Source organism: Chryseobacterium sp. JK1 (genome assembly GCF_050632815.1).
In the GTDB taxonomy this organism is placed as follows: domain Bacteria; phylum Bacteroidota; class Bacteroidia; order Flavobacteriales; family Weeksellaceae; genus Chryseobacterium.
The window spans coordinates 1-49458 of the sequence record NZ_JBODRU010000009.1 but is presented as its reverse complement, the minus strand read 5'-3'; the positions used below and the strand labels follow the sequence as shown (position 1 = coordinate 49458).

Genomic DNA, 49458 nt, shown 5'->3' with positions numbered 1-49458 from the left:
ACAGAAGTTAAGCCCACCAGCGCCGATGGTACTGCTAACGCGGGAGAGTAGGCCGCCGCCAGTTTTTATTTTATTTTTAAAAAATCCTTTATCTTAACGATAAAGGATTTTTTTTGTTATATACATACAATCCCTTACCTTCCTCTCTTTCTTATACCTAAACACTTCTATACCCATATACTCACGTACTCTTATACCTATACTCCTGGTAGAAATCGGTAATTCATGAGTGAACAAACCTAGCCCCGATAGTAATGGTTACCCCGCAGCAAGATTGGAAAAGCAAGGATCCAGCAGGGAAAGTATGGGCGAGGAGTATGAATGAATAGCGGGATAAAGCTTCTTACATTTCAAAAGATATTTACTGAACTATTTCCTTTTATAACTCCATTTTACTCGAATAAATTCAATAAGTTTGTACTAGTTTTTCCAAAAATAATGATAATGTCCGGAAACATTCTGATCATCGATGATGAGATTAAGCTGCTTAAATTATTGGGCATGATCCTTTCTCAAGAGAATTTTAATGTAAAAGAAGCCTCTACAGCACGTTCTGCAATGACAATGCTGGAGCAGTACGATTTTGATGTTGTACTAAGTGATGTGCGGCTTCCTGATGCCTTCGGTGTTGAGCTTGTGAAATCAATCAAATCTAAATATCCTTATCTCGAGGTCATCTTAATGACGGCATTTGGTAATATTACAGATGCTGTTCAGGCCATGAAGAATGGAGCGTATGATTATCTTGTAAAAGGTGATGATAATGATAAGATTATTCCGCTGGTGTATAAAGCGCTTGATAGAGTGAAGGATAACAGATCAAAGATGGTTCAGCAGATTACTGTATCAAAAGGGTTTGATCAGATTATTGGTAAATCTTCTGCTATCCTGCAAGCCAAAAAACTGGCCGAAAAAGTTGCTCTAACAGATGCTGCCGTGCTTTTAACAGGAGAAACGGGAACGGGAAAAGAAGTCTTTGCGAATGCTATTCACGAAAAAAGTGAAAGAAGTAAAAATAATTTTGTTGCTATCAACTGTTCTGCATTCAGTAAAGAGATTCTGGAAAGTGAACTTTTTGGTCATAAACAGGGATCTTTTACAGGGGCTTTGAAAGATAAGAAAGGTTTAATTGAAGAAGCAAATGGAGGAACATTATTCCTTGATGAAATTGGAGAAATGGCTATAGAGCTTCAGGCAAAACTTCTTAGAGTTCTTGAAACCAGAGAATTTATTAAAATGGGAGAAACAAAAGTTTCTAAATCGGATTTCCGATTAATTGCCGCTACCAACAGAAATCTTGAAGAAGAAATAAAACAGGGAAATTTCAGGGAAGATCTTTACTTCAGACTGAATGTTTTCGAAATTAATCTTCCGGCACTTCGCGAGCGTAAAGAAGATCTTAAAATGCTGGCCAAAAATTTTATTGACCAGTTTTCCCGTAAATTACACTTACAATCTATTGAAGTAACGCCAGACTATTACAAATCTCTTGAAAAAAATGATTGGAAAGGGAATATCCGTGAATTGAGAAATGCTATAGAGCGCAGCCTTATTTTAATGGATGATAATATCCTTGACGTTGACAGCCTTCCTCATTATTCGGAAAAAAATGTTGAAGAATGTGATTCTTTAAGCATAAGATCTTTGGAAAAAGTTCATATCCAAAAAGTATTACAATACACTAAAGGAAACAAAGCTGAAGCAGCGCGCTTACTGGAAATCGGAATTGCAACCTTATACCGTAAACTGGAAGAATACGGATTGAAATAAACCATTTATCATTTTAATAAAGAGCCTATCATTTTGATAGGCTTTTCTGTTTTTGGTATGTTTTATATTTTAGGTTAATCGGTTGGATATTAGATTTTTATGTTGTTTTTTATTCAATTGGACTTTAATTTGGCATATAGTCATTGAATAAAATATTTAAAAATGACAACTTCAAGAAAAACGTTCAAAAAACGGGAGCATTCTACTTTTAGTCTGCTGATTGTATCGTATGTAGTATTTACTCTTTTAACCTTAACAATCAAAATATGATGCTTATAAGTTTAGTTCTGCTGTTTGCAGTACTGTTTTGGCTTTTATATAAATCAGTTGAATTTTTTGATAGAATATAAAATTATGTGGAGTTTATTTTTCCTCTCAATACTTGCCTTTGTGTACATCTGTTATGTTTTAATGAAACCTGAAAAATTTTAAACAGTCATGAATACAGAAATTTTAGGCATTATAGCAATGTTTGCTATTATATTAGTGATCGGAATATTTTTAGGTAAATACATCGCTAATGTTTATGGATACAAAAAAACTTTTCTGGATCCGGTTTTTGCACCGATTGAAAAGTTGATCTATAAAATATCGGGAATTAATCCCAGCCGTGAGATGACTTGGAAACAGAATATGTACGCCATGCTGACAATCAACCTCATTTGGTTTGTTATAGGATTTCTTATCCTTTTAAATCAGGCGTGGCTTCCCTTAAATCCGGATGGAAATCCCAATATGTCACCTGATCTTGCTTTTAATACTGCAATTTCATTTTTGGTAAACTGTAACTTACAGCATTATTCGGGGGAGACAGGAGTGAGCTATCTGAGCCAGATGTATCTGATGTTCTTACAGTTTGTAACAGCAGCGACAGGAATGGCCGCAATGGCTGTTCTTTTTAAAGCTTTTAAAGAAAAAACAACTACGGAACTGGGTAATTTTTATGATTATTTTACCAAATCAATGATCAGAATCTTACTTCCTGTAAGCATTATTGTTGCGTTTATCCTTTCTATGAATGGAAGTCCGATGACTTTCCAGGGAAAAGACCATATTACAACACTGGAAGGACATAAGATTGAGGTTTCCAGAGGTCCTGTAGCAGCATTTGTAGCGATTAAACACCTTGGAACTAACGGAGGTGGATTCTTCGGGGCCAACTCGGCGCATCCCCTTGAAAATCCTAATTATATAACGAATATGACAGAAATGGTTACTCAAATGATCATTCCGTTCGCATTGGTTTTTGCATTAGGTTTTTATTTAAACAAAAGAAAATTGTCATGGGTGATTTTTACGGTAATGACCGTCGGATTTCTGGCACTTACCATTCCTAATATTGTCAATGAAACCGGTGGAAACCCTTTAATTACCAAAATGGGAGCAGACAGCACGTTGGGGGCAATGGAAGGGAAGGAAATCCGATTCGGAAGTGCAGCATCTGGATATTGGAGTATCGCAACGACTGTAATCTCTACAGGTTCTGTAAACTCGATGCACGACAGCACAATGCCTCTTTCGGGGATGAATGAGCTTCTTGCCATGATGATCAACTGTTTCTATGGAGGTTGTGGTGTCGGAATTCTGAACTATTTCATTTTTATTATTCTCGCCGTATTTATAAGCGGTTTGATGGTAGGACGAACCCCAGAATTTATGGGTAAAAAGATTGAGGCCAAAGAGATGAAAATCGCAATGATTGTCGCTTTATTCCACCCATTCCTAATTCTTGCAGGAACAGCTTTAACTGCCTATTTACCAGAATTTGGAGCAAAAACGTTAAACAACCCCGGATTCCATGGCTTCAGTGAAATGTTGTATGAGTTTACTTCTTCTGCAGCCAACAACGGATCTGGTTTCGAAGGGCTTGGTGACAATACTCCATGGTGGAATATCTCAACTGGAATTGTACTGCTACTCTCAAGATTTATCCCAATTATTGGCCCTGTAGCAATTGCAGGTTTATTAGCACAGAAAAAATATATACCAGAAAGTTCAGGAACACTGAAAACTGATACAGCAACTTTCGGATTCATGACTCTCGCGGTTATTCTTCTGATTGCAGCATTGTCTTTCTTCCCTGCACTAACCTTAGGACCTATTGCAGAGCAGATTCAGTACTTCTCTAAATAAATATGAACATTAAAAATTAAGATCAATACACAACCATTAAGGAAACTGAAGAAATTAAGAAGCTAGTCTGACACTTACTGAAACGTTCACTTTAATATTTTCCATTCCTTATCAATTTGGTTCACCTTGATGGTTCTTATTGATTGACAATGATATAAACTCTTTCAAAAAAATGAAAAATCAATCACAAACATTATTTCAGAGAGATTTGGTAAACGAAGCCATCAAACAGTCCTTCGTAAAGCTGAATCCGAAAATTATGTTTAAAAATCCAGTAATGTTCCTGGTGGAGATCGGAACTATTGTCATGTTTATTGTGAGCATGTTCAGCCTTACTGGTGATAAATCCCAGGGAAGCTTTTCCTATAACTTTTTAGTATTTATTATTTTATTTTTCACAGTTCTGTTTGCCAATTTTGCAGAAGCTATTGCAGAAGCCAGAGGAAAAGCACAGGCGGATACCCTCAGAAAAACAAGAGAAGAAACACCAGCGAAACTGGTCGTTGATAACAAGCCGGGGTTTCAGGTAGAAACGGTTCTGAAAATGTCTGCTGAAATGACATTAGGTGATATTTTTCTATGTGAAGCAGGAGATCAGATTCCAATGGACGGAGAGATTATTGAAGGTCTTGCAACCATTGATGAGTCTGCTATTACCGGAGAAAGTGCCCCTGTTATTCGCGAATCCGGAGGTGATAAAAGCTCTGTAACAGGAGGTACAAAAGTACTTTCAGACAGGATAAAAGTAAAAGTAACCACAAAACCGGGAGAATCCTTCTTGGACAAAATGATTGCCCTTGTAGAAGGAGCATCAAGACAGAAAACACCCAACGAAATCGCATTAACTATACTTTTAGCAGGATTCACCCTTACATTTATTATTGTTACCCTCACTTTAAAGCCTTTTGCAGACTACGCGCAGACTCCGATTACTATAGCGGCATTTATATCTCTTTTCGTTTGCCTTATTCCGACAACAATCGGCGGTCTGCTTTCTGCAATCGGAATTGCGGGAATGGACAGAGCGCTAAGAGCGAACGTTATTACCAAAAGTGGAAAAGCCGTAGAAACAGCTGGAGATATTGATGTGCTTTTACTTGATAAAACCGGAACAATTACTATTGGAAACCGTAAAGCAACACAATTTCACCCCGCACATGGAATTCAGCTTGATGAGTTTATTAAAGCATCAGCATTAAGTTCTGTAGCAGACGAAACTCCGGAAGGAAAATCTATCATAGAGCTCAGCCAGCTTAAATCTGAAGATCTGTGGGTTTCTAATCCTGTCTATATCGACTTTACAGCCGAAACCAGAACTTCAGGGATTGATTTTGAAGAAACAAGAATCCGTAAAGGAGCTTACGATACCATAAAAAAACTGACTGAAAAAGCCGGGAATATCTTCCCACAGGAAACCCAGGATGCAGTAACCAAAATATCTGAAAATGGAGGAACTCCTCTCGTGGTAGCCGTTAATGAAAAAGTATGGGGAGTTATAGAGCTTCAGGATATCATCAAAACCGGAATCCAGGAACGTTTCCAGAGATTGAGAAAAATGGGGGTGAAAACCGTAATGGTTACAGGAGATAACCCTTTGACCGCAAAATTCATTGCAGAAAAAGCAGGTGTGGATGATTTTATCGCAGAAGCTAAACCTGAAGACAAAATGAATTACATCAAAAAAGAACAACAGGAAGGAAAATTGGTAGCCATGATGGGAGATGGAACCAATGACGCACCGGCTTTGGCTCAGGCTGATGTAGGAGTTGCCATGAACAGCGGAACCCAGGCGGCAAAAGAAGCAGGAAATATGGTTGACCTTGATAATGATCCTACAAAACTGATCGAAATTGTGGAAATCGGTAAACAGTTGCTGATGACTAGAGGTACATTAACGACCTTCAGTATTGCGAATGACGTTGCCAAGTATTTTGCCATTATTCCGGCACTTTTTATCACTTTCATTCCATCCCTTCAGAAGCTGAATATTATGAATCTTCACAGCCCGGAAACAGCGATTCTTTCGGCAGTCATATTCAATGCTGTCATTATCCCTTTCCTCATTCCGCTAGCGTTAAAAGGTGTCGCTTATAAACCAATTGGTGCAAGTGCATTATTGAGAAGAAATCTGCTGATCTATGGCTTGGGAGGTGTTATTGTACCTTTCATTGGTATCAAGCTTATTGATTTGGTAATCAGTTTATTCTATTAAAATTTTAAAAATGAAAAATCATATTGTTTCAGCATTCAGGCTGACTGTTGTAATGCTCGCTGTTGTAGAAATTTATCTGGCAGTTGTATACATGGGTTCAAAAGTTTTACCTACTCAGGGAAATGCAGAGATCATTCATTATAAAGGACAAAAATTCTATGCTAATATCGAACAGGAATTTAAATCCGAAAAATACTTTCACGGCCGCCCTTCTTCGGTTAACTATAATGCTGCAGGAAGTGGGGGAAGCAACAAAGGACCAACCAATAAAGAATATCTGGAAATTGTACAAAAGAGAATCGATACACTGAAAATAGAAAATCCAGATATGGAAAATACCAAAGTTCCTGTAGAATTGGTTACGGCAAGTGGAAGTGGCCTGGATCCTGATATTTCTGAAGAAGGAGCTTTATACCAGGCAAAGAGAATAGCCAAAGTAAGAAACCTTTCGGAAGAGCAGATTAAAAGCTTAATCAATAATCAGACAGAAAAACCTTTCTTAGGACTTTTCGGGCCTTCAAAAATAAATGTTCTGAAGCTTAATATCGCTTTGGACCAATTAAAATAAATTCAATCAATAATCTAAAAATCTCTTTTTGCCAGATTGACTTCAACATGCAATAAAAGAGAACTTCAATAGAAAATGAATTCTGTTTTCTGACCTTCTGAACTGTAAGTTGTAAAAAGATCAAATTAAAGCAGTTCTTATTTTTTAATCCAAAAACTACAGATTGCAGGATTCATTTTTTCAATATCTAAGGGAAGCGTATCCCACATTACTCAATTAATACATTATCATCAACATTTATATAATGAAATCAAAAACTTTTCAAGCAGCATTTTTTCTTGGATTTAGCGCATTAAGTCTTATGAATGCTCAGGAAATAAAAAAAGACTCCGTAATTGCTCAGCCTAAAGATTCTTTAGTGACAAAAACGGATTCAAAAATTCCTTTTGACGGATATGATCTGACATGGATCAACGGGCAGAACCGCCAGACGGATTTCCCTTTAACTTTAAAAGATAAAAATGGAGAAACTATACTTACGGGAGTAACTTATGTGGATGCTTATTATAACTATGATTTTAACCGTCCTAAAGATAATACTCATACTATTTCCGCTGCTATTGGCCGTTCCAATGAAGTAACCATTAATATGGCCAGTATTGGTCTGGAAACCAATTATAAAAATGTGATAGGCCGGTTGTGGCTGCAGTTTGGGCAGATGGGATCTATCGTTCAGGATCAGGACGGAACACTGAATCACGGGAAAAATACAAGCGGAAGCAATTTAAAATACATCCGTGAAGCTGCAGCTGGGTATCATTTTAACGTCATGCACGGGTTAAACGTTGAAGCAGGGATTTTCATGAGTTATATTGGTCTGGAAAGTTATGTTTTGGGAGAAAACTGGAACTATCAGAGAAGTTTGGTTTGCGATTTTACACCTTTCTATTTCCAGGGAGCCAGAATTCAGGCGTATCCTTCTAAGAAATTCAAAACAGAAATTTGGGTGCTAAACGGATGGCAAACCTATAACTCCTGGAATACAGGACTAGGCTTGGGAGTTTCCAACTATTACCGTCCTAATGAAGATTTACAGCTTGTTGCCAATTTTTATATTAACGGGCAGGATACCAGAAATAACTCTGGAGTACGAAGATTTCACCATGATCACAGTATTGTAGCAAGATATTATAAAAATAAAGATAGTGATGGGCTATCACAGGCTGCCTTCAGTATCAACAACCATTATGGATTTCAGAGTGGAGGAGGTATAAAAGCTAAAGACAACTACATGATCGGTACTTCTGTGGCCAACAGACTTTGGTTTCACCACAACAAAATAGCTTTAACTTTAAGAGCAGATGCCGTTTCAAATCCGGGAGCTTATTTGGCATTTACGCCTTCACCTGTTCCCAATAATGATTTTAACGATGCTATTGCTGCCGGAGAAAAACTTAAAATGTTCCAGGGAACCGCAACCGTTGATATCATGCCTAATCAATTTGTGACTTTCAGACTGGAATACGGATTCAGAAAAAGCAACATCCCATATTTTGCAGGAAGAGAAGGAACTACCAGCCCAGATGGATGGATCGATACACCCGTGGATTCCTGGAGACCCGATCTGAGAAAATCAGACAGTAGATTTACCCTTGCGGTAATGTTTAGACTTTAATGATATCACTGATGAAATAACGATCAAGATAACTATGAAAAAATATATTGTTACCGGAATACTATTAGGGATTTTCTTTCCGAAGGCTCAAATTTATGATTCCGTAAAACAAAGCTCCAAAATAAAGTTTTCCGCCTATGCAGAACTCTTTTATACCTATGACTTTAATGAACCTTCCAATCATCTTCGTCAAAACTTTTTCTATTCTTATAACAGACATAATGAAGTAAATCTTAACTTAGGCTTAATAAAAGCATCTTATGAGAATGATCGGCTTCGTGCCAACCTGGCTTTAATGGCAGGTGTATATGCACAGGATAATATGGCGGCAGAACAAAATGCCTTACGCTATATCAATGAAGCGAATATTGGAATTAAAATTTCCAAAAATAAAAATCTATGGATCGATGCGGGAATTATGCCTTCTCATATCGGTTGGGAGAGTGCCATAGGAAAAGATAATATGAATCTGACACGAAGTTTGGCCGCAGAAAACTCGCCGTACTTTGAAACAGGTGCCAAAATATCTTACACTTCAGATAACGGAAAATGGTTTTTAAGCGGATTGGTAGTAAACGGATGGCAGAGAATTGCAAAACAGGAAGGAAACCAAAGCCTTTCTTTCGGGCATCAGTTGACTTATAAACCTAATGATAAAATTACCCTGAACAGCAGTTCATTTATAGGAAATGATAAGCACAAGGATGATAAAAGGATGCGGTATTTTCATGATCTGCATGGAATCTTCCAGTTGACGAAACAGTTTTCTACCATAGTAGGATTTGATATCGGAGCAGAGCAAAAAGCAAAAGAAAGTGAACAGTATAATATCTGGTACACACCGAATGTCCTTATGAAATATCAGTTGAATGATAAATGGGCTCTTGCTGGAAGACTTGAATATTACAATGATAAAAACGGAGTAGTGATCAATACCCAAACTCCTAATGGCTTTCAAACTTTCGGATATTCTGTGAATGTGGATTATGCCGTGATGAAAAACGTAGTATTCCGTACAGAAGCCAGAAGTTTAACTTCTAAAGATGCCGTTTTTGTACATAATGACCAGATGAAACAGGGAAACTTTTTCATTACCACAAGTCTTGCAGCTTGGTTTTAATAATCAATTCAGACACAGAGAAAAGTGTTTAAAGTAAAATTAAAAAGGATAAAATCAATGTCATCAGCAAAAGATTTTTTAGAACTCATTCAGAAATCCCGTAAAGGAAAATTCAAAATCTATATCGGTATGAGTGCAGGCGTAGGGAAAACCTTCCGTATGCTTCAGGAAGCCCATTCCCTGCTGCGAAACGGCATTGATGTAAAGATTGGCTACATTGAAACCCACGACCGGGAAGAAACGGTAGCCCTTACGGAAGGAATTCCTGAGATAGCAAGAAAATCAGTTTTTTATAAAGGAAAAAGTCTGGAAGAAATGGATCTGCAGGCCATCATCAACGAACATCCGGAAGTTGTTCTTGTAGATGAGCTTGCCCATACCAATGTGGAAGGATCCAAAAATAAGAAACGCTGGCAGGATGTACTGGAAATTCTGGATAACGGAATTAATGTCATCAGCGCAATGAATATCCAGCATATCGAAAGCCTGAATGAGGAAGTAAAGAAAATAACCGGGGTAGAAGTCGCAGAACGTGTTCCTGATAAAATTCTCGCACTGGCGGATGAAGTGGTGAATATAGACCTTACCGCAGATGAGCTTTTAACAAGATTGAAGGAAGGGAAAATTTATAAAAAAGAAAAAATACAGACGGCGCTCAGTAATTTCTTTCAAAGCGGACATATTCTGCAGCTTCGTGAGCTTGCTTTAAAAGAAGTGGCTACCCACGTTGAAAGAAAAGTAGAAACAGAAATTAAAACCGAAAATTTTAAACCTATAAAATTCCTGGCGTGTATCAGCAGTAATGAGAAAATTGCTAAAACCATCATTAGGAAAACGGCCAGATTAGCCAGTTATTATAATAGTCCGTGGACTGTTTTATATATTCAGAAACCGTCAGAAAATCCTGAAAAAATAGCTCTGGATAAGCAGCGGTATTTGATTAATAATTTTAATTTAGCACAGGAATTGGGCGCAAAAGTTGTCCGTGTCAAAGAGAGCAGTGTTCATAACGGAATACTGGAATATGTGATTGCTCATAATATCACTACAGTCTGCATAGGTAAACCTCATGCGAGATTCTGGCATCGTCTGTTGGGATATAGCTGGATTTATACCCTGATGAACAGACTGAATGAAAGACAGGTAGATATTATTATTTTATCTTAAAAATAATGAAACTTAAAACGAAACTTACCTTAGGCGTGGGCCTTTTATTTCTGCTGATTGTTCTACTCTCGGTGATCGGTTCTGTATACATTAATAAACTGAAGTCTGATACAGAAAAGATCCTTACTGCCAACTACAATAGTCTGGAGTTTTCTAAAAATATGCTTTTGGCTCTGGATAATATCAGTACAGACAGTACCATTGCAGTAGCCGATTTCCAGAAAAACAACAAACTTCAGGAAAAGAATCTTACCGAATTTGGAGAAAAAGAAGCCACCCAGAAGCTGAATCTTCACTTCAACAGCTATCTGAAAGAGCCTACAAACAGTAAAGAAAAACTCATCAGAGAAGATCTGGCAAAAATTATGTCTTTAAACATGAAAGGCATCGAGCGGAAGAGTGATATTGCCATCATTACAGCAGAAAATGCCACCTTTTGGATTGTCAGTTTAGGAACGGTATGCTTCCTGATTGCTTTTACACTGCTTTTCAATCTGCCACAGACCATTGCAGAACCTATTAATCAGCTTACCTTCAGTATCAGACAGATTGCCGATAAAAATTATAATGAAAGAGTCCATTTCAAAGGAAGTGAAGAGTTTAGCAGCCTTGCAGAATCATTTAATGTGATGGCAGAAAAACTACAGGAATATGAAAGCAGCAGTCTTTCTAAACAGCTGATGGAGAAAAAAAGGATTGAAACGCTGGTGAATAATATGCATGACGCTGTTATTGGGCTGGATGAAAATCATTTTATCTACATGATCAATGATGAAGCTCTGAAAATTACAAATCTCCGTAAAGAAGAAATTATAGGAAAAACCGCTCATGAAGTGGCTATCAACAATGATCTGATGCGCGAACTGCTTAAAAATATAGACCATCCGATTAAAGAACCTATTAAAATTGTTCGGGAGAATAAAGAAAATTATTTTGAACAGGATATTATCCCTATCAACATCGTAAAAACTGGAGAAAAAGAGAAAAAATACATCGGAAAAGTAATTTTGTTGAGAAATATTACACCATTCAAAGAGTTGGATTTTGCTAAAACCAATTTTATTGCTACGATTTCTCATGAACTGAAAACTCCAATTTCTGCAATAAAAATGGGCGTACAGCTGCTTGGAAATCAAAAGTTCGGAGCATTGAATGAGCAGCAGCAGGAATTGTTGAAAAGTATCAACGATGACGGTCAGCGTTTGCTGGATATCACAGGAGAACTGCTGAATCTTTCTCAGGTAGAATCTGGAAACATCCGTTTAACAATAGAAAAATGTTCCCCAAAAGAAATCGTACAGGCAGCCGTAAAGTATGTTGAAAAACTGGCCGAACAGAAAAATATCTTCATCAGTACAGAATATCTACTTGAAGACAAAGATTTTGTAGCAGCAGATTTTGACAAAACGGTTTGGGTCATGAATAATTTTCTGACGAATGCTGTGAAACATTCTTTTCAGGATGAAGGCATACGGATTGTTGTAGAAAAGCTGAATTCACAGATTCAGTTTAGTATTACTGATACGGGAAGCGGTATTGATGAAAAGTACCACCGTCAGATTTTCGACCGTTATTTTCAGGTTCCCGGAGAACATCAGAATGGAACAGGGTTAGGGTTGGCGATCTCAAAAAACTTTATTGAAAAACAAAATGGTGAAATTGGAGTAAAGAGTTCTCTGAATAATGGAAGTACGTTTTACTTCAGATTACCACTTTTATAAGGATAATTGTACCATTAAAAGAAGAAAATACTATTATTATAAAGAAAATAAAGACAGCGGTATTATTATTTAAACTACCTCAATTTAAATATAAAATAATACTAAATTGTGTCAATAAGATTTTCTATTATGGTAAGATTTGAACAGATATGGAAAAATCATCCCGGATGGGAGGCTAATCCATTTAATTGATATTACAATGAAAAAAATAATTTATATTCTGGCAACAGGAATCGTTACTTTTTCTTGTTCTAAAAATAAAAAATCTGAAAAAAGCAAAATAGTAATAACAGATACAGCTGCTATTGACAATGTTTTATTAGAACTTGTAAATAATGATGGGAAAGGAGAATTAAGGATAAAAAACAATAGCAAGTACAAAATTTCAGGAAAGATAAGGGTTGCTGCACCTTGCTATTTTTATAGATGGGACGGAAATAAAATAGGTGATTTTAAATACTCTGATATAAATGTAGACCATACAATTGTTATAGTAGGAAATATAATTAATGATGATGAAAAAAAATACTATGATTCTTATGGAATCAATAAGATATGGGGAAATAAAGCTCAGGGAATCATATTTAAAAATGATAGTATTATCTTAACAAATAGAATAATGTTTGGGCATCCAGTTTCTACTAACAACATAGGTTTAGATGAAAAGAATTTCTGGGACTTTGCACATAATCCGAATAGGTGTAATAAATAACATTAGTACATGTAATATTAAGTCCGTTTAAACTAGCTTTAAACGGACTTTAAATTTTCGGTATTTTTAAACATAAAATTCGATTTCATTCGGCTATTTTTTTCATTTGGTTTCGCCGATTATATGATGAGCAGCAGCAGGAATTGTTGAAAAGTATCACCGCCAGATTTTCGACCGTTATTTTCAGGTTCCCGGAGAACATCAGAATGGAACAGGGCTAGGGTTGGCGATCTCAAAAAACTTCATAGAAAAACAACATGGAGAAATTGGAGTAAAGAGTTCTCTGAATAATGGAAGTACTTTTTACTTCAGACTGCCGGTTGTATAAGGATAATTGTTATACATTTGAAGAACAAAAATTCAATTAAAAACTTCGAATTCTATTCTTTTAAATGGATTTGTGGTGCTGGTTGATTGTATTTATTGTGATACGCTTCTTGATTTTAAAGAATTGAAAACAGAAGATCTTGATAAAATAAATACCTGGATAAGAAAGAAATCAGAAGTATTGGAGCAGGGATTCTTTTACTTTGAAAAGAGAAATAAATCTTTTGCGACGACTATTTCAAATGCTTTATTTATTCTTGAAAACAGTATAAGATTTAAACAAAATTAAAGGCGCTACAAAAATATTTCGCAGCGCCTTCATTATATAGATCAATTGTCTTAGTCTTTAATAAACTTCTGAACCGTCAAATTATCCTTGGTAAACATTTTTATAATATAGTTTCCTTTAGAAAGATGAGATACGTTCACAGAATTTTCTTTTGTCCCTGTAGAAGTCACAATTCTTCCCGCTGCATCATAAATTTCAACCTTTGCTATTTCACTTTTAGATTGGATAAATAAGGTCTCTTTTACTGGATTAGGATAAATGCTTATTGAGTTTTTATCATTTTTCACTTCAGAAGTGGCCAACGTAGTTTCAACTGCTGTAGTAAAAGTATTGGTAATGATAGGCGCATTATAATCGAAGTAGATTTTAGCTGTGTTGCTGAAGCTGTTTCCGGCAACTAAGGTAGATTTTGTTTTGATCTTAAATGATACATATCCGTCGTTATGAGCATCATCAAAAGGCAGCTGGATATTTTCGAAAATAAATTCAACTACATTAGGACTAGTCATTCTCGTGACAAAATTATGGCTGCCATTTAACGCAATTAATGAAGATAAATCAAATTTGGTCGTATCAATTTCATCTTTCACCACAATATTCTGTGCATTGGCGGTTCCTGTATTTTCAAATCGGATCAGATAATGTACATAATCTCCAACCTTTGTTTGTGCAATGGAAGTTCCTTCCAGACAGGTTTTATCATTAGGATCAAAAGAATTGACAACCGTTTGGTTTAATACAAAATTATTATCTGCGGGCGTTTCATCTGTAGCTCCGTTAATTTGTGCGGTGTAATGCAAAATATCACCACCATTAACAGGAGGAGTCTGTGTTGGAGTATTTAATTTTAAAGTGACGGTAATTTCTCTGGTTTCAAAAGGCTGAAGATTGGTGAAGTTCCAGCTTAGAAGACCTGTGGATTGAGAGTCTGGAGCAACGGTAGCATTTTGATAAACGGTCAAATTATTATTGAAATTAAAAGTAATATTTCCAGATTGTGAAACTGTGCCTTTATTTTTGTAAACAATTTTGTAATTAGCATTAAATCCTGGAACTGCATTGGTTACAGGCATAATAACAATTTCTAAATCTTGGTGTGCGCCATTAGCTGTAAGGCAGAAGTTCTGCGTTAAAGGACTTATTTGTGCTGGGAAATTTACAGTCAGGTTTGCGGGAGAAACTGTGATATAATTTGGATTTTCTAAGATAGGAGTGATAATATGTGTTCCAGCTCCTACAGCAATAGAATGATTTCCTGAATTGTTGGCAACAAAAGTTCCTGTCACAGATCCATTGGTAATGCTGAATTGTTGTAATGCTTTATTTAGATCATTAACATCACATCCATTGTTATTACTATCATATTTTGTATTTCCTTGAATAGTATAAGAAATTCCGCCAGGAGTGAAAGAGCAATAAGAATTTACTATAGCAGAAGAGTTGCCATTATAGTTGGCGTAATAGATGAAATCATTAATTTTATCTGCATCACAACAAATATATTTTAAGTTGTTATTAGAACTGAAATTACACATATGAGGTAGTATTGCCCCGTTTTTTAAAAATAGAGATTTCAGATTATTGCTGCTACAGTTCATCCCTTTTAAAAGCGGATTATGGGTAATATCTAATGACTGTAGATTATAATTATTTCCACAACCCAGACTTTCCAGTTTTGGCAGCATTGAAATGTCCAGAACAGAAAGGTTGTTACTAGTACAATTCAGTGAACTTAATTGAGGTGATTGCTGCAAATTGATGTTTTGCAGGTAATTCGACGAGCAGTTAAGTGTTATTAGACCGGGTGTATTTTGAAGATTAAGACTGGTAATATTATTAGACCCACAATCTAGACTTTCAAGGAGAATGTGATTGCTCACATTCAGTGAGGTCAAGAAGTTATTATTTATATTAAAGTCCACCAGATTATTAAGAGTACTGACATCTATAGTAAATAATTTATTGTTATTTATTATTAAAGTGTTGATATTGTAGCTGTTATTGGTATTTATGGTTTGTAAATTGTAGCCGTAGGTGCAATACACTTTTTTTAAAGAAGGTAGATTCTGAAGATTTAAAGAAGGTAAAGCATATATTTTTGTAAGCTGTATTTCATCCAGCATATTACAGCCTTGTAAGTTGAGAGAAGTCAAAATATCCATTTGCTCCAGTCGTACATTTTTAAGAGCTGGTTTGTTACTCAGATCCAGAGAAATTATAGGTGCATTAAACATCATTACAGTCTCTAAATTAGGAAGATTCTGAAATGTCATAGTAAACGGATTCGAATTGACCCCAACAACAATGTTTTTAATAGAGGTACTTTGTATATCTAAAGCGGAAAAACCATGATTAGAAATGTCCAAATTTTTTAATTTGGGGCAGTTTTGAATAGCAAGGGAGCTAACGTTATTATTGTTGACAACTAATTTTTCAAGATTAGGAAGACTTAAATTAATAGTGGTGAGATTGTTTCTGTTAAGATCTAGAGAAATGACATTAACAAAACTCTCAATTCCTGAAAGATTCGACATGTAGTTTGTGTTCGGAGAAGATGATAAATCCAGATAACTAAGATTTATAGCTTCTGATACTTGAATTTGTCCGTCATTATTTAGATCAACCTTTGTCCATGCCCCTCCTAAATTTTTAGCTATCTGGTTGGTAGTGCTGTTAGCACTTAGTAATTTTGCCTTAAAATTAGCATCAGGAATATTGACAATCTGTGATTGAAGCACAGAAAATATAGCTATGAGAATAACTGAGTAAAATTTTTTCATGGATTAGTTTACAAGTTTTAGTTTTTTTAGTATTTGATTACAAATACAAAACAAATGTAATCTTTTAGATGAATAACTTATTATTTTTTTTTAATATTGATATATTGTTGAATCTTAGTTTTTTATAGAATAAATTATACAAAAAAGGCTGTGAGATCTATCACAGCCTATATTAGTTTTACAGATTCAATTATTATTTTTTACTGTTTTTCAATCAGATCCAGAAACTGCTGTTCATCAAGAATGACAATGGTTCCGATGTCCTGAGCTTTTTTCAGCTTGCTTCCTGCTTTTTCACCTACTACAAGATAGTTGAGGTTTTTGGATACTGCAGAAATATTTTTTCCACCGTGCTTTTCTACCATTTCCTCAGCAGATTCTCTTGTGAATAAAGATAATTTTCCGGTGAAAAGGAATGTTTTTCCTTCCAGAACATTAGAAAGTACTTCATTGGTACTTTCTCCTTTTTCGAGCTGTACTCCGTAAGATTTTAAACGTTCAATCATCAGGAGATTTTCTGTATTTTGGAAAAACTCAACAATGCTTACTGCAATTTTAGCCCCGATGTCTTCAACCTGGCAAAGTTCCTCAGCGGTAGCATTTTTCAGGTCTTCTATTGTTGGGAAGTTTTTTACCAGCTTTTTGGCAACCGTTTCTCCTACGTGTTTGATCCCGATTCCGTACAATACCTTTTCAAAAGGAATTTCTTTAGACTTTTCAATTCCTGTAATGATGTTTTGAGCAGATTTTTCTGCCATTCTTTCCAAAGGAAGAAGCTGTTCTTTTGTTAAAGCATAAAAATCAGCCGGGTTTTCAATTAATTTCTCCCTGTACAGTTGCTCAATCGTTTCACCACCCAGATTTTCAATATTCAGAGCTTTTCTGGAAACGTAATGAATCATTCTACCCACTACCTGAGGTGGACAATGAAGCTCGTTCGGACAGAAATGAATCGCCTGATCTTCAATTTTTACCAGTTCTGTACCACATTCAGGACAGTTTTTGATGTATTCAATCTCTTTACTTTCTTCCGTTCTTTTATCGGTGTTTACCCCAACAATCTTGGGGATAATTTCTCCTCCTTTTTCTACATATACAAAGTCAAACTCATGCAGATCCAGCTTCTTGATGATATCTTCATTGTGCAGAGACGCTCTTTTTACAATCGTTCCTGCTAATAAAACCGGTTTAAGGTTAGCAACAGGAGTGATAGCACCCGTTCTTCCTACCTGATAAGAAACACTTTGAAGCTCAGTTTCCACCTTTTCAGCTTTGAATTTATAAGCCATTGCCCAACGCGGAGACTTCGCTGTATACCCAAGCTGTCTCTGTTGCTGTAAAGAATTAACTTTTAACACAATACCATCAATTTCAAATGGCAGATTATGACGTTCCGTATCCCAGAAAGTGATAAATTCCTTTACCTCATCCAGTGTTTTGCACAATTTTGCCTGCTGAGATGTTTTGAAACCCCAGCTTTGAGCTTTTTGAAGCAGTTCCCAATGCGTTTCTGCCGGGATATCTTCAGAAATAAACTGATACAGTACAGATGACAATCCTCTTTTTCTCACCTCACCGCTGTCCTGCATTTTCAAACTTCCACTTGCTGTGTTTCTAGGGTTCATGAAAGGATCAAGACCTTCTTCCTCACGGAGTTTGTTGATTTTGTCAAAGTTTTTTCGGGTAAGATAAATTTCTCCACGCATAAAAAATGAAGCAGGGAAATCACCTTTTAAAGTCAGAGGAATATCTGAAATTGTACGTACATTCGGTGTAATTTCATCTCCCTGGAAGCCATCTCCACGGGTCACTGCCTGGGTAAGCTTTCCGTTTTCATAAAGAATAGAAATAGAAGCACCGTCATACTTCAGCTCAGCAACAAATTCAACGGGTTCATCAATGGTTTTGATGATTCTTTTCTCCCAGTCTTCCAGATCGTCAAAATCATAAGAATTATCCAGAGAATACATTCTGAATTTATGTTGAATGGTAGGGAATACCTTGGTAATTCCGCCTCCTACACGTACGGTAGGGGAGTTTTCATCATAAAATTCGGGATATTGGGCTTCCAGACCCTGAAGTTCCTGCAGAAGCATATCAAACTCAAAATCTGTAATCGTTGGAGTATCCAGAAGATAATAATTTTCGTTATGCTGGTGAAGCTCTTTGCGGAGCTGTTCTATCTTTTGTTGAATGTTTTCAGACATTGCTATTCTATCTTTTTAGCAAAAATAACTAAAGTAATCTCATTTAAAAAATAACAGAATTAAATATTACAGGAATATTAAAAATACGTAATGCCATCCAACAGGTTGATCCTGTAGAGAATAAAGTGGGTGTTTATAATAATTTAACATAATATTCCAATTTATTTAAAAAAATGTTAAAACTCCCTTAAACAGGCAGCTCCCAAAGTCAAGATACCTTTGCACATCTTATTTATATAAAATCTCTGTATTCAATAATAAGTCAACATGATTATAACAGAGACTCCTAATGACCATAAAAAATTAATATAAAGACTTCGGAAGAAATGAAAAAAGTAAAGATTGTACTGGGATTATTGTTTTTAGGGCTTGGAACGATAGCTTACGCACAGACTACACAGGCTTCTATTGTAGGGAAAGTAACCGGACCGGGAAGTACGGCTCAGGAAAAAGTGAAAGTAACGATCATTAATGAGTCTACCGGATTCAGAACTGAAACACAAACCAATTCAAAAGGAGAGTATATCTTTAAAGAAATTCCTCTGGGTGGTCCTTATACCATTATTGTAAATGATGACAAAAAAGAAGGTTACAATGTAAACTTCGGAGATCAGGTAACGGTAAACATGGATTTAAGTGGTGAAAAACACATTGAAGAAGTTAAAATTACCGGAAATCTTAAAAACAAGATCGGAAACCTTGGAGCCGCTACCGCTATTTCTGCAAAGAATATCAGTATGCTTCCTGTAAACGGGCGAAACTTTGCGAATCTTGCCGAACTCTCTCCTTTGAGCGGAAAAAATGGAGGAAGTTTATCCGGACAGCTGGGATCTTCTACCAACTTTACGATCGACGGGATGACAGCTAAGAACCCAACGTCAGCAGGAGCTACCACCAGCCGAAGCGGTGCCCCTTTTTCTATTTCCATAGAAGCAGTACGTGAATTCAAAATTATTACCAACCAGTACGACGTTACACTGGGTAGAAGTGGGGGAGGTACAGTAAGTGCCGTTACGAAATCCGGAACGAACAAATTTTCCGGGAGTGCGTGGGAATATTTAAGAACCAACTGGCTTTCCAGTCCATATGACATCAGAGGAAACAAAAGACAGAACGATTTCTCCACCTCTCAGTTCGGATTTTCATTGGGAGGGCCTATCATAAAAAATAAATTACACTTCTTTGTAGCCTGGGATCATCAGTTGGATTCAAGACCTTTGATCATTGCCGATATCAAATCGCCGGACGATGAGAAAAGATTCAGTACTACAACAGCAACGCTGGACAAGTTTTTAGATATCGCAAGAACGAAATATGGAGTAGGTAATACACCACAATTCGGAACTTTTGATAAAGTAAGAAACTCGGACGCTGCATTCCTGCGTTTAGACTGGCAGATCAATGAGAAGCATTTATTAACCCTTAGAAATAATTTCACCTATGATCTTAATAAAAATGGATTAATTGATAATACGAACATCAATTTCTTCGAATCTTACGGAAATGATAAAAACCTGGATAACAGTTTGTTGTTAACCTTAAGATCCAATCTACAGCCTAATTTAACCAACGAATTAAAGGCTCAGTATCTTTATACATTCCAGAACAGTTACCAGAATGATGAATTGGGCAAACCGGTTCCGAGAGCTATTGTTGAAAGTGTTGCTTCCCCGGGGGTAGGATCTACCAATATTCAGTTTGGGGGACACCGTTTCGGGCAGGAAAGCTTTAGAAACAATGTATTTCAGGTAGTAGATAATTTATACTACAATACTGATAAAGTAAAATATACTTTCGGTGCCGATCTCATGTACACGACCTCAAAATCGATCTACGGAAGTGAAGTGAACGGAAGATTCCATTTTCAGGGGATGAGTAATTTTGAAGCAATGACTCCTTACAGATTTTACAGGGAAGTTCCTTTGATGGCAGATCCTTCAGTAAGATCTAATATCTGGAATCTTGGGGTATACGGACAATTCCAGACTAAAATTGCAAAAGGACTTGATTTAATGGCTGGTTTGAGATTAGATTATGGAGGATATCCAAAAGCAGAATTCAACCAGAAGCTGTATGACGAAATGGGAATCAGAACCGATAATAAGATCAAATCATTTGTTATTCAGCCGAGATTTCAGTTTGACTGGAATATCAACGAACAAAATAAAGACTTCGTGAAGTTTGGAGCCGGAATATTCTCTTCAGATATTAACAATTACATGATCATCAACAACCTTGTATTCGATGGAAAACATTTGGCTACAGTAGATGTCACTGCTAAAGATGTTCCGTTCCCGGATTTCATCAGCTATAGAAACGATTATGCTAATGTTCCTTCACTGGCACAATATCAGATCCCGACCATCAATTATACAGGGAAAGATGCCAAAATTCCAATTATTTATAAGGCCAATATCTCCTATACACACTTCTTTAACGAAAGATTCAGAGTAGGAATTGCAGGATATATGGCGTTGGGAAGAAATAACTATTACTATTATGACCGAAATATGGTATCAAGCCCATTCTTCACTTTGGATAATGAAGGAGGAAGAGGAGTTTTTATTCCAACAAGTGCAATTACCAATAATGACAATACGAAAACAGTAAGTTTTGACTGGAAGAAGGGAAGAATCAACAATAACTTTGGAAGGGTATTGGAACTTGTAAGTGATGGTAAGGTAAATCAGTTCTCCTGGGTTGTGGATACAAGTTACCGTTATTGGAAAGATGGAGAAATTACAGCAAGTTACACATGGTCTGATATTAAAGATAATACTTCTTACAATGGAAACGTAGCGAACTCTGCAACACTTTCAACCATGATTCAAAGTGATCCGAGAGATTTAAGAATGACGTATTCTGATAACCAGTTTAGAAACAAAGTCGTTATTTACGGTAACTCACCTACTGTGGCCGGATTTACATTGGGAATTAGATATTCAGGAATTGGAGGGACACGTTTCTCTGCAACAGCAGGAGGAAACATCAATGGGGATTTCGTAGATTCTAATGACCTGGCGTATATCTTCCCGAATATTGCCCAGACTATTTTAGACGATCCGCAGGTAGGACAGGCATTGAAAAACTATATCAGCGAATACAACGGCAAAATTGCAGAGCGTAACGGTGGTAAAAATGGTTTCTTCGGTGTTTGGGATGTACGTGTTGCCAAGAAATTGAAATTTGACAAAGTAGGAGCATTTGAATTATCAGTAGATATTTTCAACGTAGCGAATCTTCTTAATAAAGAATGGGGAGTAAACAAATCTTATGGAAACACTTCTTTATACAAAGTAACCAGGTTTAACCCGGATACCAGACAGTTTGAGTATGTTAAAAATGTCAGCGGAAACGGTCTTCCTCCTTTGTCTGGAAACCCATACCAGATCCAGATTGGAGCGAAATATACTTTTTAATAGAAAAGACTGAATATGATAAACCACAAAAGCCCGTATTAATAAGACTTTTGTGGTTTACAATTATTTTAATACTTACCTTTATCAAAAAGTTCCTGAACTTTATTTTAATTATCTAAATTATATTATGAAAAATTTTATCTTAGGGTTAGCAGTTTTAAGTACAGTTTTGATGAAAGCACAAACCCAGATCATAGCACACAGAGGATATTTCCAGGCTCAGCCTCCTACAACGGAAAACTCAATTAAATCTTTAGAAAATGCCCAGAAACTAAAAGTATACGGGTCGGAATTTGATGTAAGAATGACAAAAGATGGGGTGTTGGTGATCAATCACGATGAGCATCATGGCAACATGGAAATTTCAGATGCTACTTTCAAAGAACTGGAAGCGGTGAAATTGTCTAATGGAGAAAAATTTCCGACTTTAAAAGATTATTTAAAGCAAGGTAAAAAAGACCCTTCTGTAAAACTGATCGTAGAAATAAAGCCTGCTAAAACTCCGGAAATAGAAAACGAGATCACGCAAAAAACGATCAAAATGATCAAAGATATGAAGCTGGAATCTCAAAGTGAATTTATCTCTTTCAGCCTGAATATCTGCAAAGAAATTAAAAAGCTGGCACCTTCCTTTAAAGTACAATATCTGAACGGAGAATTGTCGCCGGAGCAGATCAAAAAAGAAGGATTGGACGGTTTAGATTATCATTATAGTGTTTTCCAAAAGAATCCCACATGGATTTCAGAAGCTAAAGCATTGGGACTTATCACAAATTCCTGGACGGTAAATGATACTACAGTATATGATCAGTTAAAAAATCAGGGGATAGGTTTTGTAACCACCAATATTCCTGAACAACTGAAGAATAAATAACAGATTTATTCATTATTCAAACAAAAGTCTGTCCTTTCATAAAAGGGCAGACTTTCGTTTTTTAAGAAGAAATATATTTTAATCTTTCCAAAACCATTAAAAAACTATTAAATATCCCTCTGCAATCTTTCGTAAAAATGTTCTTTCGTAACTTTGTATAAAGAAAAGTATTATCACTATGAATATAAATGGAAAAAATGCCATCGTAACGGGTGGTGGAAGAGGATTAGGTAAAGCTGTCGCAATGGCTTTAGCTCATGAAGGAGTAAACGTCGCTATTACAGGAAGAAATGAAGAAAATCTTAAAATGACTGTTGAAGAAATCAAGAGATTAGGAGTAAATTCTTACTATGCAGTTTTTTCCGTAGACAATGAAATTCAGGTAAAAGCGGGAATTGAATCTTTAGCAGAACAATTGGGAGGAATTGATATTTTGATCAATAATGCGGGGATCGGAGACTTTGGTTCCATCGAAGAAATGCCTTCCGAAACCTGGGAACAGGTCATTAAGACCAATTTATTCGGAGTATATTATGCCGCAAAGGCAGCGCATCCGTTCATGAAAGCGAAAGGAGAAGGTGATATTGTAAATGTAGCTTCTACAGCAGGATTAAAAGGAGGACCTAATATGTCAGCGTATGCAGCTTCAAAAGCAGCCGTTGTTTCTTTATCTCAATCCATGATGGCAGAATGGAGAAAACAGAATATCCGTGTCATTACCCTTACTCCAAGTACAATTGCTTCAGATATGAGTATCCAGGGGGGGCTTACAGACGGAAATCCTGATAAAGTATTACAACCGGAAGATTTCGCAGAATGGGTAAGAGATATTTTAAAAATGAACAGAAGAGCATTAATTGCAAATGGTTCTATTTTCTCTACCAATCCATAAGAATTTGAAATTTTTCAACGATAGAATTCAATGTAAGCAGGTTTATCCTGCTTTTTTTGTGTGTGAATGGTATTAAATAATTATTTATTTTACGGATTGGATTGTTGTAATTGTTAATAAATGCGAAAATTATTGCTATATTGAAGTGTTTTAGGTTTTATTTGTAAAATTTTTGTATGTTTATTTCTAAACTATTAATAACCATGCCAAATGAAAAAAATACTAATTCTATTAGGGAGTTTTCTCGTTAATAATGCTTATTCACAAATAAATGTTGCTGCAACAGCGGGAGCTGTTTCAGCAAATTATACCACATTAAAAGATGCGTTTGATGCCATTAATTTTGGAACACATCAGGGCATAATTACTATTCGTATTACAGGAAATACCACTGAAACAGCTACTGCTCAGTTAAATGCTGTAAATACATACACTTCCATCCTTATAAAACCTGCCTCTTCTGCAACACCTGTAATCTCCGGCTCAGTAGAATTCGGTGCATTGATAAAAATTTTGGGAAATAACGTAACAATTGATGGTTCTAATATTTCCGAAGGAACAAGTAGAGATTTAACAATCAATAATACTTCTGCAACTTATCCGGTAGTTGCTTACCTGGGGTCTTCGTTTAGTGGTGCACCATTACATGAAGTTATTTTTAAAAATACAGTTTTTATCAATGGTTCAAATACGAGCTCGGCTATTGTTTTGGGTAATGGTTCAGCAAACAGTGCTGGGTATTTTAAGAATGTTATTCTGGAAAATAATGACATTCGTACTGCCGATACAGGAATCTATATTTATGGAAGTTTGACAGATCAAACAGTAGGAACAGGACTTACCGTTAAAGATAATCTCCTGACTTTTGGTATTCGAAATATCGGAATTTATTTACAGGGAGTAGGAGGGGCTGCTACTATTTCAGGAAATACAATTGCCAATATTACCAACTCTATTCCCGGAGCATCAGATGAGACAACATATCAAATGGGAATCTGGCTTTCCAGGGATACTAATAATACAGTAGTAAAAAACAATATCATTTCTAATATTTCTAATACAGGGGCAGGAATCAATACGATTACACGGGGTATTTATGTTTCAAGTGGTGCTACTGCACAAAATATGGAGATTAGCGGTAATACGATCTCCAATATTATATCTCCCGGATTGTATTGGGATAGTGTATGTGGTATTGGCGTGGCATCTACTAATACAAAGGTTTCTTCAAATAAGATCTCAAATATTCAAAATACTGCAGTATCTGCAGCTTCGGGTATTTGTCTGGCATATCCTGTATCGAATGCTGCATCTATTGTATCTAATAATTTTATCTCCGGAGTGATTTCCTTAGGAAGTCCTTCTATAGCCAGAGCAAATGGTCATGGGATCTATGTGATTACAGGGAGAGGATATAAAATATACAATAATACTGTCAGTTTAAATATCAATCAGGTTAATCCGGGAGTGACTTCCGCGGTGTATGTAGAGGATTTTGTTAATGAAACAGGAGCTATAGACTTACGAAATAATATTTTGGCAAATACCCAGACTACAGGAGCCAGATATTCTGTATATGCTACTTCACCCAACAGTATTTTTTCAAATATAGATTATAATAATTATTACAGTTCAGGTAATTTAGGCTATTTGGGGGGAAACGTTGCTTCTACATTATCAACGATGCAGTCCAGCTTCGGAGGAAATACAAATTCTAAAAATATTGCTCCCAATTTTGTATCCGCTACGGATTTACACTTAATTAGTGCTTCCAATTCTGCATTGGATAATTCCGGAACTCCATTACCATCAGTGATCGTGGATATCGATAATGAAATTCGAGATGTAATAACTCCCGATATAGGAGCTGATGAGTTTTCATCCATTTTAGCGGTTTCAGAATCTATTAAAAACAAGTTTTCCGTATACCCCAATCCATTTATAGAAGTCTTATATTTTTCTGATATAAAAGGAATTGAAGGAGTCATAATTTATGATATTTCAGGAAGACAAATTAAAAATTTGAAGCCCGCTCATGCTATTAATCTTGAAGATCTGAATACCGGGACGTACATTCTTTCCGTAATAGGTCTAGATAAAAAAAGAGAGACTTTTAAGATCATTAAAAAGTAATATCAGAACTGAATGAAGAGTGGGGCATTGTAGAAGGTGTTTGGAATTTTATTTTTATGTTGTTTTATCAGTTACAGTCAATAGTATAATCCGTAATTTTGCAGCAAATTACTCATATGCAAAATTATTTAGAATTCAATTTCAAAATTTCTCCATTACAACCTTGGAATGAAATTTTAATGGCAGAACTTATAGAAATAGGTTTTGACAGCTTTACAGAAGAAATTGATGGAATTTTAGGATATATTCAGACCGGTTTATTTCAAGAACAGCAATTGAAAGCACTTTCCATCTTTGAAAATGAAAATGTAAAGATTGAATATTCCTTCGAAGAAATGCCCAACATCAACTGGAACGAAGAATGGGAAAAGAATTTTTCACCCATCAATATCGATGATAAAGTGTTGATCAGAGCAGAGTTTCACGATTCTGTACCGGGAATGCATGAAATTATTATTCAACCTAAAATGTCTTTCGGAACAGGGCATCACCCAACTACTCACCTGATGATTCAACAGATGATGGATCTTGATTTAAAAGATAAAAAAGTGTTGGATATGGGATGCGGAACTTCTGTATTGGCTATTTACGCCAAGCAGCAGGGAGCCGGAGATACCAAAGCTATTGATATTGATGAATGGTCTGTAGAAAATTCAAAAGAGAATGCTGTAAGAAACAATGTGATACTTGATATTGAGCAGGGAACAGCGGATAACTTGGGCAAAGAGAACTTTGATGTTATTTTGGCCAATATCAATAGAAATATTCTGATCTCAGATATCCCAACCTACGTATCTGTGTTGAATGAAGGTGGAAAACTATTGCTGTCAGGACTTTGCTTCTTTGATGTTGCAGATATTCTGGAAGTATGCAAAGAGAGCGGCCTTGAACTGAAAAAACAGTTACAGCGTGAAGAATGGGTGAGCCTTCTGCTGGAAAAATAATAAAAAACAAACAACAAATATGAAAACTTTATGGACAGCTTTTTTTTTACTGCTGCTGCAATTTTTTACAGCACAGGAGAATGAAGTATATGCAGATGGTGTTTTTGGATTTGAAGAGAATAAAATCCAGAAGATTTTTACAGATTGGACGCGTGTAAGAAAATCACCGGATGCCAATTCACCGATTTTAGATTCATTGCAGACCAACCAGTCAATCATGATTCTTAAGAAAGAAGAAACCCTTCCTGCTCTGCAATTGGGAGAAAGAAAGGCCAATTGGTATAAAGTTTCTTATCAAAAAGGAACCGTAACCTCTGAAGGGTATGTTTGGGGAGGAAATCTTTGTATAGTATACCGTAACAAGAATGGATATGATTTTCTTTTTGGGCTGTCCAAAACCATCAATAAGAAAAATAAAGGATCCGATGGCTTCGAAAAGCAAAACATTGCAGGATTAAAAGCCATGGAAGGAAATACGCTGATTGATGAGGTATATTTTGATACCGGAAAAGGAGAAGAGCTCAACAGTGGAGGTTTCAATATCGAAAGCGGTCATAAACTTCAGAATATCGAATTCACTCTAAGAGCAGTGGTTTCTGGTGATGCCTGCGGTATTGCAACTTATGATCAGTATGTTCTTTTTAAAGACAAAAAGCTGATTGCCCTTCCACAACTGACCAATATTATAGATGCTGGAGTATTTTATCATGACGAACGATATATTTTCCCCAATGATAAAGGAGGAATTCCCAATGCATTTATCTTAAGAACGGAAGATATGGAGGTTGATGATAAAGACCGGGAGAAGAAAAAGAATTCTTCTAAAACCTACCTATGGAACGGAAATTCATATAAGCTGAAATAATCTTTTTATTAAAAATAGAAATCCCTCAAAACTATAATTTTGAGGGATTTTTTATGTATTTAAACTTACTTGCTGTATCCCTATTTTATCCATTCATTTACTGTAATCACTTCAGCCTGTCTCGGGAAAACCTTATTCATGAGGAGTTGATGTACTTCTTCATCTCCATCTTTACAGCAGTCTTCAATGATTGTAAGGGTATAATCTTTATCTGCAGCCTCTCTTACTGTAGACAGAACCACACCGCTGGTAGAAACCCCTGTCAAAACAAGATGCTGGATATTCAATCCTCTTAATACAACTTCAAGGTCACTTCCGGTAAAAGCACTGATTCTCCTTTTAGTAACTACAATATCCTGCTCTTCAGGAGCCAGCTCAGGATGAATCGTTACCCATTCTTTCATATTAACATCTATCATATGTTGTTTTAATGAAGAGAATATTTTATTAGTGGCATTTATTTCAGGCATTCCCTGTCTGAAGCCGACTGTAACATAAATGATAGGAATCTGGCGGGCTCTGGCCGTTTTGATCACTTCCTGTGTTTTGGAAATTAAAGGTGCTGCGTCAGATAAGGTTCCTAAAATTGATGACTGCATATCCATCACCAATAATGCTGTTTTTACTTTTTCCATTTTTGATTATATTTTATTAATGAATTGTTCCTCAGATTCTTCTAACAGTTGTTCATCAACCTTTTGTGTTTTATGATATTTAAATAATAGTTTTCTGAAAATAATAGCAATTAAAACACCTGCAATCCCTTCCAATAATAAGGTTTGGGGAGCTCCGATCTTTTCTGAAATAAACCCGATAAATACACTTCCTAAAGGCAGCATTCCAAAAATAGCAGTCAGTAAAATACTGATTGCTCTGGACCGCATTTCGGGAATCACTTCAGATTGTACAATAATATTACAGGTTGTAAACTGGGCCACACCTCCTAAACCTGTAAGGGCTGCGAAAAACATAGACCAGTAAAAGTTGGTGGCATAAGAAAAACATATTAACCCGATGCTTAGAATGACTGTACTCAAAATAAGAATGTTCCTCATAGACGCCCCTTTCTTCATAGAGGCCAGAAATACAGTTCCAAGAACGGCTCCTATTCCTATAAAGCTGGATATATAACCGAAAGTTTTTGCATCTCCTTTAAAAATTTCTTTAGCGTACACCGGAATTAATGTATCATAAGGTAAAATCAGGAAACCTGTAATTCCCAACATGATAATAACCAAACTGATGGAAGGTTCTTTTTTGAGATATCTGAAACCTTCTGCCAGTTCGGTAAATGTTCCTTTTTTATCAGATTTTTTATGAATGACTTTCACTTTCATCAGTGAGATGGAAAGCATTACAGCCGCAAAACTTGCGGCATTGATTAGAAAACAGGTTCCCGCTCCAAATTTTTGTAATATAATTCCGGAAAGGGCAGGACCAGCTAATTTTGCGATACTTGCCATTGCCGCACTTAGAGAAAGCGCACTTGGAAGATCTTCATCCTCAGTTACCACTTCATTGATCATGGCTTGGCGGGCGGGAATATCATAAGCATTGATGATCCCAAGGAAAACACTCAGTATCAGAAAACTCCATATATTTTGATGTCCTGTCATCACCAGAAATGCTAATAATGAGGCCTGAATTAACGATAAAATTTGAGTGATCTGTATAATTTTATAACGATTGTACCGGTCTGCAGCCACCCCTCCGAATGCTGAAAAAAGAAAGGAAGGAAACTGTTCAGCAAAAATGGTGAGTCCAAGCATGAACGGAGATTGAGTCATACTATAAACAACCCATACTACTGCGGTACGCTGCATCCATGTTCCGAATTGTGAGACAGAACGACCAAAGAAGTATAAGGTATAATTGGTACTTCTAAAGGCCCGGAATGTACTTATGTTGCTAAGTTTGTCCATATTTTAAGAAATAAACTTTTTGACAAATAATGTAAAAGTGTCAAAATTATGATAAAAAATTTTAACGGATATGTTTAATAACCATAGACGTCAGTGTATCTACTGTTGCCTGTAAGTTTTCAAAATTATTTTTTAGACCCATTTCGCGCCTTATTCCTCGGATACTGCTCTGTAGAATAAAGATAATGGTTTCCTGTTCTTCAATAGAAACTTTTGGGATAGCTCCTTCATTGCTGCCCGTTGCAAACAACTTAAGGAGAAGAGTTCTTTCTGCTTCCATCATCCGGTTGTGGGCATCGGTAATGTGTTTGGATTTTTCTTCATTATCCATTCCTGCTTCTATAGCTCGGAAAAATGATGATCTTTCCTCCGATGTCTTTACTTTAGCCAAGCAAAACTCCTGAATTTTTCCTTCGAAAGTCTTCCTTTTCTTCATATTGAAGTCGATTTCAGTAATAACTTCTTTGATTAAATTTTCCAAAACCGCCTGAAAAACCTCTTCACGATTCTTATAATAATAATAAATTGATGTTCTGCTTTTGCCTAAAGCTTTTGAAATATCATCCATTGTTACTTTCTTCAAGCCATACTTCAAATAAAGCCCTGAAGCGGTCTCCAGGATTTGTTGTGAAAGTTGATCTTGTTCTGTATGAGATGACATTGTTGAAAATATGGATACAAAAATAAATCATTTTTGACAAAAAAACAAATTATGTCAAAATGTATAATTGAATTCTTTTCAAAATTTAAATTAAACTCCCGTAGTTTCTGAAATCTATTGGCTTTTGCTTTCTAGAAAAAACAAATTCAATGAGCCGCAGAAGGATTCGAACCTTGTAGTCTGAGAATTATAATAGGGTTGTTCTTCTGATCAGTCTCAAAATTTGATGAGAAATAAAAAAACTTTTACCTGATCTGAATATAAAAAATGATTGTTTTATAAATTCTTGAAGTTTAAGGTAAGGTTTTTATTTAAAATAAGCTGTCTTTTTAAAGACGTTAAGAAAGCAGTCGACTGGGAATTGATTATGAAAAGGTAGATGAATATCATTCGCTTTATCGAATCAACGGAGTTGATTCTTTTCTTTGCACCTTAAAATTATATCATAAGGAAATAAATCTTTGCGTAGTCCCAACTTTTACGTATGATCCGGTTGTTCTATATATTGTTATGTTTAATATAATACATTTATAAACCTTGAAAAGAGTATGGTATAAATTGATTATAAACAAAAAACCTCACAATAGGAATTGTGAGGTTTTTGTGAGCGCGAAAGGATTCGAACCTTTGACCGTCTGCTTAGAAGGCAGATGCTCTATCCAGCTGAGCTACGCACCCATTGAGTAGTTTTGAGAAAACTACTAAAACAGTCGGGGCGGCAGGATTCGAACCTGCGACCTCCTGGTCCCAAACCAGGCGCGATGACCGGACTACGCTACGCCCCGATGAAGTCATCACTAGCGAATTTTATTTCGCGTATTGATTTTGTAAAATATTCCACTTAACAGTGAAATAAAAAAACTCACAGCATGTTGTGAGGTTTTTGTGAGCGCGAAAGGATTCGAACCTTTGACCGTCTGCTTAGAAGGCAGATGCTCTATCCAGCTGAGCTACGCACCCATTGAGTAGTTTTGAGAAAACTACTAAAACAGTCGGGGCGGCAGGATTCGAACCTGCGACCTCCTGGTCCCAAACCAGGCGCGATGACCGGACTACGCTACGCCCCGATGAGGTCATCATTAACGAATTTTACTTCGTTTTTGCGGTTGCAAAGGTACAATACTTTTTGAAATAAAAAAATAAATTGAGCGGTAATTTTTAATTAATTTTTCGTGAATACTTTATTATGAACTTTACTGGATTAATAACCATTGTTTTAAGGTGATCAGGGAATAAGAGTTTTTGAGATCTCCTTTACTTATTTTTTAGATGGAAACTTAACTTCATTATTATAGTTGAAAAGACATTTCAAAATAATTTGATAAATCACAAGTTTTAAAACAAATTTTTATAAGATTTTTACCGATCAACTTTAGATAAGATAGGCTCATTCTTGATAAAATAGAATGTATAGCTATTATATAAATTGACAAATTGTTTGTGTTATATTTCTTAAATTTTGTTAAATAAAAAAATGTGGTATGTGTTTATTTTAGTATTTTTGCCAAAACAAAAAACTAATACTTGATTTTTCCATGAAAAATTCAATCATCTTTTTTACTTTTTCGCATTGCTACGTTATTGCGGTTTCCACTGTTTTCGGATTTACTACATCCAGTTTATTCTAAAGAAATATAAATTCAGGTATTATTTGTTAGAGGTGAATCATAGTAAAAATATTAAAACATGTATAAAATTTCTTATTCAAGAGTGTTCACTATAATTGCATTATCGTGTTCTGCTTCTTTTTATTCTCAATTGGTTGGGGCAGATGCCCAGCTATGGGAAAAAGTTAATCCAACACTTCGTGAAGGTGTGAAGTGTAAAGATGAAAATTTGCTCAATTTTCATTGTGGTATTAAAGATAAAATTTTCAAAAAATATATAAAGTACAGTAAAAATAAGAGCCATACCCTTACTGCTGTACATCGTTCTAAAGACGATGAATTGATTTGGGAGAATACTGAAAAAAAGATTTCTCTAGGAAACAGTAGTTATAATACGGGAAGTAAAAAAAACATAGATATTAAAAAAGCTCCCAGTATTTTTTCTTATCTGGCTTCTTCTGACCCTAACCATGAAAAGTCTGACAGTCTTAAAATTAAATTTGAAGATCAAAATCTTTACGAACTGATATTTATAGCAAGAAAAGCAAAGCCTGTAGAACTGAATAAAATTCACTCTTATCTTTCTATAAAATATGGAATTTCATTAGAAAAAGGAAAATATTACAGTAGTGACGGGAAAATAATCTGGGATCCCGAAAAGCATAAAGAATACAGATATAAGCCGACAGGACTTGGAAGAGATAATGGAAATGAGCTTTATCAAAAGCAGTCTTCCAACCAATCAGATCTTTTTTTAACAATTGGGAAAAATTCAATTGAAAGAACGAATGTAGAAAATCAGGCAACTTTTGATAACTATCAATTTGTGATCTGGTCGGACGACAATAAAGATCTGGCATTGAAAAATGATGGTACTCTTAATGTATTACAAAAGAATTGGGAGATTAATTTCATTGGTAATAAAGTTCCTAAAGATAATTATAGTGTAAGAATTTTAAAAGAAACAATGAATCCAAGGACTTTGCCTTTAACGTATTGGATGCTGTTAAAGAAGCCTGATAACTCTGTGCAAAAGATTCAGGGAGCTGAAAATGACAAATACATTATTTTTAATAAAGTAGATTTCCTTAATGATTTTGATAACGGAGAAACAGCGCATTTCACTTTTGCAGTAAGCCCTGTGAGAGAGCAGAAGGCAGAAAGTGCTCATTCAAATCAAAGCTCAGGATCATCTGTTAATAGCACTGAATTATCGTTGAATCAGACTCAAATCAATCTTTATCCTAACCCTGTTAAAAAAGGACAAACTTTTACTGTTACTTTTCCTCCAACGGAAGGTCTTGAAATTTCCATTTATGATGGCACAGGAAGACTTGTGAAGCTTGATAATATAGATAGAAAGTCGAGTCATTATACGGGGCAGTTGGAAGTTCAGGGAGCATATATTATTAACCTTACCCAAAACAAAAAAATCATAAAAACGTTCAAATTAATCGTTGATTAAAATTATACCATGAAAATAAAGACGAATCAATTTCCTGTTACCAAGAAATCGTTTCTGCTAATGTGCTTCTTTGCGTGTATGTTTGTTTTTGCAAGCTTCACAAGAGAAGATAGGCAGAAGGTACGGAGATTTAAGAAAGAGCTGATGAGTAAATTGACTGATAAAACAGTGGATTTACAAGGTCAGAATCTAAAAGAAAATTTTTCTACCCCATTAACACAATCAAAAAAATCAGAGCAAAAGAACTTCTTGAGTAATGATCACTCATTACCTGTTAATTTAAAAAGTAACAGTAAAGAGGCTACTGAAATTAGAGATGAAATTGCTAATAGCGGAAATGTCTTTTATGCTTCTAAGGAAAAAGAAGGTACAATAGGTGCTTTCACAGATCAGGAAGAGGATGAAGTTTCTGATAACTTTTTCACCATTGATGTTTCTAATGTAGAAGGGAGCTTAGTTGCTTATCTGGAATATGACTTATTTGGATTAGCTTCTCATGAATCAGTTTCCAGATCAATCAATCATAATGTTGCTATTGGTGGTGGAATTATTGTTCCGAGTGCAAAATGGAGTCATCAAAAAGAAGCACTTAATTTGGACCTTATTAAAACGGGTTCCAATTCTATATTATTTACTTCACCAGCTGTGGGAGTGAAATATAAGGTGAAAAACTTACGATTTGTTTTTGAGAAAGATAAAAAGTTGGGCAGCAGTCCTATTGTTAGTTCTATCCTTTCGGATAATCAGCTTTATGTAAAAGGAAATACAGGAGCTTTGTCGGAAGTAATTGTGAACAATGAGGCTGTACTTGTAAAAAAAGGAGAATTTGAAAAAGTAATCAAGCTTTCGGAAAAGAATATCGCAGATGGTGAATTTTCTGTTATTGCAGGTGGAATGACAGGTACTTACAAAATTCCTGCTTCTACAAAATCTTTTAAAGTAGTTGATCATAATTATGTAAAGCCAAAAGGAATTGAAGTTTCAAAAGACAAAGAACTAAGTATAAGCTATGAAAATATGAATGTTTCTATGGAAAAAGGAACATCTGAATCTGCTTATATAGAAGTTTTAAAACTAAGAACAAAAGATATTCCGGCAGTTTCTCAAGGACTTAAAAATGTAACCTTGAATAATGCTGGTTACAGATTTTCTGTTCTGTCAGGGAAATTGGAGAAAAAAGCAAAAATCAGCATTCCTTATGATGCTAAAAGACTAGGGTTATTTTCTCCAAAAGACATTAAAATCTTCCATTTTGATTATGCCAAAAGACAATGGGTTGCTGATCATTCTGTAGTAGATGAAAAAAATAAAACAGTGACTGTTGAAGGAGATGGAGATCATGATTATATTAACGGAATTATTTCCGCTCCTGAATCTCCTCAAACAACTGCTTTTTCACCAACGAGCATCAGCGGACTGAAAGCTGCTGATCCAATGGCTGCAATGCAGATGATGAGCGCTCCTACTGCAAGCCAGAAAGGAGATGCTAATATGAATTATCCTATTAAAGTGCCAGCAGGTTTGGGAGGGGTACAACCTTCATTAGCTATTGGATATAATAGTGGCGCAGGCAATGGCTGGATGGGTGAAGGATGGGATCTTCAGGGCTTATCAGCAATTACTGTAGATACCCGATGGGGAACTCCTATGTTTGGAGGTGAAGAAACAGAACTTTATACATTGGATGGAGACATGTTGGTGTATCCAGGTGGTTATTTGCCACACAGACATAATAATGTAAGTGAAACGTCAATAGATATTACAACAGCGCGACAGCCTCGTAATCCTAGTGGAAAAAAACAGTTTTATCTTAGAAAAAATCATGACTTTACTCTTATAGAAAGGGAAGGAAACAGCCCGACGGACTATTCATGGAAGGTTACTTCTACTAATGGTACCAAAAGTTATTATGGTGGAAGTGATAATACAGTCATCAAAAATAGTGCAGGTCAAATTGTTCACTGGGGATTGAGAATGGTGGAGGATGTACATGGTAATAAAATGATGTTTACGTATCAGAATAATACGAGCGTAAATATTGGCGCTGGAAATAATGCTAATGGAGGAACGTATTTCCACATTCAAAAGATTACCTATGGAAAAAACTTAGATTATAATGTTAATTTTGTTACTGAAAGTGCAGTAAGCAGACAAGATATTAATATTAATGCAAAACAAGGAGTAAAAAGGGTAGAACCGTATCTTTTAAAAAGCATTGATGTTAGCTATAAAACCCAGAAAATACGCAGCTACAAAGCAGAATATGAGGATGGACAGTTTTCAAAAACAAGACTGAGAAGACTTTATATTCAGGGATATAATATTAAAGATCCAACTCCGCTTCCTATTGTTGACGATTATACATTTGAATATTATAACGAGGTAGAGAATAATCAGATTTTTGGACCTGATAAAATAGTTCAGGTTAATAATAACGTTCCCAGTCCTTATGGAAGTCTTATAGGAGATCTATTAAAGCCATCAAAAATTAACGGAAACATTTCCACTGAAAGCGGACTGAATTTCAGAGCTGCTGCTGGACTGAATTTTTTCTATTCCTCAAATGATGCTTATGGACATCTTATGTTTGGTTTTCCTTTTGGATATTCTACAGCAGAAGCCAAAAATGTTCAGCAGCTTATTGATTTTAATGGTGATGGGATACAGGACATGATCTATAGAACGTCTTCAGGACTTCGTTATAGTGAAGGGAAGTTGAATTTATATGGCGAACTGTCATTTTTACCACCTAAACCTATTCTAAATTACAATAGTAATTTTTCTTTTACCGAAACTAAAACCAATAACTCAGGATGGGATATGGGGGCTATTGTATATAGTAAATCTTCCATAACCTCAACCTCTAAAGGAATAACTTCTACTTATTTGATTGATGCTAATTCCGATGGATTGGTGGATATTGTGAATGATGGTAAAGTTTGGTTTAATAAATATAATCAGGGTGGAAGCCCTGAAATGACTCAGCATTCAGAATATACTGAAAATATGGTCGTTAAAGTTAAACCTATAGCACCCCCACTTATACCCCCTCCAGGACCAAAAGTTCCTCCTATTGTGGAACCGGATTATCCTCCAACTCCTATTGCCGATGTGGTAAAAGTTTGGATTGCTTCTCAGGACGGGTACATTACTATTAGTGATAATGTGAGTATAAGTGGTATAGATCCTTTAAACCCTGTCATTGTGTTAAAACCAACGGCTAAGGCATACTATTCTGTAGAGATAGCGAATCCTGATTATGTAGTTGGAGATACCCAGCCTAATAATTTCTATCATGCAAGGGTCTTTTTAACGCAGCTTAATCCTAATAATCTGTCACAGTCTTTCACGATTTCCAGATATAATGATTATTATGACCAGATTATTAATGTACCTGCAGGAAATACCCAATATAATGTACATGGTGCCATTAATAATGCAAATAGATTATTTGTGAAAAGTGGAGATAAAGTGTACATAAGGCTTCATAAGAATTCGGATGACAATCTGCAAATAGACTCTGATCCAACGGTTACTTATATTGATCCTGCCACCGGATTGGCATTGAGAGGAAGAAACCTTGAGCAGGATCAGTTTCGATTGAATAATGGAAGTTATGGAAACAATTTTTTCCTTAATAATCTAATAGCACCGATATATTTGGATGCTGATGGAATGGCAAACATTGTTGTTTCCAGTGTTGATTTCCCTTCTTCTAAAGATGATTTTACTTTTAAGGTGATCAAGGAAAATACAATTACCGGTGCTGTAACTGTTTTGCATTCCGATAATTATATTCAAAGCGACACACCATTCAGTACACAGGAATATGTTGGTTCAATATCTGTAAGTGCAAACGAACCGGTTTATTTGAAGTTTATTGTAGAATCTGATTCATATACAAATTTCCTTACTAACAACTGGCAGAATTCCATTTCTGTAGGGTATAATGCAACTACATCTACAAATGGAAATATCAGTATGAGTTTTAAGCCTGAAGCTCAATATCCTTCATTTGCAGTTACTAAACTTAAGGAGAAGCTTGACATTAGATTAACGCCAACAAATCCTCCGGTTACCGGAATTCATGAATTTGGGGTTCAGATTAATAAGAATATAGCGAATGCTACTACCCTGGGAACAGGAAGTTTTTATTATGTGATCAAAAAGCAAGGCCATGTTCTTGCCAAGAGAAAAGTATCCATTACAGCAGCACAAGGCACTGTGCCAACTTTGGTGGAAGAGAACATGTTTACAGGGCAGTCTGTTCCGGGAATAGATCCGACTACGATTTATACAGGGAGCTTAACGCAGCCTACCTTTGATTTAGGATTTAATGTACAGGTTTATTGTCAGACAGGCGCTGAATATGCTTTATTTAATAAATACTCAGAGTATTTTCAAGGAAGACCTTTTAATATTTATTATGATACCACTAGCTTGTTGACTACTGTGTGGCCTACTTCAGTAAATACGGCAATGTATAATACAAAATCGGCTATTTATAATAACTGGGGTCAATTTTTATATAAACCAAACAATTTTGTAGATTATAGCTATGGAACGCCTATTGAAGCTGAAACATTCACAGGGGATGTTGCTTTGCAGAATACATACTCTGCTTGTCAGGGATTGACTGGTCAAGCGCTTACAGATTGTGTGGCAACAAACGGTAATTCAACTTGTCAAGGTTTAACCGGACAGGCTTTAACAGATTGTGTGGCATTAAATGGTAATCCTAATGCCGGAAATAATATGGTATCTCAGTATGCCTACCCTATGAAACCGTTCTCAGAATGGATTATTAAACCTCGCCCTCAGCCAATGGTTAGAATTGATAAGTGGATAGGCACAGGAGGTAGACAACAATTTTCAACGGCTACTTCTTTCAGGGATCATGAAGAAATAAATTATTTTACGAGTCCTGTTCCGGATCCTCCTGCAATGATTCCTACAACACTTGTAGATGGTGTATTGTCTTTAGATACCACAATGAAGGCAATCAGTAAGAAGCAAAGCAGCCGTTCCAAGAATACAACCAACGGACTTAGCGTAAGTACAGTAAGTAGTGGTAATTCTGAAACGATACAGCTTAAAGATGGTAATATTGAAACACAGACATTCTCGGATATGAATGGGGACGGATATCCTGATATGGTATATCCTGAATCGATACAATACACGAATTCTGTAGGAGGTTTGAACGATATTAAGCTTGTTGCAACTGGTGATTTTCCTACAAACACATATAGTTATTTAAAGGTTAATTCTTTAGGTGCTTCTTTTAATGTCTTTTCAGCCAGTGGAAGAAATAAAGTAAATGGTTCAAACGGAAATCAGGCGCATGCTAATAATTCAATGCCTTGGTCCGTTGCGGTAACTGCAGGGGTTGGAGCTAATGATTATTTTGATTCATATGATTCAGGAAGATCATTCTGGACAGATGTGAATGGAGATGGCTTACCAGATAGAATTATTGATTATGGTACAGTAATGTTCAACCTTGGAAACAGCCTGTCTGATCCTATTTATTATCAGAACATGATTCCTTACCGTTCTCGCCCTATTGGTGGCTTGAATTTTTCTATAGGAGGAGGTCTTGGATCTTTTGCTAATCTTAGTGCTTTGAGTAGTTTTGGTTTTGGAATAAGTGCCAGTGCCGGAGGATCAGGATCTAAAGGAACCGCTGAAGTTGTTTATGAAGATATTAACGGAGATGGTTTGATCGATATTCTTGAAGTGGATAATAACAATAAATCTGCGAAAGTTCGTTATAACCTTGGAAATAAATTTGCTAGTGCAGTTCCTGTGCTTAAAGCAGCAGGAAAAGTTGATTTTACAGAAGAAACCGGTTCATATAACGGATACGTTTCTTTCGGTGGAAATATGATGCTGAATTTTGGACCTATTCCTATTATTCCACCTGCTATTTTGGTTATTTTCATAAAAGCAGGAGCGGGAGCCACTGCCAATTTGGGGATTAATGTTTCTGAAACGAAAAAAGCTTTCAGAGATATGAACGGAGATGGATTCCCGGACCTTGTTGTGGATACAAACGATGGATTTATTGTCAATTATTCATTAATCGGAAAAACGAATAAACTTAAGTCCGTTACTCATGCGATAACCAAAGGGCAGTATACAGTTGATTATAAGTTTACTCAACCTAATTATCAGGATCCTCATGCCAAACTGGTAGTAGATAAAGTGAAAATTTTGAATCCTGATGTATTCAGTACCAACTATACTGAGTCTGATGAAACGAAAGATATTGTAACGAAATATACATTTGAGAATTCCAAATATGACAGAAGAGAAAGAGATAATTTTGGATTCGGAACGGTAACAAGTGAGCAAATTAGTGCTGCTGGAAGTACGTATAGAAAGACTATTGATACCTATTACAATACAAGTTACTTCTTAAACGGATTAATTAAAGAAAGTAAAGTAATTACAGGGAATGATGAGCTGATCTCTAAAGTTAATTATAATTATCATCTATACAAATTTAAAGACAATGTAACGAGGATAGATCCTAATTATTTGCCGGAAGATTTTGATACCGGAGGAAAAGAAGGCCGAAAAATGGCTATAGTTCTGCTGGATAAAAAAATCAATACAAAATATGAAATTGGAGGACAGATTGAAACCACCGAGAAAATGGAATATGATTATAATACAGGATTGATTTCGAATTATACATATGCCAGCCCTACTAATTCTTATAAATCTGTGATACAATATTGGGGGCAGCTTAATAACAATATTATTGGGGTGCCTAAACAGATTGATGTGTACGATGGATCAGGCTCTACACTTCTGAGACAAAGAAGCACACAGAACATTAATGCGAATACAGGAACCATAGGAAAATATGTTGTTTTCGATGGATCTCAGAATATTGAAACAGATTATACCTATGAAACATCAGGAAATGTGAAAACTATAACTTATCCGCCAGATGAAAACTCTAACAGATATTCGATATCTTATGAGTACGACGGTGAGACAGGTAAATATGTGGCGAGAACGACTGATGCTTTTGGGTATATTTCTTTTGGATTATATAATCCTCTTTTAGATGTTTTAACAAAAAGTACAGACATCACAGGAAACTCAATTGACTATGCATATGATGATTATGGAAGAATGGTTGCTGTAAATGATCCTTACAGCCTTGTCGGAAATTCTACTGTAAAGCACACTTACTATTTTGATCACTATGGGATTCCGAATTCAGATCAGAGTATTAAAATATTCCGAGCTAAGACTTCTCATTACGATGCAGATCATCCAAATAATACGATAGACACAGACTCTTACTCAGATTTCATGGGAAGAGTAATACAGGTGAAAAAGGATGTTGATATCAACGGAACGGAACGTAGAGCCATTTCCGGAAGACCGGTATTTGATGTTTTGGGAAGACAGGTATATCAATATCAGCCTCAAGAAGGAGATCTTCAAAATAATAATCTGAACCTGGATCTCAGCCAATATATGCTGGCAAATACCTATGACCGTTCCGACAGGATTACAAATGTTAAATATGAGGATAATGTAGAAAAATCAATTCGCTATGAAATAGAAGGGAATCTATTTAAAACGACAGAGGAGTTAGATGTTACCAAAACAGAAACTTTTACGAATGCCGAAGGACAAATTGTTGAAAAAGTAAATTATCTGAATAGCGATCCATTATCTACAAAATTTGAATACAATACAATAGGTGAGCTACTTGCGGTGAGTGATCCACAGGGGATTAAAACTACCTACAAATATAATCTTGCCGGAAGAAGAACTGAAATGCTACATCCTGATAAAGGGCTTACCACGTATGTATACGATTCTGCTGGACATATGATTAGGTTTGGAACAGCAAATCTTGCTAATGATCCTAATATCCAGACCCATCAGATTCATTATAAATACGATAAGAACAGGTTGACTGATATTGAGCTTCCTGATCTTCCGAGTAGTGCCACCAATCCTAATAATGTGCATTATGATTATATGCCAGCCAATTCAGGAAATAATTCAGGAAGAATTATTACAAAAACAGATGGTACAGGGTATACTACTTATACCTATGGTAAATTGGGCGAAGTTGTATCAGAAACCCGCAGAATATTCGGGTATAATATTCCAACTATGGAATTCAAAACGGATTATGTGTACGACAGTTGGAACCGTCTGAAAAAACTAACATATCCTGACGGAGAGCAACTGTTCTACAGTTATGATCTTGGAGGAAACCTGAATAAAATTACGAATGGCAGTTATAATTATATTCAGAATATAAAATATGATCACTATGAACAGAGAATAGCAGCCAATTATGGAAATGGAACGAGAACAGATTATTCATATATTATTACTAACAGAAGATTGGATCATTTCGGGCTTTGGAGTAATTCCGATGCATTTTTATCCAACAGGTATAAATATGATAACAGAGGAAATATCACGGAGCTTAATAATGATGTTGGGGTAACTCCGAATCAGATGGGAGGGACATATGCTTTTGGTTATAAATATGATACCTTAAACAGATTAATTAGTACAGGAGCAGATATGGGGCTTAACGATAAAGGAGGAACTCCTACAACGCCCAATAATTCTCCCTATTCACAAAGTAATTCCCACTTTGATCTTAAGAAGATGGTGTATAATGAAAGCGGAGGAATCTTATTAAAAGAGCAGGTGCATCATATTGATCAGCAGCCTGAACCATTAAATACGTATTCCAACAATTATAAATATATTCCTGGTACTCATAAAGTAGACGCAATTATTGATAATAATATCAGTGGTACACAACAATTTTTCGGTTACGATGATAATGGTAATACGATTAAACATACAGATGAATTTGGTGCTAAGCAGATGTTCTGGGATGAACAGGACCGTTTGAAAGCTTTTTACAGTGACGATTCCGGTGTATATCAATACTATGTATATGATGATAAAGGAGAAAGAACAATTAAGTATAATCTGCATGGAAGTTCGCAATTGTATCAGAATGGAGAGTTGGTAGACCCAGGAAGCTTAAGCCTAAATGATTATACATTATATCCTAATCCATATGTAACGGTATCCTTAAACGGGCAGTATACCAAACATTATTTTGAAGGAGCAACCCGTTTTGCAAGTAGAGTAATGGATGGAAACGGTATTTTTGTTCCACTAAATCTTAGAGCATCTGATCAGGGTACAACGATGAGAGAACCTGATCCTTCAGTTGATTTCAAAACATATCTTGAAAAAGCAGGGGTAGGTGATATTTCAGTATCAGAGCTGAATACTTTAAACGGACCAACAAGTCAGTTAGGATTATACTATTTACATAATGATCATCTGGGAACGGCAACATTTGTTACCAATTCAAGTGGTCAGAGTACTCAGTTTTTCTTAAATTTACCATTCGGAGAAACGATGTTGGAGCAGCGAACAGGAGTATATGATAATCCATATAAGTTCAATGCAAAAGAATTGGATAGAGAAACAGGGCTGTATTATTATGGAGCCAGATATTATAACCCGAGAGCCAGTATTTGGTATGGAGTGGATCCACTAGCGGAACAAACAATGGAGCCTTATATTTATTGTGGAAACAACCCTATTAGTTACATTGATCCTAATGGAAATTTTAGATTACCAGCAAATGCTACGAAAGAGCAAAGAAGATTATATAAGGAGTCAATAAAAACTATAAAAGCGATGTTTCGAGATTCAGAATTTCGAGGAGCGTTTAAAGACAGATTTAAGGTAGATGATAAAATGATACGGAAAATGCTCAAAGATGGAGATGGGCCCACTGTTATAATGAATGAAAGTATTGGACATTTGGGGTTATTTGATCAAAAAAAAGATCCCAATAATATTTATATTGATTCTGGCGTAATAAACACGGTTTCAAAAAATTCAGGAAATAAAAAGTATATTGATAATTTAGCAGAAATAATAATTCATGAAGGTGGTCATTGGGCAGACTATGCATTTGACCATATTTCCGAGGAATTTACCCCAGGTTTTAAGACGGGTTTTCATTCAAAAAGTGGTATGCCAGATGCGGGAGATAATTGGGAACTTATTTATTTTGGAACAGATACTCAATTTTCTGCTTCTGATCGTGATATAATTACTGAAAAGTTTGATAAAATTAGAAGTAATAATTTTAGAAAAGATTTTTGGCAACAGATTCGAAACAAAAACTCTAAATCAGAAAGAAATCCATCTAATTTAGAAATTTATAAAAAACCAAAAGATAATTTGCGAACAAGATCATGTTATTAATCTAAAATTTCCAAATAGTATGAATTTTAAGAGTAAAATATTTATAATTTTATTATCCTCTTTATTACTTACGAATTGTAAGGAGGAAATGAAAAAGTGTGTAAGCCAATCTACCGATACTAATGTAAAACTATATAATGATTTAACAGATCAGTTGATACCTTATTTTTTTAGAGAAGATTATTTAGGTGAAAAAAGATATTTTGATAGTTTAAGAGTTCATGATGATGATTTATATATCGAAGAGAAGACAAAAGCGCACAACGAAATTTTTAATCATCCTGAAAAATTTTGCAATTTGTATATAGATTCTATTAAAAATAAAAATACTGATTTTGCTACAGGTAGTACCGAAGATAATATAAAATACATACAAAGAAATAAGGATTTTTTTAAAGACTTTTCCAATAGTCCAGATATTATTAAAAATTTAAGCCTACGAAGTTCTATAAAAGCAAATCAATTTAATTTGTGTACCGCAAAAGTGCTGGATCTGGCAGAGTATGATAAACATACAAATGAATGTGAGATAGGTGTTGTCTATTTTTCAGAGATTGTATTCGATACTTCAAAAAAAAGAGCATTAGTTTTTGTTGACCATCGTATAAAAAAAGATTATTACGGTAGAAATGCTGTATTTAAACTAAGATTGCATGATAATTATTGGGAAATAGAAGATGTTATGTTAGTGTCAACTTCCTAATTTCCGGCTCTTTCCCGATAGCACGGATTTGTAATCCGTGCCTGTAATAGAACAAAAACTTTGCAATCTGCAAAGTTTTTGTTAAAATAGATATTTTTAAAAGGCTTTCCCCCCGCTCGTGCTTGTATATAAAGAAGAAACCCTTGCAAATTGCGAGGGTTTTTTAATTAAATAAACCTCACTAATTTCTATATTTGCCGCATGAAAAGATTAATGTTGATGTATGTATTTTTTCCGGTATTTATATTCTCGCAGACAACCGGAAAAGTGATCAAAATTGCAGATGGAGATACCATTACGATCCTTTTAGAAGGAAACCAGCAGAAAAAACTCAGATTGGCCGAAGTAGATTGTCCCGAAAAAGGGCAGCCGTTTGGAAAAAATGCCAAGCAGTTCACTTCCGATAAAGTATTTGGAAAAACAATTAGTTTTGTTGAGACAGATACCGATCGTTACGGACGTTCTATTGCCAAAGTATATTACGATAACGGCAAATACCTTTCACGCGAGCTGATAAAAGCAGGATTCGGATGGTGGTATTTCTCTTACTCTAAAGATGCTTCATTGGGAAAACTTCAGGAAAGTGCACAGCAGAATAAAAGAGGTCTCTGGCAGGATGTAAATGCAGTTGCTCCCTGGGAATACCGAAAAATGAAGCGTGACCTTAGAAATAAAAAAGCAGAAACAGTAAAAAACGAAACAAAAACAAAAAGAGTGGCCTAGAACACTCTTTTTTGCTTTTTATCTTAAGATCAATACTATTTTATCTTTCCTTTTTGTTGACAAATAGATAGAAGCTGGTGGCTGTGAATATAAAGATAGCCGCGATATTACAGTAATCCAGTCTTTCAAAACTGATATTCTCACTCAGTAAATGTTCAAGAGATCGGTATCCGCCTGTAAAAATTAAAAAATCAGTGAAGGCCTTCTGTTGAATAATGGTGGTGAAAAGAAGCATGAATACTCCAAAACCAATAGGGTAGATGAAGTTTTTGAAAAGCAGGCTTAAGGTCAACTGTACCATAGAAATTGCAGAAAGAGTAATCAGTAATTTAAGAAAAATATAAAAAATAACCTCTCTGAAATCATAATTCTGAAACCCAAGAACAGGGAAAGCAATACTTAAAAGATATCCGCTCAATAAAAATGCCAGATAAGAGAAAAGTACCGCAAAAAAAACTGTTATCTGAATAAATAAAGCCTTTGAAAAAAAGATCTTCGATTTGGAAATAGGAAGTGTAAAAAGAATTTTATAATTGTTATTTTTATTTTCAACATCACAGCAGGCATGTACGAAAAGAGCAACCAGAATAGGGAAGAGCAGATAATAAAACATAAATACACTGCGTCCCAATGACATTTTCCAGGGATTTATTGTCCCTTCTACACTGTCAATATCTGAGCTGATCGTATCATAAGCAATATACAGATCAATACCGAAAATAATCAGAACGGGAAGAAGCAGAACTCCGAAGATCTCTTTGTTTTTGGAAAGCTTATACTGCTCCGATGAAAAAGCTTTAGAGAAAGTATTGGTATTAATCATTTTTCTTGGAAATTAAGTTAATGAAAATCTGCTCCAAATTGGTGTTTTGAGAATCTATATCATAAATCTCAATACCATTCTGAATCAGGTTTTTTAAAAGAAGGTGAAAGTCTTTATCATCATTGATTCTGACCGAAATTTTATTATCACTGTTAAGCGTCGCTGTAAAAGATTCCTGTACAACAGATAATGCCTTTTCCGGTTGATCGGTTCTCAAAACAACATCTTTTTCAACTTGGCTTAAAAGCTCATTCTTTGTGCCCTGAAAAACCATCTCGCCACCTTCGATAATTCCGATATGAGTTGCTGTTTTTTCCAGCTCACTTAAAATATGGCTCGAAAGGAAAATAGTTTTTCCCTCATCATTCAGGTGCTGAAAAAGCTTTCTCATTTCAAAAATTCCCTGAGGATCAAGCCCGTTCAAAGGTTCGTCCAGAATCAATAGTTTAGGATCGTGAAAAATGGCCATGGCAATTCCCAATCGTTGTTTCATTCCCATAGACAAAGCGCTGGCTTTCTTTTTCTTTTCCCGCTGAAGATCTACCAGTTCCAAAACTTCATCAATCCTTTTTTGTCCTTTTCCGTAAACAATATCCAGGTATTTCAGATTTTCATAAACAGTCAGTTTTGTATAAAAACAGGGAGATTCGATGAGATTTCCAGTCGTGGAAAGTATTTCTGTCCGATATTGCTTTAAACTTTTATTTTGAATGAAAATAGGATCGCCATTCACTTCCAAAAGTCCCAAAAGAAGTTTGATCGTTGTTGATTTTCCAGCCCCATTCCTTCCGAGATAGCCATAAATGCTGCCTTCCGGTATCGTAAGATTGATATTATTTAAAATAGTTTTCGATCCTATGGTATAACAGAGATCTTTTGTCGTAATACTGTTCATCATTTTTTGATTGGGGTTAAAACGGTATTGGTATCAATGTAAAATATGCCGTCAAAGAATTGGCTCCATTTCTTTTTCTGATCCACACCCTGGTTGACTGTAGATACAAATTCCTTTTTTAAGAGAGAATTTTCAGGAATGTTTCTCAAATCAATAAAAAAGTAAGGTGTTTTCATCGCATGAAATGTATTTTCGATCGCAAATTTTCCGGGCTTGTTGAAAAAGCTTTTATTATCATTTAATTTGGCGTAGGATGAAAAATCAACCATGTAGGAAGCTTTCCCGTACTTTTTCTTAATATAAGAGCCTAAAGGAGTATATTCTTTATTGTATGGAGCAGAAAAAGTATGAATATTGGCACACCATACTATAATCTTTTGATTAGGGTAAACGGAATCGATCTGATGGATAAGGTTTTGGGTCATCAAAGAATCCCGGAACTGCATACTAGGCATCGACCCGGATTTATATTTCCATATCTTGGTTAAATTGTTTCTGATATCACGTAAATATCTGGCATACATACTGTTTTCAGTATTCTTTTCCAGTTTTAGAACCGCTTTTTCCAGTTGGCTGATCTCATTCAGAAGTTCATTTTTCTGATTTTCTTTTAAATTTCTTTTGGTATAACCTTCGTACATGAAATATTCGATCTTATCCAGATGTTTGTTGAAGAGGGGTGAACCTTTAAGGGAAATAGTATTTTTACTTAAAAAATCTTTCAACAGTTTACCTCGTCTGTTGTAAAGTGCGTCTCCAGAAAATTGTATATCAAACCCGCCAATTTCTATTGGTTGTGTAGTAGTTTTTGTTCTTTGATAATAAGAAATCAGGGGCTGTGTTTCGTTGTTATTCCACCAGAAATCAAAAAGTCCAATACTTCCTATGGAATCTGACGGAATTTTGAGAGAATGGTTTTTCATCTCTTCATTCATCATCCATGTGTCATATTGCCCTGCTTCGTACAATACGATGTTGTATCCGAGATTTTCGTGAAGATATCGAATCAGTCTGCTTTTGGCCTGCATAGTGGCTCCGTCATAATGAATGTTCTCGCCCAGCATGATAATTCTATTATCTTTCAATACAGAATCAAGGAATTTTAAATCCTTATTTTCTGTTGTTTCCATTGAAAGGCTTGTAATAGGATGTCTATGCTGCTGAATATCAATAAGAAGTGCCTGTTTTCCTTTTTCAGGGATTTCTTTAAAAACAATTGTATTCAGGGCAACAACTGCAATAAGAGAAATTATCAATAAGTAAAGTATTTTCTTCATTCACTAAAAATTATACAGTTGCTCAATAGGTGTTGGTTTTTATTTTAAATATAATAAAAAATACTAGCTTTCTGTAGGAATTGTAAATGAGGTTGTCGAAAATAGTGCCATATATGGAATAATGTCAATTCGTCACTTTTTTGCCCTTTTGAAAAATAAAATAGGCTATCAATCGGGATGAAACAAAAAAACTCACAAAAATATGTGAGTTTCTATTGAAAGATTACCTTTCTTTACTATCTATATCTTTATTCTAAGGATTAGATTTTACAGCATCATACATCATAGAATCCTTCTGCTGATCAGTATAATCGTACCTATAATTATAAAATGAAGCTTCCCAGTCACCATAGCCAACGTTAGGGATGATGATGAATTTTTTACCGAACTCTTTTGCTGAACTTTTTACTGCGGCAGAACGGTCTCCTTCTGTTTTTTTATCGAAAATATCCGCGAAATCAGCGAGGTTATCACCTAACAATAAAACGATCTCATAATTTTTGGCGATATCTTTTCTTCGGTTTTCCTTACTGCTTTCCTTTGATCTCAAAATAAGATGATCCTCTCCTTGGATAGGGAAGTTATATTTTTTCAAGTTTTTCAATGTTCCTGCTCGTTCCTGTTCAGTACGGTTCGTGATGTAGAATACCTGGATACCTTTATTGGCTGCATATTGGTAAAACTCCTGCGAACCGGTAAGAGGTTTTGCGATTCCTTTTGCGGTCCATTCTTCCCATGTTTTTTGATCGTAATTCTTACCCATTTTTGAACGCTCAACAGCGTAATAAGAATTATCCAGAAACGTTTCATCAATATCAGAAATGATCGCTAACGGTCTCTGAGGATTTTTTGCCAATGCTTCATCCAAACGAAGCTGAGCAATATTGTAAGCCTGCAGACATAGCGCTTCATATTCAGCAGCTCTCTGCTGATAGAAAGCAGCATATAGTTTTCCATGATGTCCAAGATCTTGGTAAGGTGCATTTTGAATAGCTGCTGTTGAAACTGGAGTGGCTGTTTTACAAGAGGTAACGAAAATAAGAAAACAGCTTGCGATGATAAGATTTAAATTTTTCATTGAATTTAAAATTGAGAATAACACATGATGTGAATATAAACAAAAAACCTCACAATAAAAATTGTGAGGTTTTCGTGAGCGCGAAAGGATTCGAACCTTTGACCGTCCCGATCACAAATCGGGATGCTCTATATTTTTCTGTTGTATTAATTTTTCGATTTTAATTTTGCTTTTCCAGTTTTTGATTTCCCTCTCTCTGTTATAAGCATTCTCTTTTGAATTGAAATCTTCTTTGTAAACAATAATCCAGTCTTTAGCTT

28 protein-coding genes, 4 tRNA genes and 1 pseudogene are annotated in these 49458 nt (G+C 35.5%); 20 read left to right on the top strand and 13 right to left on the bottom strand.

Annotated features, from left to right (window positions below; all coding sequences use genetic code 11):
- Positions 1-444: 444 nt before the first annotated feature.
- The 10 genes and pseudogenes from ACQ76T_RS25045 to ACQ76T_RS25000 form a co-directional block, all read left to right on the top strand.
- Positions 445-1770, top strand: a complete 1326-nt coding sequence (locus tag ACQ76T_RS25045) for a sigma-54-dependent transcriptional regulator (protein ID WP_431345909.1) — start codon at positions 445-447, stop codon at positions 1768-1770.
- Between the two features lie 438 nt (positions 1771-2208).
- Positions 2209-3903 carry a potassium-transporting ATPase subunit KdpA gene (gene kdpA / locus ACQ76T_RS25040; RefSeq protein WP_431345908.1) on the top strand — a complete coding sequence of 565 codons (1695 nt, stop codon included), beginning with the start codon at positions 2209-2211 and terminating at the stop codon, positions 3901-3903.
- A gap of 172 nt (positions 3904-4075) precedes the next feature.
- A complete protein-coding gene (kdpB, locus tag ACQ76T_RS25035; protein WP_431345907.1) occupies positions 4076-6115 on the top strand; it encodes a potassium-transporting ATPase subunit KdpB in 2040 nt (679 codons plus the stop codon).
- 10 nt (positions 6116-6125) lie between these two features.
- Complete coding sequence (kdpC, locus tag ACQ76T_RS25030) at positions 6126-6683, top strand: K(+)-transporting ATPase subunit C (protein ID WP_431345906.1); 558 nt, start codon at positions 6126-6128, stop codon at positions 6681-6683.
- 244 nt (positions 6684-6927) lie between these two features.
- Entirely contained in the window at positions 6928-8298 is a 1371-nt protein-coding gene (locus tag ACQ76T_RS25025) for an outer membrane beta-barrel protein (protein ID WP_431345905.1), read from the top strand.
- Between the two features lie 34 nt (positions 8299-8332).
- On the top strand, positions 8333-9418 hold the full coding sequence (locus tag ACQ76T_RS25020; protein ID WP_431345904.1) for a porin: 1086 nt from the start codon (positions 8333-8335) through the stop codon (positions 9416-9418).
- 57 nt (positions 9419-9475) lie between these two features.
- The gene (locus tag ACQ76T_RS25015) at positions 9476-10585 is read left to right on the top strand and encodes a sensor protein KdpD (protein ID WP_431345903.1); all 1110 of its coding nucleotides are present in this window, start codon (positions 9476-9478) and stop codon (positions 10583-10585) included.
- A 5-nt stretch (positions 10586-10590) separates the two neighbouring features.
- The gene (locus ACQ76T_RS25010) at positions 10591-12306 is read left to right on the top strand and encodes an ATP-binding protein (protein ID WP_431345902.1); all 1716 of its coding nucleotides are present in this window, start codon (positions 10591-10593) and stop codon (positions 12304-12306) included.
- A gap of 199 nt (positions 12307-12505) precedes the next feature.
- Positions 12506-13018 carry a hypothetical protein gene (locus ACQ76T_RS25005; RefSeq protein WP_431345901.1) on the top strand — a complete coding sequence of 171 codons (513 nt, stop codon included), beginning with the start codon at positions 12506-12508 and terminating at the stop codon, positions 13016-13018.
- Between the two features lie 139 nt (positions 13019-13157).
- A pseudogene (locus ACQ76T_RS25000) lies at positions 13158-13346 on the top strand (sensor histidine kinase); the annotation flags it as partial.
- A 338-nt stretch (positions 13347-13684) separates the two neighbouring features.
- On the opposite strand, the gene ACQ76T_RS24995 reads toward ACQ76T_RS25000, so the two are convergent.
- The gene (locus tag ACQ76T_RS24995) at positions 13685-16414 is read right to left on the bottom strand and encodes a DUF7619 domain-containing protein (protein ID WP_431345900.1); all 2730 of its coding nucleotides are present in this window, start codon (positions 16412-16414) and stop codon (positions 13685-13687) included.
- A 200-nt stretch (positions 16415-16614) separates the two neighbouring features.
- Positions 16615-18621: an NAD-dependent DNA ligase LigA gene (gene ligA, locus ACQ76T_RS24990; protein WP_431345899.1), complete on the bottom strand. Its 2007-nt coding sequence runs from the start codon at positions 18619-18621 to the stop codon at positions 16615-16617.
- A gap of 326 nt (positions 18622-18947) precedes the next feature.
- Between ligA and ACQ76T_RS24985 the strand changes: the two genes are divergently transcribed.
- The 6 genes from ACQ76T_RS24985 (at position 18948) to ACQ76T_RS24960 (ending at position 27748) form a co-directional block, all read left to right on the top strand.
- Entirely contained in the window at positions 18948-22040 is a 3093-nt protein-coding gene (locus ACQ76T_RS24985; RefSeq protein WP_431345898.1) for a carboxypeptidase regulatory-like domain-containing protein, read from the top strand.
- A 127-nt stretch (positions 22041-22167) separates the two neighbouring features.
- Positions 22168-22914, top strand: coding sequence for a glycerophosphodiester phosphodiesterase family protein (locus ACQ76T_RS24980; RefSeq protein ID WP_431345897.1), 747 nt, complete (start codon positions 22168-22170; stop codon positions 22912-22914).
- A gap of 178 nt (positions 22915-23092) precedes the next feature.
- Positions 23093-23806: a 3-ketoacyl-ACP reductase gene (locus ACQ76T_RS24975; protein ID WP_431345896.1), complete on the top strand. Its 714-nt coding sequence runs from the start codon at positions 23093-23095 to the stop codon at positions 23804-23806.
- 210 nt (positions 23807-24016) lie between these two features.
- A complete protein-coding gene (locus tag ACQ76T_RS24970) occupies positions 24017-25939 on the top strand; it encodes a T9SS type A sorting domain-containing protein (RefSeq protein WP_431345895.1) in 1923 nt (640 codons plus the stop codon).
- Between the two features lie 116 nt (positions 25940-26055).
- Positions 26056-26883, top strand: coding sequence for a 50S ribosomal protein L11 methyltransferase (gene prmA / locus ACQ76T_RS24965; RefSeq protein ID WP_431345894.1), 828 nt, complete (start codon positions 26056-26058; stop codon positions 26881-26883).
- A 19-nt stretch (positions 26884-26902) separates the two neighbouring features.
- Positions 26903-27748, top strand: coding sequence for an SH3 domain-containing protein (locus ACQ76T_RS24960; RefSeq protein WP_431345893.1), 846 nt, complete (start codon positions 26903-26905; stop codon positions 27746-27748).
- An 80-nt stretch (positions 27749-27828) separates the two neighbouring features.
- Here ACQ76T_RS24960 and ACQ76T_RS24955 read toward each other — a convergent pair whose 3' ends face one another.
- From ACQ76T_RS24955 to ACQ76T_RS24925, 7 genes are all read right to left on the bottom strand, one after another.
- Positions 27829-28383: a cysteine hydrolase family protein gene (locus ACQ76T_RS24955; protein WP_431345892.1), complete on the bottom strand. Its 555-nt coding sequence runs from the start codon at positions 28381-28383 to the stop codon at positions 27829-27831.
- A 6-nt stretch (positions 28384-28389) separates the two neighbouring features.
- On the bottom strand, positions 28390-29670 hold the full coding sequence (locus ACQ76T_RS24950) for an MFS transporter (RefSeq protein ID WP_431345891.1): 1281 nt from the start codon (positions 29668-29670) through the stop codon (positions 28390-28392).
- 61 nt (positions 29671-29731) lie between these two features.
- The gene (locus tag ACQ76T_RS24945) at positions 29732-30331 is read right to left on the bottom strand and encodes a TetR/AcrR family transcriptional regulator (protein WP_431345890.1); all 600 of its coding nucleotides are present in this window, start codon (positions 30329-30331) and stop codon (positions 29732-29734) included.
- Between the two features lie 604 nt (positions 30332-30935).
- Positions 30936-31009, bottom strand: a tRNA-Arg gene (locus ACQ76T_RS24940).
- A gap of 32 nt (positions 31010-31041) precedes the next feature.
- A tRNA-Pro gene (locus ACQ76T_RS24935) sits at positions 31042-31116 on the bottom strand.
- A gap of 101 nt (positions 31117-31217) precedes the next feature.
- Positions 31218-31291, bottom strand: a tRNA-Arg gene (locus ACQ76T_RS24930).
- A gap of 32 nt (positions 31292-31323) precedes the next feature.
- Positions 31324-31398, bottom strand: a tRNA-Pro gene (locus tag ACQ76T_RS24925).
- 619 nt (positions 31399-32017) lie between these two features.
- Here ACQ76T_RS24925 and ACQ76T_RS24920 point away from each other — a divergent pair.
- The 4 genes from ACQ76T_RS24920 (at position 32018) to ACQ76T_RS24905 (ending at position 45125) form a co-directional block, all read left to right on the top strand.
- Positions 32018-33403, top strand: coding sequence for a T9SS type A sorting domain-containing protein (locus ACQ76T_RS24920; protein WP_431345889.1), 1386 nt, complete (start codon positions 32018-32020; stop codon positions 33401-33403).
- A 9-nt stretch (positions 33404-33412) separates the two neighbouring features.
- Positions 33413-43699, top strand: a complete 10287-nt coding sequence (locus ACQ76T_RS24915) for a SpvB/TcaC N-terminal domain-containing protein (protein WP_431345888.1) — start codon at positions 33413-33415, stop codon at positions 43697-43699.
- A gap of 19 nt (positions 43700-43718) precedes the next feature.
- The gene (locus ACQ76T_RS24910) at positions 43719-44402 is read left to right on the top strand and encodes a hypothetical protein (RefSeq protein WP_431345887.1); all 684 of its coding nucleotides are present in this window, start codon (positions 43719-43721) and stop codon (positions 44400-44402) included.
- A gap of 201 nt (positions 44403-44603) precedes the next feature.
- Positions 44604-45125 carry a thermonuclease family protein gene (locus tag ACQ76T_RS24905; protein ID WP_431345886.1) on the top strand — a complete coding sequence of 174 codons (522 nt, stop codon included), beginning with the start codon at positions 44604-44606 and terminating at the stop codon, positions 45123-45125.
- A gap of 40 nt (positions 45126-45165) precedes the next feature.
- Here ACQ76T_RS24905 and ACQ76T_RS24900 read toward each other — a convergent pair whose 3' ends face one another.
- From ACQ76T_RS24900 to ACQ76T_RS24885, 4 genes are all read right to left on the bottom strand, one after another.
- On the bottom strand, positions 45166-45948 hold the full coding sequence (locus tag ACQ76T_RS24900) for an ABC transporter permease (protein WP_431345885.1): 783 nt from the start codon (positions 45946-45948) through the stop codon (positions 45166-45168).
- Positions 45941-46846 (bottom strand): ABC transporter ATP-binding protein, encoded by a 906-nt coding sequence (locus ACQ76T_RS24895; protein ID WP_431345884.1) that lies wholly within the window; start codon positions 46844-46846, stop codon positions 45941-45943. Before ACQ76T_RS24895 ends, ACQ76T_RS24900 begins: the two co-directional genes overlap by 8 nt.
- Positions 46843-48120, bottom strand: coding sequence for an erythromycin esterase family protein (locus tag ACQ76T_RS24890; protein WP_431345883.1), 1278 nt, complete (start codon positions 48118-48120; stop codon positions 46843-46845). Before ACQ76T_RS24890 ends, ACQ76T_RS24895 begins: the two co-directional genes overlap by 4 nt.
- Positions 48121-48373: 253 nt before the next feature.
- Positions 48374-49198, bottom strand: coding sequence for a 5'-nucleotidase, lipoprotein e(P4) family (locus ACQ76T_RS24885; RefSeq protein WP_431345882.1), 825 nt, complete (start codon positions 49196-49198; stop codon positions 48374-48376).
- Between the last annotated feature and the right edge of the window lie 260 nt (positions 49199-49458).

Bases quoted from the DNA above. Each gene is read 5' to 3' on its own strand.
- ACQ76T_RS24905 (WP_431345886.1), top strand. From the start codon at position 44,604: ATGAAAAGATTAATGTTGATGTATGTATTTTTTCCGGTATTTATATTC.
- ACQ76T_RS24995 (WP_431345900.1), bottom strand. From the start codon at position 16,414: ATGAAAAAATTTTACTCAGTTATTCTCATAGCTATATTTTCTGTGCTT.
- ACQ76T_RS24920 (WP_431345889.1), top strand. From the start codon at position 32,018: ATGTATAAAATTTCTTATTCAAGAGTGTTCACTATAATTGCATTATCG.
- ACQ76T_RS24885 (WP_431345882.1), bottom strand. From the start codon at position 49,198: ATGAAAAATTTAAATCTTATCATCGCAAGCTGTTTTCTTATTTTCGTT.
- ACQ76T_RS24975 (WP_431345896.1), top strand. From the start codon at position 23,093: ATGAATATAAATGGAAAAAATGCCATCGTAACGGGTGGTGGAAGAGGA.
- ACQ76T_RS25025 (WP_431345905.1), top strand. From the start codon at position 6,928: ATGAAATCAAAAACTTTTCAAGCAGCATTTTTTCTTGGATTTAGCGCA.
- ACQ76T_RS24955 (WP_431345892.1), bottom strand. From the start codon at position 28,383: ATGGAAAAAGTAAAAACAGCATTATTGGTGATGGATATGCAGTCATCA.
- ACQ76T_RS25015 (WP_431345903.1), top strand. From the start codon at position 9,476: ATGTCATCAGCAAAAGATTTTTTAGAACTCATTCAGAAATCCCGTAAA.
- ACQ76T_RS25010 (WP_431345902.1), top strand. From the start codon at position 10,591: ATGAAACTTAAAACGAAACTTACCTTAGGCGTGGGCCTTTTATTTCTG.
- ACQ76T_RS24950 (WP_431345891.1), bottom strand. From the start codon at position 29,670: ATGGACAAACTTAGCAACATAAGTACATTCCGGGCCTTTAGAAGTACC.
- ACQ76T_RS24915 (WP_431345888.1), top strand. From the start codon at position 33,413: ATGAAAATAAAGACGAATCAATTTCCTGTTACCAAGAAATCGTTTCTG.
- ACQ76T_RS24970 (WP_431345895.1), top strand. From the start codon at position 24,017: ATGAAAAAAATACTAATTCTATTAGGGAGTTTTCTCGTTAATAATGCT.
- kdpC (WP_431345906.1), top strand. From the start codon at position 6,126: ATGAAAAATCATATTGTTTCAGCATTCAGGCTGACTGTTGTAATGCTC.
- ACQ76T_RS24945 (WP_431345890.1), bottom strand. From the start codon at position 30,331: ATGTCATCTCATACAGAACAAGATCAACTTTCACAACAAATCCTGGAG.
- ACQ76T_RS24985 (WP_431345898.1), top strand. From the start codon at position 18,948: ATGAAAAAAGTAAAGATTGTACTGGGATTATTGTTTTTAGGGCTTGGA.
- ACQ76T_RS25045 (WP_431345909.1), top strand. From the start codon at position 445: ATGTCCGGAAACATTCTGATCATCGATGATGAGATTAAGCTGCTTAAA.
- ACQ76T_RS25020 (WP_431345904.1), top strand. From the start codon at position 8,333: ATGAAAAAATATATTGTTACCGGAATACTATTAGGGATTTTCTTTCCG.
- ACQ76T_RS24960 (WP_431345893.1), top strand. From the start codon at position 26,903: ATGAAAACTTTATGGACAGCTTTTTTTTTACTGCTGCTGCAATTTTTT.
- ACQ76T_RS24980 (WP_431345897.1), top strand. From the start codon at position 22,168: ATGAAAAATTTTATCTTAGGGTTAGCAGTTTTAAGTACAGTTTTGATG.
- ACQ76T_RS24895 (WP_431345884.1), bottom strand. From the start codon at position 46,846: ATGATGAACAGTATTACGACAAAAGATCTCTGTTATACCATAGGATCG.
- kdpA (WP_431345908.1), top strand. From the start codon at position 2,209: ATGAATACAGAAATTTTAGGCATTATAGCAATGTTTGCTATTATATTA.
- prmA (WP_431345894.1), top strand. From the start codon at position 26,056: ATGCAAAATTATTTAGAATTCAATTTCAAAATTTCTCCATTACAACCT.
- kdpB (WP_431345907.1), top strand. From the start codon at position 4,076: ATGAAAAATCAATCACAAACATTATTTCAGAGAGATTTGGTAAACGAA.
- ACQ76T_RS25005 (WP_431345901.1), top strand. From the start codon at position 12,506: ATGAAAAAAATAATTTATATTCTGGCAACAGGAATCGTTACTTTTTCT.
- ligA (WP_431345899.1), bottom strand. From the start codon at position 18,621: ATGTCTGAAAACATTCAACAAAAGATAGAACAGCTCCGCAAAGAGCTT.
- ACQ76T_RS24900 (WP_431345885.1), bottom strand. From the start codon at position 45,948: ATGATTAATACCAATACTTTCTCTAAAGCTTTTTCATCGGAGCAGTAT.
- ACQ76T_RS24890 (WP_431345883.1), bottom strand. From the start codon at position 48,120: ATGAAGAAAATACTTTACTTATTGATAATTTCTCTTATTGCAGTTGTT.
- ACQ76T_RS24910 (WP_431345887.1), top strand. From the start codon at position 43,719: ATGAATTTTAAGAGTAAAATATTTATAATTTTATTATCCTCTTTATTA.